At 65.2% G+C, this 55,919-nt stretch carries 53 protein-coding genes (2 of these 53 cut by a window edge); 29 read left to right on the top strand and 24 right to left on the bottom strand.

Going from position 1 to position 55,919, the window contains the following annotated elements; all coding sequences use genetic code 11:
• Both C7449_RS02905 and C7449_RS02900 read left to right on the top strand, forming a co-directional pair.
• Positions 1-1,449: the end of an Rne/Rng family ribonuclease gene (locus C7449_RS02905; protein ID WP_108001247.1), read on the top strand. The gene continues 1,452 nt to the left of window position 1, outside the view; 1,449 of the gene's 2,901 nt are visible here — the last part of the coding sequence; the start codon falls outside the window, past its left edge; it ends in the stop codon at positions 1,447-1,449.
• A 131-nt stretch (positions 1,450-1,580) separates the two neighbouring features.
• Positions 1,581-2,345 (top strand): SDR family oxidoreductase, encoded by a 765-nt coding sequence (locus C7449_RS02900; protein WP_108001433.1) that lies wholly within the window; start codon positions 1,581-1,583, stop codon positions 2,343-2,345.
• A 78-nt stretch (positions 2,346-2,423) separates the two neighbouring features.
• On the opposite strand, the gene C7449_RS02895 is transcribed toward C7449_RS02900, so the two are convergent.
• The gene (locus C7449_RS02895) at positions 2,424-3,575 is read right to left on the bottom strand and encodes a pyridoxal phosphate-dependent aminotransferase (RefSeq protein WP_108001246.1); all 1,152 of its coding nucleotides are present in this window, start codon (positions 3,573-3,575) and stop codon (positions 2,424-2,426) included.
• A 226-nt stretch (positions 3,576-3,801) separates the two neighbouring features.
• Here C7449_RS02895 and C7449_RS02890 point away from each other — a divergent pair, with 226 nt between their 5' ends.
• The 5 genes from C7449_RS02890 (at position 3,802) to aat (ending at position 7,658) form a co-directional block, all read left to right on the top strand.
• Positions 3,802-4,566, top strand: coding sequence for a DsbA family protein (locus tag C7449_RS02890; protein WP_108001245.1), 765 nt, complete (start codon positions 3,802-3,804; stop codon positions 4,564-4,566).
• 183 nt (positions 4,567-4,749) lie between these two features.
• Positions 4,750-5,187 carry a type II 3-dehydroquinate dehydratase gene (aroQ, locus tag C7449_RS02885; protein ID WP_108001244.1) on the top strand — a complete coding sequence of 146 codons (438 nt, stop codon included), beginning with the start codon at positions 4,750-4,752 and terminating at the stop codon, positions 5,185-5,187.
• Between the two features lie 22 nt (positions 5,188-5,209).
• Complete coding sequence (gene accB, locus C7449_RS02880; RefSeq protein ID WP_108001243.1) at positions 5,210-5,680, top strand: acetyl-CoA carboxylase biotin carboxyl carrier protein; 471 nt, start codon at positions 5,210-5,212, stop codon at positions 5,678-5,680.
• Positions 5,681-5,690: 10 nt separating this feature from the next.
• Positions 5,691-7,034 (top strand): acetyl-CoA carboxylase biotin carboxylase subunit, encoded by a 1,344-nt coding sequence (gene accC / locus C7449_RS02875; protein WP_108001242.1) that lies wholly within the window; start codon positions 5,691-5,693, stop codon positions 7,032-7,034.
• A 9-nt stretch (positions 7,035-7,043) separates the two neighbouring features.
• Positions 7,044-7,658 (top strand): leucyl/phenylalanyl-tRNA--protein transferase, encoded by a 615-nt coding sequence (gene aat, locus C7449_RS02870; protein WP_108001241.1) that lies wholly within the window; start codon positions 7,044-7,046, stop codon positions 7,656-7,658.
• Positions 7,659-7,738: 80 nt separating this feature from the next.
• Here aat and C7449_RS02865 read toward each other — a convergent pair whose 3' ends face one another.
• The 4 genes from C7449_RS02865 to gatB form a co-directional block, all read right to left on the bottom strand.
• The gene (locus C7449_RS02865) at positions 7,739-8,182 is read right to left on the bottom strand and encodes a DUF2155 domain-containing protein (RefSeq protein WP_210204687.1); all 444 of its coding nucleotides are present in this window, start codon (positions 8,180-8,182) and stop codon (positions 7,739-7,741) included.
• Between the two features lie 82 nt (positions 8,183-8,264).
• Positions 8,265-8,660: an NADH:ubiquinone oxidoreductase subunit NDUFA12 gene (locus C7449_RS02860; RefSeq protein WP_108001239.1), complete on the bottom strand. Its 396-nt coding sequence runs from the start codon at positions 8,658-8,660 to the stop codon at positions 8,265-8,267.
• 153 nt (positions 8,661-8,813) lie between these two features.
• A complete protein-coding gene (locus tag C7449_RS02855; protein ID WP_108001238.1) occupies positions 8,814-9,311 on the bottom strand; it encodes a GNAT family N-acetyltransferase in 498 nt (165 codons plus the stop codon).
• A gap of 4 nt (positions 9,312-9,315) precedes the next feature.
• Positions 9,316-10,818, bottom strand: coding sequence for an Asp-tRNA(Asn)/Glu-tRNA(Gln) amidotransferase subunit GatB (gene gatB, locus C7449_RS02850; RefSeq protein WP_108001237.1), 1,503 nt, complete (start codon positions 10,816-10,818; stop codon positions 9,316-9,318).
• Between the two features lie 141 nt (positions 10,819-10,959).
• Between gatB and C7449_RS02845 the strand changes: the two genes are divergently transcribed.
• Positions 10,960-11,265, top strand: coding sequence for a DUF1294 domain-containing protein (locus C7449_RS02845; protein ID WP_108001236.1), 306 nt, complete (start codon positions 10,960-10,962; stop codon positions 11,263-11,265).
• A 75-nt stretch (positions 11,266-11,340) separates the two neighbouring features.
• Here C7449_RS02845 and C7449_RS02840 read toward each other — a convergent pair whose 3' ends face one another.
• The 5 genes from C7449_RS02840 to C7449_RS02815 all read right to left on the bottom strand — a co-directional run bounded on the left by C7449_RS02840 (position 11,341) and on the right by C7449_RS02815 (position 15,214).
• On the bottom strand, positions 11,341-11,853 hold the full coding sequence (locus C7449_RS02840) for a GNAT family N-acetyltransferase (protein ID WP_108001235.1): 513 nt from the start codon (positions 11,851-11,853) through the stop codon (positions 11,341-11,343).
• A gap of 59 nt (positions 11,854-11,912) precedes the next feature.
• Positions 11,913-13,394 (bottom strand): Asp-tRNA(Asn)/Glu-tRNA(Gln) amidotransferase subunit GatA, encoded by a 1,482-nt coding sequence (gatA, locus tag C7449_RS02835; RefSeq protein ID WP_108001234.1) that lies wholly within the window; start codon positions 13,392-13,394, stop codon positions 11,913-11,915.
• Between the two features lie 18 nt (positions 13,395-13,412).
• Positions 13,413-13,889 carry a GNAT family N-acetyltransferase gene (locus tag C7449_RS02830; RefSeq protein WP_108001233.1) on the bottom strand — a complete coding sequence of 159 codons (477 nt, stop codon included), beginning with the start codon at positions 13,887-13,889 and terminating at the stop codon, positions 13,413-13,415.
• 4 nt (positions 13,890-13,893) lie between these two features.
• Positions 13,894-14,181 carry an Asp-tRNA(Asn)/Glu-tRNA(Gln) amidotransferase subunit GatC gene (gene gatC, locus C7449_RS02825; RefSeq protein WP_108001232.1) on the bottom strand — a complete coding sequence of 96 codons (288 nt, stop codon included), beginning with the start codon at positions 14,179-14,181 and terminating at the stop codon, positions 13,894-13,896.
• Positions 14,182-14,509: 328 nt separating this feature from the next.
• A complete protein-coding gene (locus C7449_RS02815; RefSeq protein WP_108001230.1) occupies positions 14,510-15,214 on the bottom strand; it encodes a metal-dependent hydrolase in 705 nt (234 codons plus the stop codon).
• 195 nt (positions 15,215-15,409) lie between these two features.
• Between C7449_RS02815 and C7449_RS02810 the strand changes: the two genes are divergently transcribed.
• Both C7449_RS02810 and ruvX read left to right on the top strand, forming a co-directional pair.
• A complete protein-coding gene (locus C7449_RS02810; protein ID WP_108001432.1) occupies positions 15,410-15,715 on the top strand; it encodes an alkylphosphonate utilization protein in 306 nt (101 codons plus the stop codon).
• 11 nt (positions 15,716-15,726) lie between these two features.
• Complete coding sequence (gene ruvX, locus C7449_RS02805; protein WP_108001229.1) at positions 15,727-16,209, top strand: Holliday junction resolvase RuvX; 483 nt, start codon at positions 15,727-15,729, stop codon at positions 16,207-16,209.
• Here ruvX and C7449_RS02800 read toward each other — a convergent pair.
• Together C7449_RS02800 and C7449_RS21715 are read right to left on the bottom strand one after the other, a co-directional pair.
• Positions 16,158-16,481, bottom strand: coding sequence for a DUF6105 family protein (locus C7449_RS02800; protein ID WP_108001228.1), 324 nt, complete (start codon positions 16,479-16,481; stop codon positions 16,158-16,160). The two genes, ruvX and C7449_RS02800, sit on opposite strands and share 52 nt — an antisense overlap.
• Positions 16,478-16,636, bottom strand: coding sequence for a hypothetical protein (locus C7449_RS21715; protein ID WP_170115774.1), 159 nt, complete (start codon positions 16,634-16,636; stop codon positions 16,478-16,480). The genes C7449_RS02800 and C7449_RS21715 overlap by 4 nt, the downstream gene beginning before the upstream one ends.
• Positions 16,637-16,860: 224 nt before the next feature.
• Between C7449_RS21715 and C7449_RS02795 the strand changes: the two genes are divergently transcribed.
• Positions 16,861-17,793, top strand: a complete 933-nt coding sequence (locus C7449_RS02795; protein ID WP_108001227.1) for an AEC family transporter — start codon at positions 16,861-16,863, stop codon at positions 17,791-17,793.
• On the opposite strand, the gene C7449_RS02790 is transcribed toward C7449_RS02795, so the two are convergent.
• A complete protein-coding gene (locus tag C7449_RS02790) occupies positions 17,778-19,427 on the bottom strand; it encodes an acyl-CoA dehydrogenase family protein (RefSeq protein WP_108001226.1) in 1,650 nt (549 codons plus the stop codon). The genes C7449_RS02795 and C7449_RS02790 overlap by 16 nt on opposite strands.
• 171 nt (positions 19,428-19,598) lie before the next feature.
• Between C7449_RS02790 and C7449_RS02785 the strand changes: the two genes are divergently transcribed.
• From C7449_RS02785 to dprA, 4 genes are all read left to right on the top strand, one after another.
• Entirely contained in the window at positions 19,599-20,540 is a 942-nt protein-coding gene (locus C7449_RS02785; RefSeq protein ID WP_108001225.1) for an aspartate carbamoyltransferase catalytic subunit, read from the top strand.
• The gene (locus tag C7449_RS02780) at positions 20,537-21,829 is read left to right on the top strand and encodes a dihydroorotase (protein ID WP_108001224.1); all 1,293 of its coding nucleotides are present in this window, start codon (positions 20,537-20,539) and stop codon (positions 21,827-21,829) included. Before C7449_RS02785 ends, C7449_RS02780 begins: the two co-directional genes overlap by 4 nt.
• A 153-nt stretch (positions 21,830-21,982) precedes the next feature.
• Positions 21,983-22,588 (top strand): glycerol-3-phosphate 1-O-acyltransferase PlsY, encoded by a 606-nt coding sequence (plsY, locus tag C7449_RS02775; protein ID WP_108001431.1) that lies wholly within the window; start codon positions 21,983-21,985, stop codon positions 22,586-22,588.
• Between the two features lie 14 nt (positions 22,589-22,602).
• The gene (gene dprA / locus C7449_RS02770; RefSeq protein ID WP_108001223.1) at positions 22,603-23,748 is read left to right on the top strand and encodes a DNA-processing protein DprA; all 1,146 of its coding nucleotides are present in this window, start codon (positions 22,603-22,605) and stop codon (positions 23,746-23,748) included.
• On the opposite strand, the gene C7449_RS02765 is transcribed toward dprA, so the two are convergent.
• Positions 23,674-23,934, bottom strand: coding sequence for a hypothetical protein (locus tag C7449_RS02765; protein ID WP_108001222.1), 261 nt, complete (start codon positions 23,932-23,934; stop codon positions 23,674-23,676). The genes dprA and C7449_RS02765 overlap by 75 nt on opposite strands.
• Before the next feature lie 258 nt (positions 23,935-24,192).
• Here C7449_RS02765 and topA point away from each other — a divergent pair, with 258 nt between their 5' ends.
• The 6 genes from topA (at position 24,193) to rpmG (ending at position 32,177) form a co-directional block, all read left to right on the top strand.
• Positions 24,193-26,886, top strand: a complete 2,694-nt coding sequence (gene topA / locus C7449_RS02760; protein ID WP_108001221.1) for a type I DNA topoisomerase — start codon at positions 24,193-24,195, stop codon at positions 26,884-26,886.
• Positions 26,883-29,237 (top strand): ribonuclease R, encoded by a 2,355-nt coding sequence (rnr, locus tag C7449_RS02755; protein WP_108001220.1) that lies wholly within the window; start codon positions 26,883-26,885, stop codon positions 29,235-29,237. Before topA ends, rnr begins: the two co-directional genes overlap by 4 nt.
• A gap of 95 nt (positions 29,238-29,332) precedes the next feature.
• Complete coding sequence (locus C7449_RS02750; protein ID WP_108001219.1) at positions 29,333-29,791, top strand: DUF983 domain-containing protein; 459 nt, start codon at positions 29,333-29,335, stop codon at positions 29,789-29,791.
• A 38-nt stretch (positions 29,792-29,829) separates the two neighbouring features.
• Positions 29,830-30,456: an NUDIX hydrolase gene (locus C7449_RS02745; protein WP_245414269.1), complete on the top strand. Its 627-nt coding sequence runs from the start codon at positions 29,830-29,832 to the stop codon at positions 30,454-30,456.
• A 267-nt stretch (positions 30,457-30,723) separates the two neighbouring features.
• Positions 30,724-31,908, top strand: a complete 1,185-nt coding sequence (locus tag C7449_RS02740) for an MFS transporter (protein WP_108001217.1) — start codon at positions 30,724-30,726, stop codon at positions 31,906-31,908.
• A gap of 101 nt (positions 31,909-32,009) precedes the next feature.
• A complete protein-coding gene (gene rpmG / locus C7449_RS02735) occupies positions 32,010-32,177 on the top strand; it encodes a 50S ribosomal protein L33 (protein WP_108001216.1) in 168 nt (55 codons plus the stop codon).
• Between the two features lie 751 nt (positions 32,178-32,928).
• Here the strand turns inward: rpmG and C7449_RS02730 are convergent.
• Together C7449_RS02730 and C7449_RS02725 are read right to left on the bottom strand one after the other, a co-directional pair.
• A complete protein-coding gene (locus C7449_RS02730) occupies positions 32,929-34,287 on the bottom strand; it encodes a PleD family two-component system response regulator (RefSeq protein ID WP_108001215.1) in 1,359 nt (452 codons plus the stop codon).
• 15 nt (positions 34,288-34,302) lie between these two features.
• Positions 34,303-34,674 (bottom strand): response regulator, encoded by a 372-nt coding sequence (locus C7449_RS02725; RefSeq protein WP_108001214.1) that lies wholly within the window; start codon positions 34,672-34,674, stop codon positions 34,303-34,305.
• Positions 34,675-34,815: 141 nt separating this feature from the next.
• Here C7449_RS02725 and C7449_RS02720 point away from each other — a divergent pair, with 141 nt between their 5' ends.
• From C7449_RS02720 to C7449_RS02710, 3 genes are all read left to right on the top strand, one after another.
• Positions 34,816-35,109 carry a DUF3572 domain-containing protein gene (locus C7449_RS02720; RefSeq protein WP_108001213.1) on the top strand — a complete coding sequence of 98 codons (294 nt, stop codon included), beginning with the start codon at positions 34,816-34,818 and terminating at the stop codon, positions 35,107-35,109.
• A complete protein-coding gene (locus C7449_RS02715; protein WP_108001212.1) occupies positions 35,109-35,768 on the top strand; it encodes a hypothetical protein in 660 nt (219 codons plus the stop codon). The genes C7449_RS02720 and C7449_RS02715 overlap by 1 nt, the downstream gene beginning before the upstream one ends.
• Positions 35,769-35,898: 130 nt before the next feature.
• A complete protein-coding gene (locus C7449_RS02710) occupies positions 35,899-37,185 on the top strand; it encodes a DNA polymerase IV (RefSeq protein ID WP_108001211.1) in 1,287 nt (428 codons plus the stop codon).
• Between the two features lie 37 nt (positions 37,186-37,222).
• Here the strand turns inward: C7449_RS02710 and hutC are convergent, their stop codons facing one another.
• Positions 37,223-37,963 carry a histidine utilization repressor gene (hutC, locus tag C7449_RS02705; RefSeq protein ID WP_170115789.1) on the bottom strand — a complete coding sequence of 247 codons (741 nt, stop codon included), beginning with the start codon at positions 37,961-37,963 and terminating at the stop codon, positions 37,223-37,225.
• Positions 37,964-38,145: 182 nt separating this feature from the next.
• Here hutC and C7449_RS02700 point away from each other — a divergent pair, with 182 nt between their 5' ends.
• The 4 genes from C7449_RS02700 to C7449_RS02685 all read left to right on the top strand — a co-directional run bounded on the left by C7449_RS02700 (position 38,146) and on the right by C7449_RS02685 (position 42,019).
• Complete coding sequence (locus C7449_RS02700; protein ID WP_108001209.1) at positions 38,146-38,727, top strand: HutD/Ves family protein; 582 nt, start codon at positions 38,146-38,148, stop codon at positions 38,725-38,727.
• 136 nt (positions 38,728-38,863) lie between these two features.
• Positions 38,864-39,640 (top strand): ABC transporter substrate-binding protein, encoded by a 777-nt coding sequence (locus C7449_RS02695; protein WP_108001208.1) that lies wholly within the window; start codon positions 38,864-38,866, stop codon positions 39,638-39,640.
• Positions 39,641-39,764: 124 nt separating this feature from the next.
• Complete coding sequence (locus tag C7449_RS02690; protein WP_108001207.1) at positions 39,765-40,709, top strand: LysR family transcriptional regulator; 945 nt, start codon at positions 39,765-39,767, stop codon at positions 40,707-40,709.
• A 185-nt stretch (positions 40,710-40,894) separates the two neighbouring features.
• Positions 40,895-42,019, top strand: coding sequence for an NAD(P)/FAD-dependent oxidoreductase (locus C7449_RS02685; RefSeq protein WP_108001206.1), 1,125 nt, complete (start codon positions 40,895-40,897; stop codon positions 42,017-42,019).
• Positions 42,020-42,067: 48 nt separating this feature from the next.
• On the opposite strand, the gene secD is transcribed toward C7449_RS02685, so the two are convergent.
• The 4 genes from secD to C7449_RS02665 form a co-directional block, all read right to left on the bottom strand.
• Positions 42,068-44,614, bottom strand: coding sequence for a protein translocase subunit SecD (gene secD / locus C7449_RS02680; protein ID WP_108001205.1), 2,547 nt, complete (start codon positions 44,612-44,614; stop codon positions 42,068-42,070).
• A 91-nt stretch (positions 44,615-44,705) separates the two neighbouring features.
• Positions 44,706-45,167, bottom strand: coding sequence for a hypothetical protein (locus tag C7449_RS02675; protein ID WP_108001204.1), 462 nt, complete (start codon positions 45,165-45,167; stop codon positions 44,706-44,708).
• A gap of 140 nt (positions 45,168-45,307) precedes the next feature.
• Complete coding sequence (locus C7449_RS02670; protein WP_108001203.1) at positions 45,308-48,931, bottom strand: ATP-binding protein; 3,624 nt, start codon at positions 48,929-48,931, stop codon at positions 45,308-45,310.
• Positions 48,931-50,208: a metallophosphoesterase family protein gene (locus C7449_RS02665; protein WP_108001202.1), complete on the bottom strand. Its 1,278-nt coding sequence runs from the start codon at positions 50,206-50,208 to the stop codon at positions 48,931-48,933. The genes C7449_RS02670 and C7449_RS02665 overlap by 1 nt, the downstream gene beginning before the upstream one ends.
• A 153-nt stretch (positions 50,209-50,361) precedes the next feature.
• On the opposite strand from C7449_RS02665, the gene C7449_RS02660 reads away from it, so the two are divergent.
• Positions 50,362-50,841: a MarR family winged helix-turn-helix transcriptional regulator gene (locus C7449_RS02660; RefSeq protein ID WP_108001201.1), complete on the top strand. Its 480-nt coding sequence runs from the start codon at positions 50,362-50,364 to the stop codon at positions 50,839-50,841.
• Positions 50,842-50,943: 102 nt separating this feature from the next.
• Here C7449_RS02660 and C7449_RS02655 read toward each other — a convergent pair whose 3' ends face one another.
• The 3 genes from C7449_RS02655 to lon all read right to left on the bottom strand — a co-directional run.
• Positions 50,944-53,133 carry an esterase-like activity of phytase family protein gene (locus C7449_RS02655; protein WP_108001200.1) on the bottom strand — a complete coding sequence of 730 codons (2,190 nt, stop codon included), beginning with the start codon at positions 53,131-53,133 and terminating at the stop codon, positions 50,944-50,946.
• 190 nt (positions 53,134-53,323) lie between these two features.
• Positions 53,324-53,599 carry a DNA-binding protein HupB gene (hupB, locus tag C7449_RS02650; RefSeq protein WP_108001199.1) on the bottom strand — a complete coding sequence of 92 codons (276 nt, stop codon included), beginning with the start codon at positions 53,597-53,599 and terminating at the stop codon, positions 53,324-53,326.
• 207 nt (positions 53,600-53,806) lie between these two features.
• On the bottom strand, positions 53,807-55,919 hold the 3' portion of the coding sequence (gene lon / locus C7449_RS02645; protein ID WP_108001198.1) for an endopeptidase La. It continues 314 nt past the right edge of the window; the window shows 2,113 of its 2,427 coding nt (coding positions 315-2,427); the start codon falls outside the window, past its right edge; the stop codon is at positions 53,807-53,809.

The following is a 55,919-nucleotide window of genomic DNA, read 5'->3' as shown; positions in this document are numbered from 1 at the left end:
GTCAACTCCGGCCGCTCGACCCGCGAGCACTCGATCGAGGAGACGGCGCTGCAGACGAACCTCGAGGCTGCCGAGGAAGTGGCGCGGCAGTTGCGCCTGCGCGACCTCGCCGGTCTCGTCGTGATCGACTTCATCGACATGGAGGAGAAGCGCAACAACCGCGCCGTCGAGAAGCGGCTGAAGGACTGCCTCAAGCAGGACCGCGCCCGCATCCAGGTCGGCCGCATCTCGCATTTCGGCCTGCTGGAGATGTCGCGCCAGCGCATTCGCGCCTCGGCGCTCGAAAGCACGATGCAGACCTGCCCGCACTGCAACGGCACCGGACATATCCGCTCGCAGTCCTCGGTCGCACTCCATGTCCTGCGCGGCATCGAGGAGTACCTGCTCAAGAACACCACCCACAACATCACCGTCCGCACGACGCCGGACATCGCGCTCTATCTGCTGAACCAGAAGCGCAGCACCATCGGTGACTACGAGGCGCGCTTCGGCCTGCACATCGTCATCGACGCGGATGCGCATGTCGGCGCCCAGCACTTTGCGATCGATCGCGGCGAGCCGGTGGAGAACCCGGTCAAGATCGAGCATTTCGTGCCGTTCACGCCCGAACCGGAAGAGGAAGACGAGATCGTCATCGAGGACGAACTCGCAGAAGACGAGGTCGATGCCGACGCTGCAGCAACGCCCGCGACCGGAGCCGACGACCAGTCCGGTCGCAAGCGCAAGCGCCGCCGGCGGCGCCGCGGCCGCGGCGGACGCGAGGCCGAGGGCAGCGACACCGCCTCGTTCGGCGGCGAGCAGCCGGGTGACGAGGACGAGGACGCCAACGGTGAGGACGCCAACGGCGATGACGAGGCCGACGACGTCGTTGCCGAGGCGGTTGCCAGCGCGGTCGAGGGCGATCACAAGCGCAAGCGCCGCCGCCGCGGCAAGCGCGGCGGACGCCGCAATCGCGGCGACGAGCTCGCCGTGAGCGCGGATGCTGAGGCTGACGAGGCAGATGCCGGCGAGGTAGCGGCCGGGGAGGCATCGGATACCGACGAGGTCGAGAATGCCGACCTCGCCGCCGAGGCCGCCGTCGAAGGGACCCTCCCCCCGAGCGAGGAGGAGATCGCAGCCGAGGTGCAGCCGGAGCCGGCTCCCAAGCCGCGGCGGAGCCGCAAGGCCAAGGTTGCGGCCGAGCCCGCCCCTGTGACCGAGCCGGCGCCCGTCACCGAAGGCGAGGCGCAGGCCGAGGTCGAGGGACAGCCCACGCCGGAAGAACCCGCCGAGGCTCCGGTCGAGGAAGCGGCCGCGGCACTCGACGAGGCAAAGCCGGCGCGCGCCAATCGCGATCTCTCCACCATCGCAACCGAGCCCGTCGTCAAGTCGTCATCGACGGACAAGGGCGACGACGAGCCGGAGAAGCCCAAGAAGGGCGGCTGGTGGCAGCGCCGCGGCTTCTTCTAAGAAGCCTGCTTGCTAGAGGAATTGAAAGGCCCGGCATGGTCCGGGCCTTTTTCGTTTTCGGAAATCGGGTGGTTCCCGGCTTGCCGTTCTGCGACACGCGCGGTCCTCAGAAACGAGCAAAGGAGAACTCCATGACCCGCCTCGACAGCAAGGTCGCCATCATTACCGGCGCAAGCTCCGGCATAGGCCGCGCCGCCGCCATCCTCTTTGCCCGGCAGGGCGCGAAGCTGGTGCTTTCGGCCCGGGGGCGTGAACGGCTCGATGAAGTAGCGGAAGAAATCCGCCGAGAGGGTGGCGACGTAATCGCCGTGCCCGGCGACGTCAGCGAGGAAGCCCATCACCAGGCGCTCGTCGAAGCGGCACGGGCTGAATTCGGCGGGACCGACATCGCCTTCAACAATGCCGGCACCACCGGCCCGCTCGGCCCCCTGCCCGACCTGTCCGTTACGGAATGGCAGGGCGTGCTCGACGTCAACCTGACCAGCGGCTTCCTCGCCGCCAAGTACCAGTTGCCGGCCATGGAGGCGCGCGGCGGCGGCAGCATCGTCTTCACCTCGACCTTCGTGGGCTATACCGCGGGCTTTCCTGGGCTTGCGGCCTATGCCGCGTCGAAGTCCGGCCTGGTCGGCCTCGTGCAGGTGCTTGCCGCTGAATATGGTCCGAAAGGCATTCGCGTGAATGCGCTGCTGCCGGGTGCGACGGATACGCCGATGGGCCGCCACGTGGCAAACACGCCGGAGGCGCTCGAATTTGTTGCCGGGCTGAATGCGCTCAAGCGTATCGCGCAGCCGGAGGAGATCGCCCGGGCCGCACTGTTCCTCTGCTCGGATGCCTCTAGCTTCACCACCGGGACGGCAATGCTCGTCGACGCCGGCGTGTCGATCAACCGCACCTGACCGATGGCGTATGCATTCGGGCGCAGCCGGCGGGGACGATCGCCCCCGCCGGCTGCAACGGCAAGATCGCCCGCCCGTCTACTTCAGCCACGCCGCGATGCGGTCGGTGGCCTCAATCATCTGATCATGGGCACCGGCGAAGGAGAAGCGCATGGTGCGGTGCCCGTTGATCGGGTCAAAATCGTGGCCCGGCGTCGCCGCAACGCTGATTTCGCTCAACATCCGGCGGGCGAAGGCCATGCTGTCATTGGTGAAGCGGCCGACGTCGACATAGGCGTAGAACGCCCCGTCCATCGGCGAGGCGATCGTAAAGCCGATCTCCGGCAGCCGGCTTGCGAGCAGGTCGCGATTGCGGCGATAGGCATCGCGGTGGGCGTCGAGTTCGTCGCCCGCGCCGAGCGCCGCCAGGGCGGCGACCTGCGAAATCTCCGGGGCGGAGATGTAGAGGCTCTGCGTCAGCCGCTCCGTCGGACGCACGACGGCGGTCGGCAGCACCATCCAGCCGATCCGCCATCCCGTCATGCAGTAGTACTTCGAGAAGGAATTGATCACGACGACGTCATCGGTCAGTTCGAGCGCGCTCGTCTCCTCGCCCGAGAAGGTGAGGCCGTGATAGATCTCGTCGGAGATGAAGGTGATGTCGTTGGCCAGGCAATAGTCGGAAAGTGCCTTCAGGTGCGCGCGGCCGGTGACGGTGCCGGTCGGATTGGCTGGACTGGCCAGCAGGATGCCCGACAGCTTGCCGAACACGCTCTGGGCGGCCTCCAGGCTTTCGGGGGTCATGGTGAAATCGTTCTCCGCGCTCACCTCGATCTCGATCGTCTCGATGCCGAGGGCCGCCAGGATGTTGCGGTAGGCGGGGTAGCCGGGACGGGCGATCGCCACCCGGTCGCCGGGATCGAACAGCGTCAGAAAGGCCAGGTTGAAGGCGGCGGACGAGCCGGTCGTCACGGCAATGCGGCCGGGGTCGACCTCGGCACCGTGGCGCGTGCGATAATGCGCCGCGATTGCCTTGCGCAGCGAATCCAGCCCCAGTGCTTCCGTGTAGCCGATGCGGCCGTCGGCGAGCGCCGCGCGCGCCGCTTCGAGTGCTGCACGCGGCGCCGGATAGGCGGGCTGCCCCACCGCCATCGAAATGACCGGCTGCCCCGCCGAGCGCCGCCGCGCCGCCTCGGCAAGCACATCCATCGCGTGGAACGGCTCGACCGCACTGCGCCTGGATATCTTCATGGTCTCATTTCCTTGCTGCTTGTCGTGACCGCCTGCCCCATGGCTTCCCTTGCCGCAAGAAACGTCCGTTCACAATGCCGGGAGGGGCGAAAATCCGCGTTTTTGCTGTTTCGTTTCGGGCGACCCCGGCCTAAGGTCGTCGCAACGCGCCGAACGCTTCGATGCCGGAGTTCGGAAGAGCTTGGTTGTGCTCTCCACGGGGGCCGCTGCAAACAACGAGGACAGAATGTTTCGCTTCACGTGCAAATCGCTCGCAGCCGTAATCGCGCTCGCCGGCACCGTTTCGCTTCCCTTTAACGCGCTGGCGCTCGACGCCAAGCAGAAGGAGGAGTTCGGCGCCTATATCAAGGAATACCTGCTCGCCAATCCGGAGATCCTGATGGACATGCAGGAAGCCCTGCAGCAGAAGCAGATGAAGGCGCACCAGGAGCAGGCCGAAGCGGCGATCGCCGAGAACAAGAAGGCGATTTTCGACGCCAAGTACGACATTTCGCTCGGAAACCCGAAGGGCGACGTCACGATCGTCGAGTTCTTCGACTACAACTGCGGCTACTGCAAGCGCGCGCTGGCCGACATGGATGCGATCCTCGAAACAGACAAGAACGTGCGATTCGTGCTGAAGGAACTGCCGATCCTCGGCCCGGACTCCCTCGCCGCCCACAAGGTCAGCGCGGCCGTTCGCGACCTGGCTCCGGAAAAATACGGCCAGTTCCACCGCAACCTGCTGGGCGGCGAAGGCCGGGCGACGGAGGAAAGCGCGATCGAGGTCGCCGGCAAGCTCGGCATCGGCGAGGCGGACATCCGCAAGGCGATGGAAGAGAAGCCCCATGACGATGCGGTGCGCGCCGCTTATACGCTCGCCCAGGACCTCGGCATCACCGGCACCCCCTCCTACGTGATCTCGAACGAGGCCGTCTTCGGCGCCGTCGGAGCGGATGAGCTCCGCGCCAAGGTTGCCAATGTCCGCTCCTGCGGCAAGGCCGCCTGCTGAACACGTCTTGCGACGGAACCGGCCCCACACCGGTTCCAACCCTGCGGGCTCCGCCATCTTTCCGCCATTCCATTGCTGTTCAGCCATGGAGGTTGTGGACAAGGCAGGTGCGTTTCCTTGGGGCTTTTCCTCGAAGAACCGCCGGTCTATAGGTAACCCACGATCCAGCAAGCGGAAATCTGAATGGCGTCCACCATCTTCGTCCTCAACGGCCCGAACCTGAATGCGCTCGGCAAGCGCGAGCCCGGCATCTATGGCGGGCACACCCTTGCCGACATCGAGGTCCTGTGCCGGACCGAAGGCGAAAAGCTCGGTTTTGCCATCGACTTCCGCCAGACCAACCACGAAGGCACGCTGGTCGACTGGATCCACGAGGCGGGTGAGACGGCCGCCGGTATTGCCATCAATGCCGGTGCCTATACCCACACCTCCATTGCCTTGCACGACGCGATCCGCGCCATCGCCATACCGGTCGTGGAACTGCACCTGTCGAACGTCCATGCCCGCGAGGAATTCCGCCACAAGTCCATGATCGCGCCCGCGGTCAAGGGCGTCATCTGCGGCTTCGGCGAGCAAAGCTACATCCTGGCGCTGAACGCGCTGAAATCCATCACGAAATAAAGAAAAAAAGAGGCTGCATCCAATGGCTGACAACAAGAAACAGGGCATCGATCAGGGGCTGATCCGCGATCTCGCCAACATCCTCAACGAGACGGACCTGACGGAGATCGAAGTCGAACAGGACGAGCTTCGCATCCGCGTTTCCCGCGCCGGCACGCCCCAATACGTGTCCGCCCCTGTTCCGGCCGCCCAGTTCGCGGCACCTGCAGCCGCCGCAGCCGTAACCGCACCGGCCGCCGCTCCTGCTGCCCGTGACAACAAGAACGCGGTGACCGCGCCCATGGTCGGCACCGCCTATCTTGCCGCGGCGCCGGGTGCCCGTCCCTTCGTCGAAGTCGGCTCCACGGTCCAGGAAGGCCAGACCATCCTCATCATCGAGGCCATGAAGACGATGAACCAGATTCCCGCCCCGCGCTCCGGCAAGGTCGTCGAGATCCTTGTCGCCGACGCCGCGCCGGTCGAATATGGCGAACCGCTGATCGTCATCGAATAAGGCCAGAGCGATGATTTCCAAAATCCTGATTGCCAATCGCGGCGAGATCGCGCTTCGCGTTCTTCGCGCGTGCAAGGAACTGGGTATTGCCACCGTCGCCGTCCATTCGACGGCTGACGCCGACGCCATGCATGTGCGCCTCGCCGACGAAAGCGTCTGCATCGGCCCGCCGCCGTCGCGAGACAGCTACCTCAACATCCACCAGATCGTCGCCGCCTGCGAAATCACCGGCGCTGACGCGGTCCATCCGGGCTACGGCTTCCTTTCGGAGAACGCCAAGTTCGCGGAAATCCTGGACGCCCACGGCATTACCTTCATCGGCCCGACCGCCGAGCACATCCGCCTGATGGGCGACAAGATCACCGCCAAGAAGACCGCGCAGGAACTCGGCATCCCCGTCGTTCCCGGCTCGGACGGCGAGGTGAAGCCCGAGAACGCGCTCGAGATCGCCCGCAAGATCGGCTTCCCGGTCCTGATCAAGGCAACCGCCGGCGGCGGTGGCCGCGGCATGAAGGTCGCCCGGACCGAGGAAGAGCTGGAAGTCGCGGTTGCCACGGCCCGCACGGAAGCCGCGGCCGCCTTCGGAAACGACGCCGTCTACATGGAGAAGTTCCTCGGCCATCCGCGCCACATCGAGGTGCAGATCGTCGGTGACGGCGCGGGCAATGCCATCCATCTCGGCGAGCGCGACTGCTCGCTGCAGCGCCGCCACCAGAAGGTCTGGGAAGAGGCCAACTCCCCTGCCCTGAACGTCGACCAGCGCATGAAGATCGGCCAGATCTGCGCCGACGCGATGAAGAAGATGAAGTATCGCGGCGCCGGCACGATCGAGTTCCTCTACGAGGACGGCGAGTTCTATTTCATCGAGATGAACACCCGCCTGCAGGTCGAGCATCCGATCACCGAGGCGATCACCGGCATCGACCTCGTGCACGAGCAGATCCGCGTCGCTTCCGGCGCCGGGCTTTCGGTGACGCAGGATCAGATCGAGTTCTCGGGCCACGCGATCGAGTGCCGCATCAATGCCGAGGACCCGCGCACCTTCGTTCCCTCGCCGGGAACGATCACGCATTTCCATGCGCCCGGCGGTCTCGGCGTCCGCGTCGATTCCGGCGTTTATCAGGGCTATCGGATCCCGCCCTATTACGACAGCCTGATCGGCAAGCTGATCGTGCATGGCCGTACCCGTGTCGAATGCATGATGCGTCTGCGCCGCGTTCTCGATGAATTCGTCATTGACGGCATCAAGACGACGCTACCATTGTTTCAGGAACTGATCGGCAATCAGGACATTGCCAACGGCGACTACGACATCCATTGGCTGGAGAACTATCTGGCCAAGCCTTCGGTCTGAGGCACGAACATGGCAGGGCGGCGCGGCAGGTCCCCGGAAGTCACACCGGAACTCTTGCTGCGCGCCTATTCCATCGGCCTGTTCCCGATGGCCGATTCGGCCGACGACCCGGAACTGTTCTGGGTCGAGCCGGACGTGCGCGGCGTCATTCCGCTCGACCAGTTCCATGTTTCCCGCAGCCTTGCCAAGACGATCCGGCGAGAACCGTTCGAGATCCGCTTCGACAGTGCCTTCGACGCGGTGATCGCAGCCTGCGCTGAGGCTGCGCCCGATCGACCTTCTACCTGGATCAACGGCAAGATCCGGACGCTTTACGGCACGCTCCACCGCATGGGACATGCCCACAGCGTCGAGGCGTGGGAGGATGGCCAGCTGGTCGGTGGCCTGTACGGCGTTTCGCTCGGGGCGGCGTTCTTCGGCGAGAGCATGTTCTCCCGGCGCACCAACGCGTCGAAGATCTGCCTCGTCTACCTCGTCGAGCGGTTGAAAAGGAACGGCTTCCGCCTGCTGGACACCCAGTTCACCACCGAGCACCTGAAAACCTTCGGCGCCGTCGACGTACCCAAGGCCGAATACGAGGCCATGCTGGCAAACGCCCTGGCCTCGCCCAACCTGCCCTTCTGAGCACTGCCGGCAACGGACAGCTACCCAACACTCAGGGATAAAGGAGTCCTGACAACCGCCCGCCCGTCCGGGCGTCAGCCTTACCGGCTCTTGACCTTCGCCGGCGGCGGCACGTCCGAGGTCATCTTGCACTCGACGAGCCAGACGTCATAGACGGGATGCTCGACCGCGTTCAGGCCGGGGCTTTCGGCAAACATCCAGCCCGTGAAGATCCGACGGATCTTGCGGTCCAGCGTGATCTCGTCGACCTCGACGAAGGAATCGACCTTCTGCGCTTCCGTGTCGTCGCGGTTGTAGCAGACGCGCGGGGTGACCTGCAGCGCGCCGAACTGCACCGTCTCGCCTACATAAACGTCGAAAGAGGTAATGCGGCCGGTGATCTTGTCGAGACCGGAGAAGACGGCGACGGGGTTTTCGATGCGGGCGGCGCCGGCCTGCCCGGCGGCGGTCAGAACCGCCACACCGGCAGCGGCAAGAGCGCATGCGGCGCGCGAAGCGATCTTCAGACTGCCGGCAAGGCTCATTCCCATCCGTCTCCCGCGTAAATCCAGCCGGTTAGAGATGCCGGCACAGCCTGCGCTAATCGTCAAATGTGGCGAAAGCGTATCAGCCGCGCGGCGTCCATGCATCGTAGTCGCCGGTCACGCGCGGACGTTCGCCGGCAGCGGCAAGCGAGCCCGGCGGACGATAGGCCTGTGGCGTTCCGGTGCCGTTGGGGCGATGGTTCTTTTCCCAGTCGCGAGCCTTGTAGTCCTCGTCGGCGGGCGAGACGTCGGTGCGGTGATGCATCCAGCCGTGCCAGCCGGGCGGGATCGCCGAAGCCTCGGCATAGCCGTTGTAAATGACCCAGCGACGCGTGCGGCCCTCGGAGTCCGTGCCACCCTGGTAGTAGACGTTGCCGAACTGATCCTCGCCGACCTTCTTGCCAAAACGCCAGGTATGGAGCCGCGTTCCGAGGGTCTGCCCGTTCCACCAGGTGAAGATCTGCTTGAGGAGGTTCATGGTCCACTTCCTTGACCGGACCGCTCGGCCGGTCGGCCGGTCGGCTGTCGAATTTCCATCCGCTTATGGCGCGGCGGGTCCCGAATGTCCAGCGATTCCCGCAGTTTCAGACGGGTTCTCCGGGTCACATTCACCGGTGTCCCGCGCCGCTGCTCAATGAAGTGCCTTCTCCAAGACCCACGCGGCAATGCCGGAGTGCTCGCCTCCGCAACTGGCCGTCTCGCCGATCTTGGCAAAGCCATGCGCCGTGTAGAAGCCGACCGCCTGCGCGTTTTCGGGGGCAACCTCGAGCCGCATCTTCTTCGCGTCCGGAAAGCAGGTCTCCAGTTCGGCGAAGATATCGCGGCCGATGCCCTGCCGCTGGTATTGCGGCAGCACGTAGAGCTGGTGCAGGACGGCTACCCCGGGTTCGCTCTTAGACATGGCCGCGTAGCCCATGCCACCAAGCGCCTTGCCGTCGTCTGCGACAACGAATTCGGCGTCGCGGCGCGCAAGCTGTGCCTTCAGCGCCTCGACGGAGTGCCATTTCGCCGTGATCTCCGACACCCTAGCCGCGCCGTAGAATGCATAATAGGTCGCATGCCAGGCCTCGGCGAGGAGCGCGCTCACCTGCGGCAGGTCGCGCTCTGTAGCCGTGCGGACGAAGAACATCGCGTCAGTCCTCGATGCCGAGCTTGGCCTTGACCAGGGACTGGACGGCCTGCGGGTTCGCCTTGCCCCCGGTCGCCTTCATGACCTGGCCGACGAACCAACCGGCGAGCGAGGGCTTGGCCTGGACCTTTGCGACCTGGTCCGGGTTGGCGGCGATGATCTCGTCGACGGCCTTCTCGATCGCACCGGTGTCGGTGACCTGCTTCATGCCGCGGCTCTCGACGATCTCCGCAGGCACGCCGCCCTCGTTCCAGACGATCTCGAACAGGTCCTTGGCAATCTTGCCGGAGATCGTGCCGTCCTTGATGAGGTCGATAATACCGCCGAGCTGACCGGGCGAAACCGGCGTTTCCTCAATGGCTTTGCCGGCCTTGTTCAAGGCGCCGAGAAGGTCGTTGATGACCCAGTTGGCGGCGAGCTTGCCGTCGCGGCCGGAAGCCACTGCCTCGAAATAATCGGCGATCGCCTTTTCGGAAACGAGCACCGAGGCATCGTAGACGGAGAGGCCAAGTTCGCGCACGAAGCGCTCCTTCTTGTCGTCCGGCAGTTCCGGCAGATGCACACGCAGTTCCTCGACATATGCCTCATCGAATTCGAGCGGCAGCAGGTCGGGATCGGGAAAATAGCGGTAGTCGTGCGCGTCTTCCTTGGAGCGCATCGAGCGGGTCTCGCCCTTGTTCGGGTCGAACAGGCGGGTCTCCTGGTCGATGACGCCGCCGTCCTCGAGGATGCCGATCTGGCGGCGGGCCTCATATTCGATGGCCTGGCCGACGAAACGGATCGAGTTGACGTTCTTGATCTCGCAGCGCGTGCCGAAGGGCTCGCCCGGACGGCGGACCGAGACGTTGACGTCGGCGCGCATGGAGCCCTCGTCCATGTTGCCGTCGCAGGTGCCGAGATAGCGCAGGATGGTGCGCAGCTTGGTCAGGTAGGCCTTGGCTTCGTCGGAGGAGCGCAGGTCCGGCTTCGAGACGATCTCCATCAGCGCCACACCGGAGCGGTTCAGGTCGACGTAGGACATGGTGGCGTGCTGGTCGTGCATCGACTTGCCGGCGTCCTGCTCGAGATGCAGGCGCTCGATGCCGATCTCGACGTCCTCGAACTGGCCCTGCCGGTCGGGGCCGACGGAGATGACGATCTTGCCCTCGCCGACGATCGGGTCCTTGTACTGCGAGATCTGGTAGCCCTGCGGCAGGTCCGGATAGAAGTAGTTCTTGCGGTCGAAGATCGAGCGGTGGTTGATCTTCGCCTTCAGGCCGAGGCCGGTGCGGATCGCCTGCCGGACGCACTCCTCGTTGATCACGGGCAACATGCCGGGCATGGCCGCATCGACGAGCGAGACATTGGCATTCGGCGCCTTGCCGAATTCGGTCGACGCGCCGGAGAACAGCTTCGAATTGCTGGTGACCTGCGCGTGCACCTCCATGCCGATGATCACCTCCCAGTCGCCGGTAGCGCCGGGGATGTAGCGTTTCGGGTCGGAGATGCGGACGTCGACGATGGTCATGGTGAGCTCTTCGGATGCCTGATTTTGTCCTGTGTCGGTAGCTTATATGGGCAGGCGGCGCAAGGCTTTGCCATCCGGGCCAGACGCCTTGGGGCACTGCCGGATAGCGCCTTCTTAACCGGATCCCGTTAGGCTCGCAGCATGAACGCCGTGCTGGTTGCTGCTATTCTTCTGCTGGTGAATGTCTTGACCTTCCTCGCCTTCTGCCACGACAAGGCGGCGGCAGGCGCCGGCGAGTGGCGCGTGCCGGAGCGCACGCTGCTCGGCCTGGCTCTTGTCGGCGGCAGCCTCGGGGCCGTCCTCGCCCAGCGGCTCCTGCGGCACAAGACGCGCAAGGAACCCTTTCGATCCATACTGGCCCTCATCATCGGCTGCCAGCTTGCGATGGCGATAGCCTGGATCATCGCGCCGCAGTGGCTTTTGCGCATGGTCGCAAGCATGCATTGAGCGCCGCCCAAGACGGCAGTGGACAGCCGTGCGCGACGAGCGATGGGAAGAGCGGCAGAGTTGCGAACCCGGCGGTCAGAAGCCGCCCGGCCCGTACCCCGAGCCTTGATCCTCAACGAACTGGCGCCGCATGCCGACCGATTCGACGTCGCGGTCGAGCCTGGGCGAATAGGTAACCGAAAGCCAGTTTATCGAATAGCCGTGCTTGCCGAAGAAGGCGAGCGCCGGCGCGTTGCGTGCATGGGTCTGGAGCCCGGCCGCCTCGTGGCCGGCTCGACGCATCTCATGCTCGAGGGCAGCAAGCAGCGCGGTGCCGACGCCTTGCCGTTGCGCCGACGGTTCGACCCAGAGATCGGTGATCTCCTCATCCATCCTCTCGCGCGCCGCCCACCCGGCCACGTGACCGCCGCTCTCGGCAACAGTCACTGTCACCCAATTCGCAGCAAGAAACTGCAGGAAGGCCGTGCGGGCGTTTCCGCGCAATGCCTCGAGGTCGGCAACGCCGGTGACCGCCTGTTCCCAGGCAAGCAGCCCGATCTCGGCCAGAGCAGCCACGTCGTCCTTGCGCGCGTTACGGATGGTCGTCATGCAGCCGCCCCTCCCCTCGGCTACATCAAACCATCACAAGCGGGGAAACGCGAGACGGCTCACCACCACTTCTGCGGCGAGAAGCGGCCGGCGGCCTGTTCGATGACGTGCGCGGTCTTGAAGAGGGTCTCTTCCTCGAAGGGTTTGCCGATCAGCTGCAGGCCGAGCGGCAGGCCCTTGTGGTCGAGGCCGGCGGGAACGGCGATGCCCGGCAGGCCGGCCATGTTCACCGTCACCGTGAAGATGTCGTTCAGGTACATCTTGACCGGATCGGAGGCGAGGTCCTCGTCAGCGATGCCGAAGGCGGACGATGGCGTCGCCGGCGTCAGGATCGCGTCGACGCCCGCCTGGAAGGCCAGCTCGAAGTCGCGCTTGATCAGCGTGCGGACCTTCTGCGCCTGCAGGTAGTAGGCGTCGTAGTAGCCGGCCGACAGCACGTAGGTGCCGATCATGATGCGGCGCTTGACCTCCTGGCCGAAGCCGGCGGCGCGGGTCTTCTCATACATGTCGACGATGTCCTTGCCGTCGATGCGCAGGCCGTAGCGCACGCCGTCGTAACGGGCAAGGTTCGAGGAGGCCTCGGCCGGGGCGACGATGTAATAGGCCGGCAGCGCATACTTGGTGTGCGGCAGCGTGATGTCGACGATCTCGGCGCCGGCTTCCTTGAGCCAGGCGATGCCCTTCTGCCAGAGCGCCTCGATCTCCTCCGGCATGCCGTCGACGCGGTACTCCTTCGGAATGCCGATCTTCATGCCCTTGACCGACTGCCCGATCGACTTTTCGTAGTCCGGCACCGGCAGGTCGACGGAGGTCGTGTCCTTCGGATCGACGCTCGCCATCGACTTCAGCAGGATGGCCGCGTCGCGCACGTCGCGGGCGATCGGGCCGGCCTGATCGAGCGACGAGGCGAAGGCGACGATGCCCCAGCGCGAGCAGCGGCCATAGGTCGGCTTGATGCCGACGGTGCCGGTGAACGCGGCCGGCTGGCGGATCGAGCCGCCGGTATCGGTTGCCGTGGCGCCGGCGCAGAGGAAGGCGGCGACGGCAGCGGCCGAACCGCCTGAGGAGCCTCCCGGCACCAGATCGAGGTTGGAGCCGCTGGCCCGCCACGGGTTCTTCACCGGACCGTAATAGGAGCTCTCGTTCGACGAGCCCATGGCGAACTCGTCCATGTTCAGCTTGCCGAGCATGACGGCGCCGTCGTTCCAGAGGTTCTGGGTGACGGTCGATTCGTACTTCGGCTTGAAGCCGTCGAGGATGTGGCTGCAGGCCTGGGTATGGACGTCGCGGGTGCCGAACAGGTCCTTGATGCCGAGCGGAATGCCTTCCAGCGCACCGGCCTTGCCTTCGGCGATGCGGGCATCGGAGGCCTTGGCCATCGCCCGCGCCTTCTCCGGCGTCACCGCGACATAGGCATTGAGCGCCCCGTTGGCGGCCTCAATCGCGGACAGATAGGCATCCGTGAGCTCGACGGCGGTGATCTCCTTGGCGCCGAGCTTCTCGCGAGCTTCGGCAATGGTCAGGCGGGTCAGATCGGTCATGATTCTATCTTTTCGCGGTCACGCAGCGTCGGAGGTGCGTCCAAGCTGCTTCTGGTAGAATATCGAATAGGGGCTGTCCGGATAGTCGAGCACCGGCCCGCAACGGGTGAAACCGGCCTTCTCGTAGATCGCCCAGGCGGCGGGATGCTGGTCGCCGGTCTCGAGCACGAGTTCGGCAAGGCCGTCCTCTTCGGCCGCCCCGATGATCCTCGACAGGATCTGGCGTCCGACGCCCCTGCCCTGCCACTCGGGTCGGGTATACATGCGCTTGACTTCGCCGATCTCGGCGTTGTGGCGCTTCAGCGCGCCGCAACCGATCGCTCTGCCGTTCTCGCGGGCGATCCAGACGGTGACGCCCGCCTCGGCCATCTGCTCGACCGTCAGGTGATAGCAGGCCTCCGGCGGCGACAGCGAATGCAGAACGTCGTTCAGCTCCGCGACCAGTTCGCGTACCTCGTCCTGCAACGGACTCTCGACGGCGATCGAAAAGCTCAAGGGCTTACTCCACGACCTTCGGCACAAGGAAGAAGTTACGGTCGCAGACCGGTGCGTTGGCGACAATGTCTTCGGCCTTGTTGCCGTCGGTCACGACGTCGTCGCGCTCCTTCATCGCCATCGGCGTCACCGACGTCATCGGCTCGACGCCCTCGACGTTCACTTCGCCGAGCTGCTCGACGAAACCGAGGATACCGTTCAGCTCGCCCATCATGCGCTGGGCTTCGTCTTCGCTGACGGCGATACGGGCGAGATGGGCCACCCGCTTGACGGTGGCGAGATCGACAGACATCGGCATTCTCCGGTCGGAAATTTCCTATCCGCTATAATGACCAAGCACCGGCTGTGCAACGGGGGAAGTGTGCAAGCCGGCGCGGCCGCACTTCGCCAGGGCGCCCGGTTTGCGGTAGTCCCCCTCATCGCCTCGCTTCGCTCCGGCACTTCTCCCCGCTGGGGAGAAGACGCAAGGTGCACCATCACCATCCCCCGCATGCTCTCCGCGCTGTTGTCACAACGGGGCGACGAACGAAGCGGGATCGACGTGCACCCTCTTCTCCCCAGCGGGGAGGCCCGCATGGCCGGGGCCGCACGGCATGGGAAAGCGGTCGCATAGCTAGCGATCAGACCGTAACCGAGCCGCCCACCTTCGGAACCGCGACCTTGCCCTTTGCGCCATCCATGGCGGCGACAAACGTATCCGCCGTTTGGTCGATGATCGGGAACGAGCCGTAGTGGCAGGGCAGCACCGTGCCGAACGTGAAGAAGCGCTGACAGGCGAGCGCGGCGACGGCGCCGCCCATGGTGAAGCGGTCACCGATGGGCACGAGGCCGATTTCCGGTTGGTGCAGTTCCTGGATCAGCGCCATGTCGGAGAAAATGTCGGTGTCGCCCATGTGATAGAGCGTCGGCTCGTCCTCGAAATGCAGCACCAGCCCATTGGCATTGCCGAGCGAATGGGAGACGCCGTCCTCGGTGATCTGCGCGGAGGAATGCAGGGCGTTGACGAAGGTGGTCGAGAAGCCGTCGAAATGAATGGTTCCGCCGGTGTTGCCCATCTCGAGCTTCTTCACCCCCTTCGAGCCGAGCCAGGCGGCAAGGTCGGCATTGGCCAGCACCGTCGCACCCGTTTCGCCGGCGAGCGCGATCGTGTCGCCGACATGGTCGCCGTGGCCGTGTGTCAGGAGAATGTGGGTCAGACCGGCCGCCGCATCCTGGCGGGTCGCCTCATCGAAGGCGGGGTTGCCGGTAAAGAAGGGGTCGATCAGGACCTTTGCCTTCGCCGTTTCGATACGAAAGGCCGAATGGCCGAGCCAGGTGATCTTCATGGTACTCTCCCGTTGGACTTCCTCCATCTTATGCCATAGAGCGTTGCCACGCCAAACAGCGGCGCGGTCGTGGGCAACACAGTTCTGTTCCGGCGGCGTGGGACCGTGGCCATGGCGATAAGCCCCAGCGCTTTCCCGGGACCAGTCCGAGAAGCGGCCATACGATGAATGTGCGGGCTTCTGATGGAGACGAGCATGACCACTGAGAACGACGACTACGTCTATGATGAAGCAACCGGCGAATGGCGCCCGGCTTCCGAAATGGCAGCCGCTGCCGCTGCCAGCCAGCCGGTGGCCCGCGATGCGACCGGCACGGTTCTGGCGGACGGTGATTCGGTCACGCTCATCAAGGACCTGAAGGTGAAGGGCGCCGGCACGACGCTCAAGCAGGGCACGGTGATCAAGTCGATCCGCCTCACCGACAACCCGGAAGAAATCGATTGCCGCCATGAGGCGATCAAGGGCCTCGTGCTTCGCACCGAATTCGTCCGCAAGCGGTAGGAACCGATCGCATGGCGACAATGTCCATCGAGGAACTCGCCGCCGCCCTGAAGCCGGGGCAGCCGATCGCCGGCCTCGATCTCGGCACCAAGACCATCGGGCTCTCCGTTTCCGACCTCGGCCGCAGGCTGGCGACGCCGCGCCCGGTGCTGAAGCGCGTCAAGTTCGGTCTCGACGCCGAGGCGCTGCTCGTCTTCGCCGACAAGGAGAAGATCGCCGGCTTCGTCATCGGCCTGCCGATGAACATGGACGGCAGCGCCGGCCCGCGCGTACAGGCGACGCGCGCCTTCGTGCGCTCGATGGGCGAGAAGACCGACATTCCCTTCGTCTTCTGGGACGAGCGGCTGTCGACGGTCGCGGCCGAGCGGACGCTGATCGAGATGGACGTGTCGCGCAAGAAACGGGCGGAGCGGATCGATTCCGCTGCCGCCTCCTTCATCCTTCAGGGCGCACTGGACAGGCTGTCGGCGCTGGGCAGGTCGGAGGCTGGCTGACGGCGCGCCGTCCACCAGGCGATGATGCGCTTGCGGCGGCGGAAGGCAATGATGGCGAAGACCAGCAGGCTGTCGACGACGATGGCGCGCGCGACCAGCGGCGGGATGCTCTCCGGCGGAATTCCGAGGACATGGCCGTAGATTCGAAACACCAGGTCGTGCGCATCGCGGGTCAGCATGAAGATGCCGAAGTTCATGTCGTAGTAGGACAGACCATACCAACTGCCGAGAAGCGCGATCGGCGCCGCCCAAAGGGCCAGAAACCACTTCATGCCGTTCTCCTCTCGCCCAGCGGCAGGCTCCCCATCTCCAGCCCGATCTCGCGCACGGCCGCCAGGCCAAGCAGCACGACGGCTGGTGTGGCGATGTCCAGCGCCAGCGCGGCGAAGAAGGCCGTCATGGCCAATGTCGGTACCGCTTTCATCATGGTGCCGGCGCCAGGATAGTTAACAAACTCTTAACCATCGCACTTTCCGTCCTCCGACGCGCCGGCGCAATGCAAAGCCTTTGTTAAGGTTAATTTCCACACCGCGGCGATCTTGCCGCCACGGGACCACAGTCAGACAGGCCCGGCACTCCAAACCCCAGCCCTCAGGGATTGCCGTTCCGCACGACACGTGAAATGACGGCCTTTTATGCCGGTTCAGAGAAATGCTCCCCATCTTTGAAAGTACCCTGCCCGTTTTCCTGCTCGTGATCCTCGGCACGCTGCTGAAGCGTTGGCGGAAGATCGATGTCGGATTGTGGGCGGGACTGGAGCAACTGGGCTTCTATGTGCTGTTCCCCGCCCTGCTGTTTTCCACGCTGGCGCAGGCGGATTTCGGCGGCATGGCCGCAGCGACACTCGCCGCAACCTCGATCGGCTCGGTGACGCTGATGTCGGGCGCGGTACTGGCCTGCTGGCCGCTCTTTCGCAGCGCGGGCGTCTCGGCCTCTTCGTTCACGACAGTCTTCCAGACAGCGACCCGCTGGAACGGCTTCATGGCACTTGCCATCGCCGGCAAGCTCTATGGGCCGGACAGCCTGGCGATGCTGGCGCTGATCATGACGCTCATCATCATCCCCATCAATTTCTACAACATCGCCATCCTGGTCTGGTTCGGCGGCGGCGCGCGCGATGTCCGCGCCTTCCTGACGAAGATCGTCACCAATCCGCTGATCATCGCAGCCGTGCTCGGAACGGTATTCAATCTGCTCGGCATCCGGGTCTATCCGCCGCTGATGCAATCGATCGACCTTCTGGGCGAAACCTCGCTGAGCCTCGGCCTCGTCATGGTCGGCGCCGGGCTTCGGATCGCCGACGCGCTCAGGCCGCAGGCGATCGCCGTCCTGCCGGTCGGGCTGAAGCTGCTGCTGATGCCGCTGATGATGACTGGCGCCGCCTGGCTTGCCGGGATCCAAGGCGAAGCGCTTCTTACCGTCGCGCTCGGCGCCAGCGTGCCGACGGCGATGAACGGCTACCTGCTGGCCAAACAGATGGGCGGGGACGCGCCGCTCTATGCCGCCGTCGCCACGCTGCAGACGGCGGTCTCGTTCCTGACGATCCCGCTGGTGCTGACGCTGGCGGGTTACGCTGCCGGATAGAGCAGGTCGACGATGTAGGCCGAATCGAAGCGGGAATCGAGCATGCCGTAGGTCGACCGCCATCCGGCCGCCAGCCGCGTCTCGACGAACGCGTCGGCAATTCTGCCGGCTCCGATCCGGCTGAGTTCGGCCGCCGCAGCCGACAATGCCAGCTGTTCCACCAGCATGCGCGCGGCGCCTTCGTCGCGCTCGCAGAGCGCCGTCGCGGCCCGAAGCACCTCGACGGCCTTGCGTCCCGACTGGCCCAGGTCACGGGCGATGCCGGCAAACACGGATTCGAACAGGTCCTTGCCGCGGGATAGCACGCGCAGCACGTCGAGCGCCATCACGTTGCCGGAGCCCTCCCAGATCGCATTGACCGGGGCCTCCCGATAATGGCGGGCGATCGGCCGTTCCTCGACATAGCCGCTGCCGCCAAGGCATTCCATTGCCTCGTAGATCAGCGCCGGCGCGATCTTGCAGCACCAGTATTTCGTTACCGGCGTCATGACCCGCGCATAGGCCGCGTCATCGGCGCTGACCGGCGCCCGGTCGAATGCCTCCGCCAGGCGGAAGGACAGGGCCGTCGCCGCCGCGACGTCGAGCGCCATGTCGGCGAGCACGCGCGTCATGATCGGCTGGTCGACCAGGTTCTTGCCGAACACTTTTCGCCCGCGCGCATGGTGGACGGCTTCGGCGAGCGAGGCGCGCATGATGCCGCTCGACGCCAGCGCGCAATCGAGGCGCGTCAGCGTCACCATGTCGAGGATGGTCCGGATGCCTGAGTCCGGCGAGCCGAGCAGGAAGCCGAAGGTGTCGGTGAACTCGACCTCGGCGGAGGCGTTGGAGCGGTTGCCGATCTTGTCCTTCAGCCGCTGGAAGCGCAGGCCATTCGCGGTGCCGTCCTCAAGCAGCCTGGGAACGAGGAAGCAGCCGACGCCGTCGCGCGTCTGCGCCAGCATCACGAAGGCGTCGCTCATCGGCGCCGACATGAACCACTTGTGGCCGCTGAGGCGGTAGATCCCCTCGCCCACCCGCTCGGCGGTCGAGGTGTTGGCGCGCACGTCCGTGCCGCCCTGCTTCTCCGTCATGCCCATGCCGATCGTGAGCGCGCTCTTCTGCATCGCGGGCCGGTTGGTGCTGTCGTACTTGCGCGACAGGATGCGGCCGCCCCACTCGCGTTGCACGACTGGCGACGCTGAGATCGCCGCGACCGAAGCACTGGTCATCGTCAGCGGGCAGAGGTGGCCGCATTCCAGCTGGGCGGTGAGATAGAAGCGGACGGCGCGCGCCTTGTGCGCCCTGCCCCGCTCATCCGGCAGGTTCTCCCAGATCGAAGAATGCAAGCCGCTCGCCATCGACCGGCGCATCAGCGCGTGCCAGGCCGGATGGAAATCAACCACGTCAAGCCGTTCGCCGCGCGGCCCGTGGGTCCGCAAGTGGGGCGGCGATTCATTAGCCATCCGCGCCAGTTCCTGCGCCTCCGGCGCCGTCACGTGGCGGCCGAGCGCATCGAATTCGTCACGCAGCGACTTCGGCAGCGCCGCCGTCCCGTCGACCAGCAACGGGTCGGACCGATAAGCATTGATGCCCGTCCAGAGCTTCGGCTGGTTGAGGTCGGCAAGGGTTTGTTCTGTGCGGGTCATTTGAGTCATAAACGCGGTTCTATCCTAACTGTTCGCACGGCGAAACTGGGCGCTGCGCGCCGGCCGCAAGAATGCCGGCAAAAGCGCGCGGATCGGCGGCAACACCCGGCCTTGCGCCTTGCCGCGGGGGCTGGGAGCCTCTATAGACCGCGCAATATCAAGACAGTCGAGGCGACCCCAATGGATTCCTTTCCGCATCGCCACCTGCTCGGCATCAAGGGATTGACCGAGCCGGAAATCACCTACCTGCTCGACAAGGCCGATGCCGCCGTCAACATCAGCCGCCAGCGGGAGAAGAAGACCTCGACGCTACGCGGCCTGACCCAGATCAACCTGTTCTTCGAAGCCTCGACCCGTACGCAAGCCTCGTTCGAACTGGCCGGCAAGCGGCTCGGCGCCGACGTGATGAACATGTCGGTCGGCAACTCGTCGGTAAAGAAGGGCGAGACGCTGATCGACACGGCGATGACGCTGAACGCCATGCACCCGGACGTGCTGGTGGTGCGTCACTCCTCCGCCGGTGCGGCCGCGCTCCTCGCCCAGAAGGTCGGCTGCTCGGTCGTCAATGCCGGCGACGGCCAGCATGAGCACCCGACCCAGGCATTGCTCGACGCGCTGACGATCCGCCGCGCCAAGGGCAGGCTGTCGCGCATCATCGTCGCCATCTGCGGCGACGTGCTGCATTCGCGCGTCGCGCGCTCCAACATCCTGCTCCTCAACGCCATGGGCGCGCGGGTGCGGGTGGTGGCGCCGGCGACGCTGCTGCCGAACGGCATCGCCCAGATGGGCGCCGAGGTCTACCATTCCATGGAGGAAGGGCTGAAGGACGCCGACGTGGTGATGATGCTGCGCCTGCAGCGCGAGCGCATGGCCGGCGCCTTCGTCCCCTCGGTGCGCGAATACTTCCGCTACTACGGGCTCGACGCGGAAAAACTGAAGGCGGCCAAGGCGGATGCGCTCGTCATGCATCCCGGCCCGATGAACCGCGGCGTCGAGATCGCCTCGGAGATCGCCGACGGGCCCCAGAGCGTGATCGAACAGCAGGTGGAAATGGGCGTCGCCGTCCGCATGGCGGTGATGGAAAGCCTTCTCGTCTCGCAGAACCAGGGACCGCGCGCATGACCCGCCCGACCGTCATCCAGAACGTCCGCATCATCGATCCGTCGCAGAACCTGGACGAGACCGGCACCATCGTCATCGAGAACGGCCGGATCGCCGCGGCCGGCAAGGCGGCGCAGAACCAGGGGGCGCCTGAGGGCGCGGAGATCGTTGATGGTTCCGGCCTCGTCGCCGCACCCGGCCTCGTCGACGCCCGAGTCTTCGTCGGCGAACCTGGCGCCGAACACCGCGAGACGATCGAGTCGGCCTCTCGCGCGGCCGCGGTCGGCGGCGTCACCTCGTTCATCATGATGCCGGACACCGACCCGGTGATCGACGACATCGCGCTCGTCGAATACGTGCTCAAGACCGCACGCGACAAGGCGGCCGTCAACGTCTATCCGGCCGCGGCGCTGACGAAGGGGCTGGCCGGAACCGAAATGACCGAGTTCGGCCTGCTGCGCGAGGCCGGCGCCGTCGCCTTTACCAACGGCCGCCATGCAATGCACGACAGCCAGGTGCTGCGCCGGGCGATGACCTATGCACGCGAATTCGGCGCCGTCGTCGCGCTCGAGACCCGCGACAAGCATCTCGGCGCCGGCGGCGTCATGAACGAGGGGCTGCTGGCGAGCTGGCTCGGCCTGTCCGGCACGCCGCGCGAGGCGGAGATCATTCCGCTCGAGCGCGACCTGCGGCTCGCCGCACTGACGCGCGCCGCCTATCATGCCGCCCAGATCTCCGTGCCGGAATCGGCCGAGGCGATGCGCGTTGCGCGCGACCGCGGCGCCAACGTCACCTGCGGCATCTCGATCAACCACCTGACGCTGAACGAGAACGACATCGGCGAGTACCGCACGTTCTTCAAGCTCTCGCCCCCCCTGCGCGGCGAGGACGACCGTAAGGCGATGGTGGAAGCGCTCGCCGACGGGACGATCGACATCATCGTCTCCTCCCACGACCCGCAGGATGTCGACACCAAGCGCCTGCCCTTCGGGGAAGCGGCGGACGGTGCGATCGGGCTTGAGACCATGCTCGCCGCAGCACTTCGCCTGCACCACAGCGGCGATGTCGGCCTGATGCGCCTGATCGACGCCATGTCGACGCGGCCGGCGCGGATCTTCGGCCTGGACGCCGGCACGCTGAAGACCGGTGCAGCCGCCGATATCGTACTGATCGATCTCGACGAGCCCTGGATCGCGGTGAAGGACGGCTTCGTGTCGCGCTCGAAGAACACGCCCTTCGAGGATGCCCGCTTTACGGGACGGGCCGTTCAAACCTATGTTGACGGTAAACGCGTCCATTCGGCGCGCTAGAACTTCGGCTTGCGCACCGTGCAGGGGGACTGAACGGCGGCGCCGGTGAAAACTGCCACTCATCCGAGCCGCCTGGCAGGCGGAGGAAGGGCGGCACAGGGCTGCGAGACCACGACCGAACGGCAATCTTGGGGGAACGATAGAGTGCCTGATATCCTGACTTGGCAGCTTGAACCGCTGCCGACGCTACTGAGCCTCGCCTTCGGTTATCTGCTGGGCTCGATCCCCTTCGGCCTGATCCTCACCCGCATGGCGGGCCTGGGCGACGTGCGCCGGATCGGTTCGGGCAACATCGGCGCCACGAACGTGCTTCGCACCGGCAACAAGAAGCTTGCCGCAGCGACCCTGGTTCTCGACGCGCTGAAGGGCACCACGGCTGCGGCAATCGCCGCCCGTTGGGGCCTCGATGCCGGCATTGCCGCCGGCTTTGCCGCCTTCATTGGCCACCTCTTCCCGGTCTGGCTCGGGTTCAGGGGCGGCAAGGGCGTCGCCACCTATCTCGGCATCCTGCTCGGCCTTGCGCCGATCATGCTGGCGGTGTTCGCCGCGGTATGGCTGGCTGTCGCCTACCTGAGCCGCTACTCGTCGCTTTCCGCGCTGGTTGCAACTGCTGCAACTCCGGTTGTATTGTGGCTCACCGGCAACGAGAAGGTGGCGCTGCTTTTTGCAGTCCTCACCCTCATTACCTGGTGGAAGCACCGCGCCAACATCGCGCGGCTCATGAAGGGGACGGAAAGCAAGATCGGCGACAAGGGCTAGGCTCGGGGGCACATATGTCCGAAGGCGCAGGCAGGCAGGGAATAGCGCTTTCGGAGAAACAGAGGATCGCCTGGTTGCGGCTGATCCGCAGCGACAATGTCGGTCCCGTCACCTTTCGCGACCTGATCAACCACTTCGGCACGGCCGAAGCCGCCCTTGAGATGCTGCCCGAGCTGTCCCGTCGAGGCGGCGCCAGCCGGGCCATCCGCATTGCCAGCCGCGCGGAGGCAGAGCGGGAACTGGACATCGCCCAACGGCATGGGGCGGTCTTCGTCGGTATCGGCGAACCCGAGTATCCCGCTCTGCTTCGCAAGGTCGACGGAGCGCCGCCGCTGGTTGCGGCGAAGGGAAACTTGCAGATTGCCGGTGACACCGCCGTCGGCATCGTCGGCTCGCGCAATGCCTCAATCGTCGGGGCGAAGTTCGCGGCCATGCTGGCGCGCGACCTGGCCGCCGCCGGCTACGCCATCGTCTCCGGTCTCGCGCGCGGCATCGATACGGCGGCGCACCGCGCCAGCCTTGCCTCCGGCACGATCGCGGCGATGGCCGGCGGGCTGGACCAGCCCTACCCACCCGAAAACATCGGGCTGCTCGACGAGATCACCTCCGGCAACGGCCTCGCCGTCAGCGAGATGCCGTTCGGATGGGAGCCGCGCGCCCGCGATTTCCCGCGCCGCAACCGCCTGATCGCCGGGATGGGGCTGGGACTGGTCGTCGTCGAGGCGGCGAGCCGCTCGGGCTCTCTGATCACCGCGCGCAACGCCGCAGACTTCGGCCGGCTGGTCTTTGCCGTCCCCGGCTCGCCGCTCGATCCCCGCGCCCATGGCACCAACGCACTTCTCAAGGATGGAGCGATCGTCACGACCGGCGCCGCCGACGTACTGGAGGCGCTTGCGCCGTTGCATGAGCCGAAACTGTTTCAACCGGCCCTCGGTGCGGACGAGCCGCCTGCCGAGAATGACGATCTTGCCCTGCCGCCGAGCGACAGTGACCGCGACCGCGTTGCTTCGGCGCTCGGGCCCACGCCCGTCGAGATCGACGAGATCATCCGCCACGCCGAACTCCCAGCCGCTACCGTTTACCTGCTATTGCTGGAACTTGACCTTGCCGGCCGGCTGCATCGCTATCCCGGCGGACTTGTCGCCCTCGCTGCGGATTGACAGCGGCCGCAGCCCCGCCTGGATGTCACTTGCCTCCATATAGGCCATCTCCAGCAGGTAGCGCAGCATTTCCGCGCCCTCGATATTGGCGACGGCACGCAACTCCGCAAGCATCTGCCGGATGTAGGCGATGTTGTCCTGCGACTGTTTGTCGGAGCGAACCGGGATTACGGTGTTTTTATTCATCTCGTGTTTCCGTTCGTATACCGCCACGGGAAACAATCCTGCCTCGTCATGTGGCATTGGGTTGACGATACAACCTTCACTTCAGATTGCAATAATAAATTGCATCTATCGCAGATTGCAACCATTCACAGTAGTTATTTTACCCTCGCCTCTTGACCGGGACGCTTTCCCTGTTCATTTCGAGGCGAACAACGCCGACGCGCATCGCGAGCCCAGGGCCATTCCGCCGGGAGCGGCGGCCGGCACTAGAGAACGACGATGAATGTTGTAGTGGTGGAATCGCCTGCCAAGGCCAAGACAATCAACAAGTATCTGGGGTCGGGCTACAAGGTCCTGGCCTCGTTCGGCCATGTCCGCGACCTTCCGGCCAAGGACGGATCGGTGCTGCCCGACCAGGACTTCGAGATGTCGTGGGAAGTCGACAGCGCCTCGGCCAAGCGGATGAAGGACATCGCGGACGCGGTGAAGTCATCCGACGGCCTGATCCTCGCAACCGACCCGGATCGCGAGGGCGAGGCGATCTCCTGGCACGTGCTGGATCTTCTGAAGAGGAAGCGGGTGCTTGGCGACAAGCCGGTCAAGCGGGTGGTCTTCAACGCCATCACCAAGGCTGCGGTACTCGACGCGATGAAGTCTCCACGCGAGATCGACATCGACCTGGTCGACGCCTACCTCGCCCGCCGCGCGCTCGACTACCTCGTCGGCTTCAACCTCTCGCCGGTGCTCTGGCGCAAGCTGCCGGGCGCCCGCTCGGCGGGGCGCGTTCAGTCGGTGGCACTGCGGCTCGTCTGCGACCGCGAGGCGGAGATCGAGCGGTTCGTCTCCGAGGAATACTGGAATCTCTCCGCACTCCTGAAGACGCCGCGCGGCGACGAGTTCGAGGCGCGCCTCGTCTCGGCCGACGGCAAGCGGCTGCAGGCGAAGTCGATTGCCAATGGCGATGAGGCCAACCGTCTGAAGGCATTGCTCGACGGCGCGAGCTATCGCGTCGAAAGCGTCGAAGCCAAGCCCACCAAGCGCAACCCGGCGCCGCCCTTCACCACCTCGACACTGCAGCAGGCAGCCTCCTCGAAGCTCGGCTTCTCGGCCTCGCGCACCATGCAGGTGGCACAGAGGCTTTACGAGGGCATCGACATAGGCGGCGAGACCGTCGGCCTGATCACCTATATGCGTACCGATGGCGTGCAGATGGCGCCGGAGGCGATCGATGCGGCACGCCGGGCCATCGGCAGCCAGTTCGGCGACCGTTACCTGCCCGAAAAGGCCCGCTTCTATTCCACCAAGGCCAAGAACGCCCAGGAAGCGCACGAGGCGATCCGCCCGACCGACTTCAACCGGATTCCGGACAATGTCCGCCGCGGACTCGATCCGGACCAGGCGAGGCTCTACGACCTGATCTGGAAGCGCGCCATCGCCAGCCAGATGGCATCGGCCGAGATCGAGCGCACGACGGTTGAGATCGATGCCGACAACGCCGGCGAGCATGCGGGCCTGCGCGCCACCGGCTCGGTCATCCGCTTCGACGGCTTCATTGCCGCCTATACCGACCAGAAGGAGGACGGCGAGCAATCCGACGACGGCGACGAGGACGGCCGCCTGCCGGAGATCAATGCCCGCGAGAACCTCGCCAAGCAGAAGATCAACGCCACCCAACACTTCACCGAGCCGCCGCCGCGCTATTCCGAAGCCTCGCTGATCAAGAAGATGGAAGAGCTCGGCATCGGCCGCCCTTCCACCTATGCGGCGACGCTGAAGACGCTGGAAGATCGCGAATACATCACGATCGACAAGCGCAAGCTGATCCCGGAAGCCAAGGGTCGGCTCGTCACCGCCTTCCTCGAGAGCTTTTTCACCCGCTACGTCGAATACGACTTCACGGCCTCGCTGGAGGAGAAGCTCGACCAGATCTCGGCCGGGGAACTGAACTGGAAGGACGTTCTCCGCGACTTCTGGAAGGACTTCATCGCCCAGATCGACGACACCAAGGAACTGCGCGTCACGAATGTCCTCGACGCCCTGAACGATATCTTGGCGCCGCTGGCGTTTCCCAAGCGCGAGGACGGCGGCGATCCGCGCGCCTGCCCGTCATGCGGATCCGGCAAGCTGTCACTGAAGCTCGGACGCGGCAGCGGCGCCTTCATCGGCTGCTCGAACTATCCGGAATGCCGCTACACGCGCCCATTCGGTGCGGAAGCCGCCAACGGCGAGGCGCAGGCGTCAAACGAACCGCAGAGCCTCGGCAAGGATCCGCACACCGGCGAGGAGATTACCCTGCGCTCGGGCCGCTTCGGGCCCTACGTCCAGCGTGGCGACGGCAAGGAGGCCAAGCGCGCCAGCCTGCCGAAGGGATGGGCGCCGGCGAGCATCGACCATGAAAAGGCACTCGCCCTGCTGTCCCTGCCGCGCGACATCGGCGCTCATCCGGAGAGCGGGAAGATGATTTCGTCCGGCATCGGCCGCTACGGTCCGTTCGTGCTGCACGACGGCACCTATGCCAACCTCGAAAACGTCGAGGACGTGTTCTCGATCGGCCTCAATCGCGCCGTTTCCGTGCTTGCCGACAAGCAGTCCAAGGGCGGCGGGCGGGCGCGCGGCGGAACACCGGCAGCGCTGAAGACCCTGGGCGACCATCCCGACGGCGGCGCCATTACCGTGCGCGACGGCCGCTACGGCCCCTATGTCAACTGGGGCAAGGTCAATGCGACGCTGCCGAAGGGCAAGGATACGCAATCGGTGACGCTCGAGGAGGCGTTGGCCCTGATCGCCGACAAGGCCGCCAAGGGCGGCGGGACGAAGGCCAAGACAAGCAAGGCCACCAAGACCACCAAGGCCGCCGGCGAGAAGGTCTCGAAGGCCAAGACGGCGAAGACCACCAAGGCGGCGGGCACGAAAGCCAAGGCCGCGGCCACCAAGACCAAGGCAACCGGCAAGGCCAAGAAGGCAGACGCATGACCCACAACCCGCGCGACCGCTCCAGGCAGACGAAGCGCCCGGGTCGCGCGGCCAGAGAGTTGCCGCCCGGCGCCGATGTGCCGTTGATCCACGGCGAAATTCCCCCGCGCGACGTGCTGTTGCGCTTCATAGCCGACAATCCGGACAAGGCCTCCAAGCGCGAGATCTCGAAGGAATTCGGCCTGAAAGGGGAAAAGCGGGTCGAACTGAAGCAGATCCTGAAGAGTTTCGAGGAAGAAGGGCTGCTGGAAAAGCGTCGCAAGTCGCTGGTTCGCCCCGGCGCGCTTCCGCCCGTCACCGTTCTCGACATCACCACGCGCGACGTCACCGGCGACCTGATCGGTCGTCCGGCCGAATGGCTGGATGATCTCGGCGTCGCACCTGCCGTGACGATCCGGCAATCGAATGTCGGGAAACAGTCCGGCAAGGCGCCCGTCGCCGGGCTCGGCGATCGCGTACTGGCCAAGATCTTTCCGGCGAAGGACCGCGGCGGACCGGCCTACACCGCCCGCGTCATCAAGATTCTCGACAAGCGCAAGAATGCCGGCATGGGCGTCTTCCGCTCAATGCCGGACGGCGGAGGCCGGATTCTGCCGATCGACCGGCGCGGCGAGGAGCTTTCCGTCGACAGCGACTTCACGGGCGGGGCCAAGGATGGCGACCTGGTCGAGATCGACGTCACGCGGATCGGCCGCTACGGTCTGCCGCGGGCGCAGGTGAAGTCGGTGATCGGTTCGGTGGCGTCGGAAAAGGCGATCTCGATGATCGCGATCCATGCCCACGGCATCCCGTACATCTTCCCGGATGCCGTGATCAAGGAAGCGGCGGCCGCCGGACCGGCGACGATGTCGCACCGGGAGGACTGGCGCGACGTGCCGCTGATCACCATCGATCCGGCCGATGCGAAGGACCACGACGACGCCGTCTATGCGGAAGCAGACACGCGGCCCGAGAACCCGGGCGGCGTCATTGTCACCGTCGCGATCGCCGACGTCAGCTATTACGTCCGCCCCGGGTCTGCCATCGATCGCGAGGCGCTGAGGCGCGGCAACTCGGTCTATTTCCCCGACCGCGTCGTGCCGATGCTGCCGGAGCGGATCTCCAATGACCTCTGCTCGCTGAAGGAAGGGGTCGATCGCCCTGCCCTCGCCGTCCGGATGGTCTTCTCCAAGGAGGGCCGCAAGGCGAGCCATACCTTCCATCGCATCATGATGAAGAGTGCGGCCAAGCTTTCCTACCAGCAGGCGCAGGCTGCCATAGACGGTTCCCCGGACGACAAGACCGGGCCGATCCTCGAGACCATCCTCAAACCGCTGTGGAACGCCTACCGCATCCTGACGGTCGGCCGCGACCGCAGGCAGCCGCTCGAACTCGACCTGCCGGAGCGCAAGCTGCTGCTGAAGGAGGACGGCACGGTCGACCGCGTTTTCGTCCCGCCGCGGCTCGATGCGCACAAGCTGATCGAGGAGATGATGATCCAGGCGAACGTCGCCGCCGCCGAGACGCTGGAGACCAGGCGTCAGGCGCTGATCTACCGCGTGCATGACGCTCCCTCGCTCGCCAAGCAGGAGACGCTGCGCGAATTTCTCGCAACCCTTGACATCGCGCTTTCCAAGGGCGGCAACATGCGCGCGAACCACTTCAACGGCATCCTCAAGAAAGCCGCGGACCAGCCGTTCGAGCAGATGGTCAGCGAGATGGTGCTGCGGTCGCAGAGCCAGGCGATCTACAGCCCGGAGAACATCGGCCATTTCGGCCTGAACCTGATGAAGTACGCCCACTTCACCTCGCCGATCCGCCGCTATGCCGACCTGATCGTCCACCGCGCGCTGGTGTCCTCACTGAAACTTGGCGAAGGCGGCATCACGCGCGAGGAAGAAGAGGCGCTGGACGACATCGCCGCGGAGATCTCGACCTTCGAGCGGCGCGCCATGGCGGCCGAGCGCGACACGGTCGACCGGCTGATCGCCCATCACCTTGCCGGCCGCATCGGCGAGGAGTTCGACGGCCGCGTCTCCGGCGTCACCAAGGCGGGACTATTTGTCACTCTGCCGGCCTATGGTGCAGACGGTTTCGTGCCTATATCTACGCTCGGTCGCGACTACTACCTCTTCGACGAAGCGCATCAGGCGCTGTCCGGTGAGAAGACCGGCCTCGGCTATCGGCTGGGAGACGAGGTGCAGGTCCGGCTCGCAGAAGCGGTGCCGCTTGCCGGCGCCCTGAGGTTCGAGATGTTGAGCGAGGGGCGCAAGATGCCGACGGGCGTGCGCTCCTTCCACAAGGCAGGCCGACGCGTCAGCGCCGGCTCGCGGCGGCAGCCGGGGACGCGGCCGCTGCGCGGGAGGCGATAGGGTTCACCAGGTCGCCCGGAATTCAACCCGCATGGCCGGATTGCCGGTGCCATGCGTCAAAGCCGGCCAGATGGCCCGGCGGGAGGACATTGGACATGCAGGCAACCTTTGAACAGAGCGCCGCCGGTGGCGGCGCATCCCGACGCAACGGCCGCCAGGTCGGCCAGGCGATCAAGCGAGGTCTCCTCAGCCGTTGCCCGGCCTGTGGCGACGGGCGCCTCTTCCGGGCCTTTGTCAAGCCGGTCGATGCCTGCGGGACCTGCGGCGAAGAAATGCATCATCAGCGCGCCGACGACCTTCCGCCCTATCTGGTCATCACCATCGTCGGCCACGTGATCATCGCCGGCTTCATGATGGTGGATCTGGTCCTGCCCCTCAGCCTCTGGATGCACATGGCGATCTGGGTACCGTTGACGCTCATCGGCGGTTTCGGGCTGATGCAACCGGTCAAGGGCGGCGTCATCGGACTGCAATGGGCGCTTCGGATGCACGGCTTCGGCGGCGAGCCGGACCGGCCGGCGGATACGCTGCCGGCGGTTGAACCAGCCGCATGAACAGGCCTGGTCCGCTCCGGCCGGTGGACGCCGCTTCGGTGGTGCTGATCGACCGCCGAGCGGGCGCGTTCCGCGTCTTGATGGGCAAACGCAGCAGCCGGCATGTCTTCATGCCAGAAGTCTACGTTTTCCCGGGCGGCCGCCGGGACAGGAGCGATTCGCGCGTGCCCGTCGCAGCACCGCTGCACCAGGCCGCCGCCGAGTGGCTGATGCGGAAGACACCGTCGCGGACCAGCGAGGCGACCGTCCGCGGGCTCGGCGTCGCTGCGCTGCGCGAGCTGCATGAGGAGGCAGGGCTTGCGGTCGGCGCGGCTGCGGACAACGCGGCCGGTGGCCTGCCGTTCCGTCCCGATCTTTCGGGACTTCGTTTCTTTGCGCGCGCCATCACACCGCCGGGCCAGACGCGACGCTTCGACACGCGCTTTTTCGCGCTTTTCGCAGATGAGGCCCGAATCGATCCGGACGCTACGCAGGACAGCCACGAGCTCTCGGATCTTCAGTGGATCGACCCGTTCGGCACCTCCGACCTGGAAATGCCGATCATAACCGTGCGGGTTCTGGAAGAACTCGGCAATCGCCTAAGACAGGACCCGTCCCTTCCGTTCGGAACGCAGGCTGCCCTGTTCAGCACCCGCAACGGGCAAATCTTCCGGGACATGCTTTAAAGCGATGGACGTCCAGATGGAAACATTCCGCCGGCCTGATTTCTGCACAGGAGATCGGTGTTCTTCATCCGCTCTACATCATGGCGCGGTACGCGGAAGGTTCGTGGGAATGGTTCAACCAGCCCCACGATGTGGCTCAAAGCCACAGACCGCTCTGCCGGACGCCTCGACCAATGCCCCGGCATCGCTCTTCGCAACCATCTGCGGGAAGAAGCCGATTTGAGCCAAGATAATCTGGAAATCCATTGCGCTAGGACTCGCCCGCCCATGCCAAACACGCAGTCCGGCAGCCCGGCTCCGGCGGATAGAATTCACTGGCGTTCGCTGTTTGCCGCGATTGCCGCGATCTCGGCGGTCGGGATCGCCATCGGTCTCGGCCTGCCGCTGCTCAGCATCATCATGGAAAAGCGCGGCATCCCCTCGACGCTGATTGGCCTCAATACCGCGATGGCCGGCGTCGCCGCCATGCTGGCCGCCCCCTTCACGACCCGGCTGGCGCACCGGTTCGGCACGGCACAGACCATGGTGGTGGCCATCGTGTTTGCTGCGGGCAGTTCGCTCGGCTTCTACTACATGCAGAACTTCTGGCTGTGGTTTCCGCTGCGCCTTGTCTTTCACGGCGCCACGACCATGGTCTTCATCCTCTCGGAGTTCTGGATCAACGCCGCCGCGCCACCGCGCCGCCGCGGCCTGGTACTTGGCATCTACGCCACCGTGCTGTCGCTCGGCTTCGCGGCCGGACCGCTGCTGTTTTCGCTGCTCGGCAGCGATGGGGCGACGCCGTTCGGGGTCGGCGCCTGCATCATCCTGGTCGCGGCCATTCCGATCCTGATGGCGCGCCGGGAGAGCCCGACCATCGAAGAGAAGCCGCAACTGCACTTCATGCGCTACATCTCGCTCGTTCCGACCGCGACGGCCGCGGTCTTCGTCTTCGGCGCCGTGGTGGTCGGTGGCCTGTCCCTGTTTCCGATCTATGCGACCCGCACCGGCTTTACCGAATCGCAGGCGGCGTTGCTTCTGACGATCATGGGAATCGGCAACGTCATCTTCCAGATTCCGGTGGGCATGCTGTCCGATCGCGTCCGGGACCGCCGCAGCCTGTTGTCGATCATGGCGCTGATCGGCCTGATCGGCGCCGCCGCCCTGCCGCTGCTCGACGACAACTGGCTGCTGATGGCGACTGTGCTGCTGTTCTGGGGCGGCTGCGTCGCCGGTCTTTATACGGTCGGGCTGAGCCATCTCGGGTCGCGCCTCCACGGCGCAGACCTCGCCGCTGCCAATGCCGCCTTCATCTTCTGCTATGCGGTCGGCACGGTCGCCGGTCCCCAGGCCATCGGTGCGGCCATCGACCTGGCCGGGACGAACGGGTTTGCCTGGGCCATCGTGTTCTTTTTCGGTCTCTATGTCGCACTATCGCTGGGGCGCATGGTGTTCCGGCCGAAACAGACTTGACTTTTCGGGCGTGATTTGTAGTTTCGCGCCACATTTGGAGTTCAACGCCGTGGAACCGGACTGGTCGTCCACGGCTTCGTTTTTGTAAAGGCAGGACGACCATGGCCAAGGCTACCACCATCAAGATCAAGCTGCTGTCGACGGCCGACACCGGCTTCTTCTACGTCACCAAAAAGAACAGCCGCACGATGACCGAGAAGCTGAGCAAGACGAAGTACGACCCGGTCGTTCGCAAGCACGTCGAGTTCAAGGAAACCAAGATCAAGTAATCTGGTCGCTTCGGCAGATCGGGGGCGTGCTGCGAAAGCGGCGCGCCCTTTTTCTTTGCGCTCATTCCTGCCGAATCGCGCATGCATGATCTGGCGCAAAACGAAAAACGCCGCCTCCCGTCGGAAGCGGCGCTTGACTGGGGGCCGGCTGGGGAAGACCACGGCACGAGGATTCCGCTTATGTCGTCACCAGCCGGCCGACCCCACGACCCAGGAGATGCGGCGGACCTAGCATCATGGGGTAACGAAACAGGCGTGTTGCTTTACAGCCTGTCCTTAGGGAAAAGGATCGCGCGGAATTGAAAAAAAATCAATGAAATGTTGCGCGCCACCGACATGCTGACGGCGCCGATGGTTAATCCGTTTGTCTGCACCGCTGGGATCCAGGCGAAGAAAACGTTATGTTCTACAACCAATTTTCAGGCGAAATCAGTGTCCCCCGGACGCATCCCGCCTATAAGAAACGCCCTAGCGCAAGGCACCCCACCCGCCTTGCCTACAGAACACGTTGAATACATTAGCAAAGCTGATTTGTAATATAAATAAGGAAAATGCGAGGATTTGCCGGTTTTATTGGTCGAGTGATCGGTCGGGTTGCACCACCGCAATCAGTTCGGGTGATTGAGGCGCGACCAGTTTCCGGGACGAACGCCGTCAGAAAGCTGTGGATAACTCATGTCGGGCGGCGCCTGTGGCATAATCGACACGGTTCAAATCGCGCGCAGCATCTCGCCCTGATCGCCGCAAGGGCTCATGCAGCCGCGGCGACCACGCGATTGCGCCCCGTTCGCTTGGCCTCGTAGAGAGCGGCGTCGGCCCGCTTCATCAGCGCCTCGGGGCCATCGCCCGGCAGCAGCGAGGCAATGCCCAGCGAGGCAGTCACCCGCAACGTCGCGCCGGGCCCGACCTGGAATGGCTCCTGCTCTATTGTCATGCGCAGCCGCTCGGCGACGGTTGCCGCCGTCTGCGCCGACGTGTCCGGCATGACGAGTACGAATTCCTCGCCGCCATACCGGCAAGCGAGATCGGCGCCGCGCACGGCCGTGCGGAGCCGGTTTGCAAACTCCCGCAGCACCGCATCGCCGGCGTCGTGGCCATGGGTGTCGTTGATCTGCTTGAAACGGTCGATATCGGTGATGCAGACCGACATCTCCCGCCCCCTTGCGTTGGAACGATCGATCAGAAGCTTCAGGTGTCCGTCGAGGTAGCGGCGATTGTGGAGGCCGGTGAGGCCGTCGGTCACCGCCAGTTCCATCGACTGGGTGACGCTGGCGCGCAGGCGGTCGTTGTAACGCTTGCGGCGGATCTGGGTCAGGCTGCGCGCCAGAAGCTCGTTCGGCTCGATCGGTCGCATCAGGTAGTCGGTGACGCCGAGGTCGAGCGCCCGTACCACCAGATCGTCATGGCCCTGCTCGGCGATCAGCAGGATCGGGAGGTAGCGGGTTCGCTCCAGCGAGCGCAGCTGCGAGCACAGGCGGAGGGGATCGTAGTCGCTGAAATTGGCGTTGACGATGACGAGGTCGAACGGCTTCTCGGCTGCTTCGAAGAGCGCCGCCTGCGGATCCGACATGCAGGTGACGTCGGCGATGGGGGCAAGTGAGCGCGCGATCCGCTCCTGCGAACTGCCGCGCCCGTCGACGAGAAGAACGGCGCCGGGATCGTCGCCGAGCGCCGCTCCCAACCCCTCCATGCCGAGCGCCTGGGCCGTAGCCGCGCGCATCCTCAACTCGTCGCTCAGGGTCTTCAGCCGGACCAGGCTCTTGACGCGCGACATCAATTGGACGTCGTTCACCGGCTTGGTCAGGAAGTCGTCGGCACCGGCCTTCAGCCCCCTCACCCGGTCGGACGGCTGGTCGAGAGCGGTGACCATCACGACGGGGATATGCGCGGTGCGCGGATTTTCCTTCAGCCGCTCGCAGACCTCGAAACCATCGATGCCGGGCATCATCACGTCGAGCAGGATCAGGTCGACCTGGGTGCGTTCGCATATCGCCAGCGCATCATGGCCGTTGTCGGCCGTCAGCACGTCGAAATACTCGGCGAGCAGCCGCGCCTGCAGCAGCTTGACGTTTGCGGGAATGTCGTCGACGACGAGAATGCGCGCTGTCATCCGCCCCGCCCCGCCTTACGCGTCGCCCAGATAGGTCTTGATGGTCTCGATGAACTTCGGCACCGAGATCGGCTTGGATACATAGGCCTCGCAGCCGCCCTGGCGAATCCGCTCCTCGTCGCCCTTCATCGCGAACGCGGTGACGGCGATGACCGGAATGACATGCAGTTCGTCGTCTTCCTTGAGCCACTTGGTCACTTCAAGGCCGGAAACCTCGGGCAACTGGATGTCCATCAGGATGAGGTCGGGACGATAACGGCGGGCGAGGTCGAGGGCTTCCATGCCGTTGCGGGTCTGGATCGTGGTGTAGCCGGAGGCCTCGATGAGGTCCCGGAAGAGCTTCATGTTGAGCTCGTTATCCTCGACTATCATCACCTGTTTCGGCATTACACGTCCTTGCCCCTCACTCCGGCTTTGCAACTGCCCACCAGGGATATAAGTTGCCGCAAGGCCGAATTCACCCAGCGCGATCCTTGCCAGACTACCGGCATTTGGTTGACTAAAAGGTAACTTATCCGAGAAATTGCCATGCAAAGCCAAAAAGATACAACCGGCCAGGACGCTGAAGTCTTGTCGATCGCCATACTGTCCTGGCTGGCGAGCGAACCCGAGCTTCTGTCCCGTTTTTTGGCGCTGACTGGCGTCGACCCGTCGGACCTGCGGGCCGCGGCCGGCAACCGTGGCTTTCTCGCCGCTCTCGTCGAGTTCCTGATGGGCCACGAACCGACATTGATGGCCTTCTGCGAGGCGACCGGCACGAAGCCGGAGCAGGTGGTGCGCGCCCATGCGAGCTTCGCCGGCGCCGCGCAGGGCGGCTGGTGATGTCCAGGCCGGTGGTCATCCCGCTGGACCACGTCCAGCTCAAGGACCGCGGCCTCGTCGTCTGCGACATCGACGAGGTGGTGCTGGAATATCTCTCGCCGTTCACCGCCTATCTGCGCTCGCGCGGCCATGACCTGCTGCCGCGGTCGTTCCGGCTGCATGGCAACATCGTCGAGACCGCTTCGGGCCAGGCGGTCCTCGATGCCGTTGTCGATGCGTTGCAGGAGGATTTCTTCGCCGCACAGGAGGCATGGCAAACGCCGGCCGCCCTCGCCGTCGAAACGCTTGCGGCACTCGGCCGCGACGCCGACGTCGTCTTCCTCACTGCCATGCCACCCCGCCATGCAGAAGCCCGTCGGCGGCTGCTCGACCGTCTGGGACTGCCCTTTCCGATGCTCGCGACGGAGGAACCGAAGGGACCGGTGGTAAGCGCCCTGCACCGTTCCCGCCCGCTGCCACTGGCTTTCGTCGACGACATCCACGGCAATCACCGCTCCGTGCAGGCGAGCGCTCCGGAAGCCCTGCTCGTCCACCTGATGGCGAACCAGGTCTTCCGCGCCATGGCGCCAGAGGCCGGCGACAGCATTCATTGTGCCAGCGACTGGCGCGAGGCGGAACGCATCATCCGTGCGCACTTTGCGCAGCCGGCGCGGCCGTGAAGCCGGCCCGGATCCGGCTTGCGTGAATAACTGCAGTTCAGGAGCCACGTCCATGCCTTCCCGGCTGCTGGGGACTTGAGACTCGCCAGCTTAGAAGCTAACGTCCCGACGTTCAACATTTGTTCTCACGATGCAGCTGGATGAAACACGTCACCCGGGGTTCTGCCGCGACTGCCTTACCGGGCAGCCGCCCGCGCAACGGCGATGCCGCCTGTGCGGAAGCCCTCGGCTGCTTTATCATGACGAACTCTACCGCCTGACGCTGGCCCACATCGATTGCGATGCCTTCTATGCGTCGGTGGAAAAGCGCGACAATCCTGATCTGGCCGACAAGCCGGTGATCATCGGCGGCGGAAAGCGCGGGGTCGTCTCCACCGCCTGCTACGTCGCCCGCATTCATGGCGTGCGCTCGGCCATGCCGATGTTCAAGGCGCTCGAAGCCTGCCCGCAAGCCGTGGTTATCAAACCGGACATGGAAAAATATGTCCGCGTCGGCCGTGAGATTCGGACGCTGATGCAGGAACTGACGCCGCTCGTCCAGCCGCTGTCGATCGACGAGGCCTTCCTGGAGCTCAAGGGCACCGAACGGCTGCACGGCGATCCGCCGGCCCGGGTGCTCGCCCGCTTCGCCCGGCGGGTGGAGAATGAGATCGGCATCACGATCTCGGTCGGGCTGTCCTATTGCAAGTTCCTCGCCAAGGTCGCTTCCGACCTGCAGAAACCCCGCGGCTTCTCGGTCATCGGCCAGGCAGAGGCGGTCGAGTTCCTGCGTTTGAAATCGGTGCGGCTCATCTGGGGTGTCGGCAAGGCCTTCGCCGAGACGCTGGAGCGCGACGGCATCCGCGAGATCGGCCAGTTGCAGACCATGGACGAGGCAGACCTGATGCGGCGCTACGGCATCATGGGCAAGCGTCTCTACAGGCTCTCCCGCGGACAGGACGACCGCGAGGTGCACCTGAACGACGCCGCCAAGAGCGTCTCGTCGGAAACCACCTTCTTCGACGACATCGCCGCCTACGACGACCTTGTCGCTTACCTGCGCGGGCTCAGCGAGCAGGTGGCGGCGCGCCTGCGCAAGGCCGACATCGCCGGCCGGACGGTCGTGCTGAAGCTGAAGACCGCCGACTTCAAAAGCCGCACGCGCAACCGCAAGCTTGAGGACCCGACGATGCTCGCCGACCGGATCTTTCGCACCGGCATCGAGCTGTTGAGGAAGGAGGCCGACGGCACGAAGTTCCGCCTGATCGGCATCGGCGTCACCGACCTCTGCGACCCGCAGCGCGCCGATCCCCCCGACCTTGTCGACCCGCTGGCCGGCCGCCGCGCCGCCGCGGAAGCGGCGATGAACGCGGTGCGCGACAAGTTCGGCAAGAAGAGCGTCGAAACGGGATACACCTTCGGCAAGGACCGGCGATAGCGGAGCAGCGGGATCCGCCAGAAGCCGGGCTGCTTTCTCAGCCCTTCGGGTGGGCCGCGGCGAATTCGGCGACGAGCTCGTGGCTCTCGCCAGGATAGGTCAGTCGAGCATGGGTGATGTAGACCCCGCCGCTCCAGGTGCGGCGCTCGACGACCAGACAGGCGGCTCCCGGAGCAATGTGCAGCAACTCGGCGACGCGCGCATCAGCGCCGACCGCGCGGATGCGGTGCTCGGCGGCGCTCCACGGCACCTGCCGGATCAGCCATTGGCTGGGCGGCTCGGTATCGAAGGCCTGCTCATCGGCCTCCGGCACCGCCGCCAAGTTGATCATGCGCTCCTCGAGGCAGAACGGGCGCGCCCCCGCATAGTGCACGGCAACCACGTCGATAAGTTTGCCGCCGGCCGAAAGGTCCAGCAGTCTCCGGTCGACGGCCCGGGGTGCTCGTTTCGTGCGCGCCAGCCTTTCGTAGCGGTATGGCAAGCCGAGCGAGCGCACCTCGGCCTCCATGTCATGGATCTCCAGCACCGCCGATTGCGCCTGCGGCTGGATGACGAAGGTGCCCGATCTGCGCCGGCGCTCGATCAGCCCCCGCTTGACGAGTTCCGTCAGCGCCTTGTTCACGGTCATGCGCGAGCAGCCGTACTGCTCGGTGAGCTCGTGCTCGAAGGGAATGCGGTGGCCCGGCGGCCATTCGCCCGACAGGATGCGCCCCTCGACGTCATCAAGGATGCGCCGGTGCAACGGCAGCTCCTTCACCGCGGTGGCTGGATCGATCATCCCGAGCATGCCCTGTTCCGTTCTCATTTTCTATGTATAGACATTGGTCGGACCAAAGGGAAGAGCCAGGGGAAGGCACATCGGCCGCTCCCGCGTTTAAGCCTCGTGTATACTGAAGGCGGTACCGAAGAGGCGTTCCGCGCTGTTCGGCGGCGCCGACGACGTCAGCGGGGAGGAATGCCATGCCCGAGACCGTACCGAAGATCCTGCCGGCAAGCGATCGCAGGCGCACTCCTTCGATGGAAGGCGGCGGCGAAACGACGGCAGTCGCAGTCGATCCGCCCGATAGCAATGCCTCCGAATTCGAATGGAAGGTGTGCCTGACGAGCGTCGCGAGCGCCGGTGCGCTTTCCGTGCTCCCGGGAACGGACCGGACGATATCGGTCATCGAGGGGAACGGCCTCAATATCGCGGTGGAAGGCAAGCCACCTGTCGTGCTGACGCCACGCAGCGAGCCCTTTGCCTTTCCTGCCGACGCACCCGCAACCGTATCGCTGGTGGAGGGACCGGTCGTCGTCCTCAACGTTATGAGCCGCCGCCAACATTGGCGGCACCGCGTGGAGAGACGGCATCTCGAAGGCCAACATCATCTCGATGCGCCGGGCGGCGTGACGATACTGTTGTCACTCGGCAATCTGCGCGTCGATGCAGGCCATCACGCCGTCGAGTTGCGCCGCCAGGACGCCATCCTGGTCGAGGAGCTCGTCCTGCTGACAACCGATATCCCGGTGGAAGCCTATCTCATTCGCTTCACCAGGGTTTGACCGGTAGCAATCGCAGCAGCACGGGGAATAATTATCAACCCGAATAATAGCAGCCATCACCGCTATCTATTTCGCTTATGCCCGGCCGAACGCTAGGCTCCGCCGCACCAACCGAACGAAAACAAGGGGAACCAACATGAACAAGAGCATAGCCGCGCTGATCCTTGCAGCCAGCACCCTGCTTGCGGCATCCGCCTCCGCCGAAACCCTGAAGATCGGCACCGAGGGTGCCTACCCGCCCTTCAACTTTCAGGACGCCTCCGGCAAGCTGGGCGGCTTTGACGTCGAGATCGGCCTTGCACTGTGCGAGAAGATGAAGGTCGAATGCGAGGTCGTCGCCCAGGACTGGGACGGCATCATTCCCGGTCTGCAGGCGAAGAAATACGACATGATCATCGCTTCGATGTTCATCACCGAGGAGCGCAAGCAACAGGTCTCCTTCACCGACCCCTACTATCTGGCCGCGATGACCCTTGCCGCCCCGAAGGGCGCGAATATCACTGACTTCACCAATGAAGGCATGAAGGGCAAGACGATCGGCGCGCAGTCCGGCACGACCCAGGCGAACTACGCCACCGCCGTCTTTCCCGACGCCGACATCAAGCTCTATCCGACCCAGGACGAGGTCAACCTCGACATGGCCAACGGCCGCCTCGACGTCCAGGTCGGCGACATGATCCCGCTGCTCGACTGGGTGACGAAGAACGAGGACGGCAAGGCCTGCTGCGAACTGATCGGCGAACCGATCACCGACAAGAAGTTCGTCGGCGACGGCGTCGGCATCGCCGTGCGCCAGGAGGACAATGCCCTTCGTGAAAGGCTGAACCAGGCGCTGAAGGATATCCGCGCCGACGGCACCTACCAGAAGATCAACGACAAGTATTTCGCGATCGACGTCTACACGATGAAGTAGGATCGCCTGCATCGGGTGCGAGGCCGGAGTGCGCAAGATGCGCCTTCGGCCTCGTCTTTTTTTTCTCCCTGCCAAGCCGTGAGGCCCGATTTCGGTTTCGGCGGCAATGCGCTAACGTCCGGCCATGCCGATCAATCGTCTCGAACGCTTCGCCCACAATCTCGACTGGAACCTGCTGCGCACCTTCGTCGTGGTCGTCGAGGAAGGCAGCATCACCAAGGCTGCGAACCGGCTGCTGCTGCAGCAACCCGCCGTCAGCATGGCGTTGAAGCGGCTGGAGCAGACGGTCGGCCAAAAGCTGATCGACCGGCGGCCGCGACGCTTCGAACTGACCGAATCCGGCGAGCGCCTGCACGCGCTCTGCCGGGATATCTTCACTGCGGTGGTGCGCCTGCCCGAGGCGATGGAGCCGACCGGCGAGGACGTTTCCGGCCACATCACCATCCACACCGTCAGCCATGCGCTCAATCCCGAATGGGACCGGGCACTCGCCGCCTTCTTCCGCCTGCATCCCCGCGTCACCGCCGGCGTCCGGGTCGAGACCACCTCGGACGTCATCCGCTCGGTGGAACGCGGCATCGCCACGCTCGGCATATCGGACGGCATCATTCCGGCCGGTCTCGGGCGCGAACTGTTCTGCGTCGAGACCTATGCACTCTATTGCGGTCGCGGTCACCGGTTGTTCGGCACTGCTGCGATCGGCATCGAGGAACTGCGCGGCGAGCCCTATGTCAGCTTCATCTCCGACGTGCTCGGCGGCCCCCACATGGGGCCGGTCACCGCCGTTCGCGCCATCGGATCCTTCGGCCAGCAGGTCCGGGCCATCGCCTTCAACGTCGAGGAGGTCATGCGCCTCGTCATCGCCAATGCCGGCATCGGCATGCTGCCGGTGCATCTAACCGGTCCGGCCCGCACCTCCGGCGACCTCTGGCAATTGCCGCCCTATGAAAACCTGCCGCAGACCGAAACCTATCGCATCACCAATCCGGGCGCAGCCCTGAACCCGGCCGAGCGCGCCTTCCTCGCCCACATGGCCGACGTCCCGCCCTGGCGTCATTCCGATGCATAAGGCCGATTGATAGCCGGTTTCATGACTATAAATTTGAGCGATGGCATCCTCTCGCATAAACAGGGCGCCGGGCTGTCGCCGCGCGCGCCGCGCACGCTGGCGGTCCGCAAGGAAGCACATGCTCGGATGCGGTCGCGGCACGATGCGCGGCACCCGGCCAAGAGCGAAACGCGGGGTTCGGAAGAATGAAGCACCATGACGTTGCAATCGTCGGCGGCGGGATCGCCGGACTGTCGCTTGCCCATTTCCTGGCCCCTGACCGCTCCGTCGTGGTGCTCGAGCGCGAGTCGGCGCACGGCTATCACAGCAGCGGGCGCTCGGCCGCGGAGTTCACCCTGCGCGACAACGCCCCGCCGGTGAACGCCTTGGCGCGGATCAGCCACAGCTTCATGGCGCAGCCGCCGGAGGGCTTTGTCGCCGTGCCGCTCCTGACGGCGCGCGGCAGCCTGTGGATCGGTACCGCCGGCAAGGAGGAAGCCGTCGCGCAGGCCCGCCGCAAGGCCGAGGCGGAGGGCGTTGCCGTCGTTCGCTTGACCGTCGAGGAGGCGCTTGTGCGCGTCCCCTTCCTGGATCCCGAGTACGTCGCCGCCGCCTATTTCGATCCGGATTACTGTGACATCGACGTGGACGCGCTGCTCCAGGGTTATGCGCGCTCCGCCCGCCGCGCCGGTGCCGAACTGGTGACCGGCGCCGAGCTGCTCGGCGCCCGCCAGGAGGGTGGCCGGTGGCTGATCGAAACGTCCGCGGGCACGCTGAGCGCCGACGTCGTCGTCAATGCAAGCGGCGGCTGGGCGGACATGGTCGCCGGGCGCTGCGGCGTCGCACCGGTGGGTATCGTTCCACACCGTCGAACCGCGATCACGGTCGACCTGCCGGCCGGCATCGACGTCTCCGCGCTACCGGAGATCAACGAGATCGACGAAACCTATTACTTCAAGCCCGACGCCGGGCGCCTGCTCGCCTCTCCGGCCGACGAGACGCCCTGCGAACCCGCCGACGTGCAGCCGGAGGAGCTCGACGTCGCCTATGCCGCCCATTATCTCGAGGAAGCTACGACGCTGACCGTCGGCCGGATCGCCAGCAGCTGGGCCGGCATGCGCAGCTTCTCCGCCGACCGCCTGCCGGTCGTCGGCCCCGCGGCGGACAATCCGGCCTTCTTCTGGCTCGCCGGCCAGGGTGGTTACGGCATACTCACCTCGCCGGGGCTCGGCCAACTTGCCGCCGCGCTCCTCACCGGTTCGGCACTGCCAAGAATTTTTGCCGCCGAGGGGGTGCAGCCCGCTACCTTTTCGCCGGGGCGGTTCGGCTGACATCTCGAGGCAGGATCAAAGGGAAAGGGGCGCCGAAGCGCCCCTTTTTTACTTCTGCTCGATGGCCGTTCCGTCGGCACCCGCCGCGGCGGGAAGGCGGCCGCCTTCGCGGTCCTTCCACCAGCGCGACAGGAACAGCAGGATCGGACCGCCGATGTAGATCGACGAGGACGTGGCGACGACGACGCCGAAAATCATCGGCCAGGCGAAAGGCTTGACCGTGTCGCCGCCCCAGATCGCCATCGGCAGAAGGCAGACGACGACGGCGACCGAGGTGAAGATGCATCGCATGATCACCTGGTTGATAGACAGGTCGATGAGGTCGGAGAACGGCATCGACTTGTACTTGCGCAGGTTCTCGCGCATGCGGTCGTAGACCACCACCTTGTCATTGACCGAGTAACCGATCAGCGTCAGCACGGCAGCGATCGCCGTCAGGTTGAAGTCTATCTGCAGGAGCGAGAAGAAGCCGATCATCTTGGTGATGTCGAGGATCAGCGTCGCAATCGCGCCGACCGCGAAGTGCCACTCGAACCGCCACCAGATGTAGAACAGGATCGCCAGCATGCCGAGGCCGACAGCGAGGAAGCCGGATCGGGCAAGCTCGGAACTGACGGTCGGGCCGACGACTTCCGTACGCTCGAAGCTCGCGTCCGGGATCACCTCAGCGACACCCTGGCGCATCTGGTTCAGCGCAGCCGTCTGCGCCTCCTCGCCCCCGGGCTGCCGCTGCACGCGGATCAGCACCGAGGTGCCCTGGCCGAACTCCTGCAAGGCCACCTCGCCGAGGTTCAGCCCCTCCATCTTGGCGCGAACCGTAGCAAGATCGATCGGCGTCTTGGACGTCGCCTCGACCTGGATGCCGCCGACGAAGTCGATGCCGTAGTTCAGGCCCGGGGTGAAGAACAGAATGATCGAGCTGACCGAAAGCACCGCCGACACGCCGATCGCGATGAAGCGGCCGCGCATGAAGGAGAAGCTTGGGATGCTGCGGACTGCGCCGATGATCGAATGGATCTGGATCGTCTTCATCTTGCGGCGGACGACCACCTCGCGCATCAGCAACCGAACGACGGTGATCGAGGTGAACATCGAGATCGCGAGGCCGATGATCATGGTGATCGCGAAGCCGCGAACCGGGCCGCTACCGAACATAAAGAGAAGGATCATGCCGACCATGGTCGTCATGTTGCCGTCGACGATGGTCGCGTAGGCCTTGTTGAAGCCGACGTCGAGCGCCTTCATCGCGCCTGAGCCGGACGCCGTTTCCTCCCGGATACGGGCGTTGATGAGGATGTTGGCGTCCACCGCCATGCCGATGCCGAGGATGATACCGGCGATGCCGGGCAGCGTCAGCGTCGAACCGAGCAGGCCGAGCGTGCCGATCGTCATGATCGTGTGCAGGACCAGGCCGACGACGGCGATCAGGCCCCAGGCGCTGTAGAGACCGACCATCAGGGCGACGACGAAGGCAAGCCCGGCGAAGCCGGTGTAGAGGCCCATGCGGATCGAGTCGCTGCCGAGGTTCGGGCCGACGGTACGCTCCTCGATGATGGTGAGCGGCGCCGGCAGGGCGCCGGACCGCAGCAGCGCCGACAGCACGGTCGCTTCCTGCGGGGTGAAATTGCCGCTGATCTGGCCCTGCCCGCCGAGGATCGGCTCACGGATCACCGGCGCGGTCAGCACCTTGCCGTCGAGGACAATCGCAAAGGGGCGGCCGACATTGGCCTTGGTGATCTCGGCGAACTGGCGAGCGCCGGTCGTATCGAATGTGAACGATACGATCGGCTCGTTGGTGCGCTGGTCGAAACCGGCCTTGGCGTCGGCAAGACGGTCGCCGGAGATCGCGACGCGGTCCTCGATCGCATATTTCCGGCCGTCGTTGGCGCCCGGAAGGATCGTGACGCCGCGCGGGGCGACGCCATTCGGATCGACGGAGGCGTCGAGCATGTGGAAGCTCATCTGCGCGGTCGAACCGAGCAGCTGGCGAAGCCGCGTCGGATCCTGCAGGCCCGGAAGCTGCACGAGGATGCGGTCGCCGCCGACGCGCTGGATCAGCGGCTCGGCGACGCCGACCTGGTCGACGCGGCGACGGATGATCTCGAGGCTCTGGTCGACGGCGGCCGTCATGCGGTCGTTGAGACCGGCCTCGGTCAGCTTCACGTTGATGGTCGTGCCGGAGGTCTGGACGTCGATGTCCGGAGTGCTCGCGCCGAAGCCGAGCGCACCGGCTGGCGCGGCGAGCTTGCGCACCTCGGGCAGCACCTTGTCGAAAGCCGCCTGGTCGGAAGGCGTGATGACGAGCGTGTTGCCGTTCAGCCGCGCGCCCGAAGCGCGCTCACCGGCAGTGCGCAGGATGCCGCGTACGTCGTTCAGCAGCACGTCCATGCGCGCCTTCGTCAAGGCAGCAGAGTCCACTTCGAGGACGAGGTGGGAACCGCCCTTCAGGTCAAGCCCGAGGGTGACCGGCTTGGCCGGCAGGTAGCGGCCGAAGCGCTCAAGCTGGGCCGGCGTCAGGATGTTCGGAACGGCGGTCAGGACGCCGAAGAAGATGATGGCGATATAGGCCAGCAAGGCCCATTTTGAGGTGCGCATGGATGAATCCGCTTCAATTGCGATGGAGTCGGGCGATCGCCCCTATCCTCCGGTATCGTCTAAGCGGCGCCGTGGCGCCGGCACTGGCCTGTCAGGCGCGTTCAAAGATGCGCGGGGGCGCCCTGCCCTGGAAGTCGTGCCGCGGCGTGCCGGCGGGCACCATCTCGGCGGGCGCTTTCGCGACAATTCTTTCGGACTGCGGCGCAATGGCCGCAGGATGGTCTGGCACGAGGAAGGCAAGATCGTTCGGCGGATCGCCGCCGGCACCCGAGGCCCTCGCCTTGACGGCGCGTCGCTCGGCGCTGCCTGGAGACAGCAGCCATGCATCGCTGCCGCTGGCTCCGCCGCCCGCCGAGAGCGGCCGCGGTGCGCCTGTCCGTCTGGTGACCTTTTCCGGCGACGTGCGGGTGACCGCCTGTTCGTTGCCGGAACGGAAGGAGATCTTGCGTTCGAGCGTCACGAACTGACCGGCGAGGAGCGCAAGCATCAGGAACAGGGCGCCGAGGAAACCCCGTTGCCTTTCCGTCACGCTGCTGTGCTGCCAGTCCGTCATGCCATCTGCCCGTCGTCGCCCCGGCACCGTCCGAAGCATCGTGCCAAGAAACACCGGTGCCCCCTCAAGTCAACCCCGAAGCCTCCAAGCCGGCCGCCGCGCAGTCCACCGCACTTGCCCATCGGCGACAACGACGTCGCCTACAGTTTGTGGATGACGACCTGCGGGCAGGCCTGTCTGGCGATGTCGCAGAGGTGCTGGTGGTGGGTCAGGTAGATCACCTGCCCCACTCTCGACATCTCCGCCATCAGCCGGAACGCGTTCAGCGAACGATTGTCGTCGAAGGTCTCCATGATGTCGTCGGCGATGAAGGGCAGGATCTCGCGATTGGCGGCGACCTCGTGGTAGCCGGCGACCCGCAGCGCCAGATAGAGCTGGAAGCGGGTCCCCTTCGAAAGCTCACGCGCCAGCTTGGAACCGCCGGCGGCGGCCGTTGCCACAAGGATCTCCTGATCCTTCTCCACCACCGTCGAAAGCCCGCTGTATTCGCCGCCGCTGATCGTCCGGAATGCGTCGGACGCGTGACGCATCATGGCGGAGCGATGGCGCTCCCGATAGAGCCGCAGCGCCGCCTCGGCCGCGGCGATACCCGCGCGGGTCGCAAGGTATCGTTTCGCCCGTTCGGCAAGATCGAGGATCAGGGTGCGCCGACGTTCCTCAAGGGCCGCCACCGAACCGTCCGCGCCGATCGCCGCCAGCGCGTCCGCCGCCTTGATCCGGGCCGCATGCATCTCCCGGACTTCTCGGTCCTGATCCTCGTGCCTGGCGCGAAGCTGGGCGAGTTCCGACGTGACCTCGCTCTCGTCGGTCGCGGCGAGCGCCGCCTCGGCCTCGTCCGCCGTCGCCGCCAGCATGCGGCGGCAAAGGTCCTGCGCCGCCTCGTCGGCCCGTTCGCGCAGGTCGTCGCGCTCGCGGTAACGCTGAAGCGCAAAGGACGCCTGTGCCAGCGTCTCGCAGCCGAGCGCCTCGCAGATATCACGCGACCGCCGAGCGTGGACCACGAGCCGGCTGTCGAGCTCCGCCGCCTCTTCCTCCAGCCTCGCCAGTTCCATCCCCTGGCGCTCGCGCTGTGCCTGGGCCTCCTTCGCCAGCCGAACCCGGTCCGACAGGGCGGAAACGAAGGCGAGCGGATCTTCCTCCGGCGCGCCGCCAATCCTCTCGGCAAGACGCTCCGCCATGCGGGCGTAATCGGCCTGATCGCGACGCATGCCCTCGATCCGGCGATCGAGTTCGCGCCGGCTTTCCACCAACCTCGAAACGGCATGGATCAGCGGCAGAAGCGCGCTTGCACGTGAGACATCGACAGCTGTTTCTGTGCTGGAAAGCCAGGTATCGTGGCAAGCCTCATCCCAGGCGGCCTGCCATGCCGCCACCGCAGCCTCCGCAGCCTGGCGGGCTGCCTCGCGCTCCGATCGGCGTTCCTGCGCCAAGGCAAGGGCCTCCAGCGCATTTCGACGCTGCGCCAGCCGCTCGCCCAGCGCCGTCGCATGGTCCTCGGCCTGCACGAGCAGTTCGTCGACCGCTGCCGCGGAGACATCGATGCGTTCAGGTTTTTTCAGCGCGTGCGACAGGCGGCCGGCCAGTTCCCGCGCCTCCTTCGTCAAGACCGCGAGGCCGGCCCTGCGTTCCGACAGCACGTCGGCCGCCTCCAATGCCGCCGCACGGTCATCCACCCAGCCCTCGATTGCGTCGAGCTCCGACAGCCATTCGTCAAGATCGAGCAACGGCCCGACCTCGACGACACCATCGGCCGGCTCTGCGAGCGCGCGACCAGAGGACGCGGCCGCCCCCAGGGAAACGGCAGCATGCCGCCTCGGTCTGGCGGCGCCGGCCTCGATCATGTCAGCCTCGCCAGTTCCAAGGCTCATGGCGATGGCTTCGATCCGGCTGGCAAGAGCGGTCGCGTCGTTTCCTATCCGCTCGAACTGCATCTGCAACGCGGTGAGCCGGGCCTCGTTTTCCGCGATCGACCTCTCGGTCAACCGCATCTCCGAGAGCCGATCCGCCTGGGCCATCCTTTGCAGTCCCGCGGTGTCATCGCGCTGCATGGCCGCTTCGAACCGGTCCGCTGTTTCCGGATCCAACCTTTGGCGATGTTCGTTCCAGGCCGCATCGCGCGCCCTGCGCAACGCGCTTGCCTCCTCGTCCGAGACGACGGCTTCGCTGCGGCGCATTCTCTCCAGCACCGCGCGCTGGCCGGCGAGCTCCAGCGTCACGGTGCGCACCTGTTCCGTCGTCCGCGCGGCGGCGTCGGCATGACGCCGTATCGCCTGTCGAAGGGCGTCGATGGCATCGCGACCCGGTGCATCGAGCCTCAGCAATGCCTCGCTGTTGCCCTGCCAGGGCGCCAGCCGTCCGAGGGCTGCGGCAAGCCCGGCTTCCGCTATCGCCTTTTCCCGCTCTGCGTCGCGCAGCCGCGCGGACAGGGCGCCCTGTTTCGCCGCACGCACCATGGCCAGCAGCGCGATGCGCTCCTCGTCGGCGTCGGGCGACGGCTCGCCCTCGGCAACTCCTGCCAGCTTGCCGCGTGCGGCTTCATGGGCGTGGACCGCTTCCTCCGCCTCCCGACGGGCCGCTACAAGGCGCTCGTCAAGCCCGGATCGCTCCGCGACCAGGGTCGACAGCCTCGCCACCTTGTCCGGCGGCAATACCAAGGTCACCGGATCGATGTCGCGCGAAAGACCGAGCAGCGAGCGCTTCTCGGCGATCTCGGCATCGATGCGATCGCGCTCGGCGATGCGGCCGGCGAGATCCATCTGGGCGGTACGATAGCGCGCTTCCAGTGCCGAACCGGCAAGCGCCGCTATCTCGGCGCCGGCGGCAAGGGCCTCGGGATCGGATGGCGTTCCGTCGAGCGCGGCGCGGCGTCGCTCCAGGTCCCCGTCAAGCCGTCCGGCACGCGCCGAAAGCTCGGCCTCCTCAACCATCAGTTGGCTGACGAGGGGTGTCCATTCCTTAGGCGGCGTGTCGGCGAGGTCGAACGCGCCGAGCTGCACCCGCAGGTCCCGAAGCCGCTTCAGAAGCGGCATGGCTGACAGCCGGCGTTCCATTTCATCGATCGCCGCCTGCGTTGCGGCACGCGCCTCGAGCGCCTTGTCGTAGGCAGCCGTTGAGGTCTCCAGCTGCCGCGTCAGCGCGCCATAATCGCGTGCGGCGACGTTGAGAGCCTTGCGCTCCTCGCGCAGCGCCTCGATCTCGGCCTTCATGGCGCCCAGTTCGTGCTTGCGCGCCTGCGGACGGAAGAACAGGTCGGCTTCCGCTTTCAGCTGGTCCAGTCCGCTTCCAATGCCGGAGAGACCGGAGCTGGCCGAAAAGAGCAGTGCGCCGAGCTCGCCCTCGCTCTTAAGGATGGCCTCGCCGCCGCGCTCGATGCTGTCGTCGTCGAGCGAGAACATCATCTGGTAGGCCTGTCGGTCCATGGAGCCGAGAACGGGTGTGAACAGCGCGTCGGACAGCACCCGCTCGTCCGGCCCGATCAGCGAGCCTTGCCGGCGCTTCAGCCGGGCGACCTCGCTACGGTCAGCCCCGACGGTGATGTCGCCGCCGACGCGCATGGTCGGATAGGGGTGGAGGAAACCGTAGGCGCTCTGGGTCTCGATGCCGAACAACAGGTCGAGATAGGCTGAAAACAGGGTCGATTTGCCTGCCTCGTTGGGCCCATAGACGAGATGGAAGTCCGGCGTGCCGGGCTTCGCCTCGCCGAAATCGAGCCGTTTGTCGGTGAACTTGCCGTAGCGGGCCAGGTCGAGACGGTTGAGGCGCATCAGCTCGCCTCCCCGTCGTGCACCGCCGCAAGCCGCGGCAGCACCTCGGCAATGCCGCGCTCCGCCGCCAACGCAAGCAGGGCAGCCTCGCCCTCCTCGTCGGCGCCGAGCAGGTCACGGACTTCGCGCGGAAGCTGCGATACCAGACCTGACAGCACATCGCGCAGTTCCGCCTGGAAGGCATGGGACGGTAGCACCTCGCGCTCGATGATGGCGGAAAGCTCCGGCAGCGCGCCGATCTCCTGCCGCGCCTGTGGCGGCACGACGCGATCGAGAGACAGTTCAACCGACTCGATCCAGCAGCCGCCCACACCCTCCGCGATTGCCTGCAGTTCGGCGGCCAGAAGGTCGTCGTCTCGCCGCAACCGGAAGGCGAGCGGCGTGGGACCGGAAAGTGTCAGCCGGCAGACAAGATGATCGGCGCGCGCACCCTCCTTGACCTGCTCCAGCCCGACCCGGACGCGGGTCAGCATCGACGGCCAATCCTCGACGCCGGCAAGATCGACTGTCACACGCTCTAAGGCGGCGATCGCCAGGAAATGCTCCTCCGCAAGGAGCGCACCATGGTCGCCGACGGTCACCAGGGTGACGGACTTGTTGCCACCCTCGTTGATGTCGCGTCCCTGCGGGATTCCCGGCATGACGATCAGCGGGCGTTCGGAATGGACGGCACGCTGGTGGATGTGGCCGAGCGCCCAGTAATCGAAGCCGTGCGCGACCAGCTCGGCGACGCTCGCCGGCGCGTAGTTGTCGTGGCGGCCGGAACCGGCGAGGCTCGTGTGCAGCATGCCGATGTTGATCGCGTCCGCCACCGGCGCCCGGAAGCCGGGCAGCAGGCTTGCCGGCGCATGCGGCTGGCCGAAGCTGATGCCATGCACGAAAACATCCCGGCCGTTCGCGAGCGCCCCTGCCCTGACCGGCTTGCCGCGCCCGTCAAAGACGTGGACGTTGGCCGGGAAGGTCAGCTCGCGGGTGATCTGCGACTGGGCGTCGTGATTTCCGCGGATGATGTAAACGCCGATGCCGGCGGTCTCGAGCCGCCGCATCTGTGCGACCAGGAACAGCGCCGTGGCCATCGAGGTCTGAGAGCCGTCGTAGAGATCGCCGGCAACCAGCAGCGCATCGACCCGCTCGGCGATGGCAAGATCGACGATCCGCTCCAATGTCCGCCGCGTCGCCCCCCGCACCAGATCGGCAAGCTCGGGGTTTCGCAGGGCGAGCGAGGCGATGGGCGAATCAAGGTGAAGATCGGCGGTGTGAACGAAACGGAAAGGCATGCGGTGACCTTCCCCCCGCCATTGCAGGGCGGTCAATGGTCGATCCGTGCGCCGGCAAGGTTATCCTCGTCCAAAATACAGTTCGGAACGGCTGGCCCGTGTCGACCGTGCCGATTCGTTGACATGGTCCCTCAATAAATCTATGGTCCTGTCATGAATGACACCGTCGAACTCGCACAGGGCATGTTCAAGCTCTATCATCAGGTCAGCCGCCTGTTGAACGAGTGCATGATGGATGAAGGTGTTTCGCTGGCGCGCAGCAAGTTCCTGTTTCTGCTTGCTTGCGAAGGACCGCAGCGCTCTACGGACATCGCCGCGACGCTGGGATTCGCACCGCGGACCGTAACCGAAGCGATCGACGGGCTGGAGCGCGACAAGCTGGTCACGCGCGAACCGGATCCGCGGGATCGCCGCGCCAAGATCGTCTCCATCACGGAAACGGGGCGCGCCGTCATAAGTGCTGCCATGGAGCCCAAGGAAAAGACCGTGAAGGCCATCTTCGATATTCTGGAAGATGGGCAGAAGGCCCAGCTCTGCGAAATCCTCGAATGTCTCAGCGCGCGAACCCTGGAACTGCAGCGCGAAAGGGACGAGGCCCGGCTCGGCGCCGCAGAGTCTCGCGCAACAGGCTGATCGGCGCCTCCCCGCGCTGGCCGGTGACAGAAACGTGTTCAGTGGCGATTTCCAGTTCGAAGGCCGGGAGCCATGCTCCCGGCCTTCCTAATTCTGGCGGCATCACATCGCGTTGATCGGGCCGATGCCGAAGAACAGCGTTTCGCCGGAGGAGTCGTCGACGCCGTCGTTGTCGGTGACGACATAGCCGTTGCCGGCGGCGTCGATGGCAAAGCCTTCGACCTTGTCGACCACGTAGCCGTTCAGCGCCTTCAGCTCAGGAATGAGGTCGCGGACCTCCTCCTTCTTCACGACCGGCAGAGCCTCACCGAGCTTGGCCGGCTTCAGCTCGGCCAGCGCCACGCGATAAAGCTTCTTCAGCCTGGCGTCCTTGCCGATCAGGTTGTCGCGTTCGATAACATAGGCGTAGTCGCCGGTGACGGTGATCTCCGACAGGCCGACCCAGCCCTTCTCCGTCGTCTCCAGTGGGTAATGGACCGCGCCCCATTCCTCGGTCGCCGGCTTGTAGGAGACAAGCTTCACGAGACCCTTCGCGTCATCCTTCCACTCGCGCTGCACGGCCATCCAGAGCACCATGTCGTCGCCTTTGCCGACCGTGGTGATCCCCTCGAAGCCGAAGCGGGTTTCGCCGGCGCGCAGCTCGGCCGGAATCGCGATCTCCTTCTTGATCTCGCCCTTCTTGTTCACATGCAGGATGGCATGGGCGTAGAGCTTGTCGGCATTGCCTTCGCTGGCGATCCAGAAACCGCCCTCGCCGTCTCCGACGATGCCTTCCAGATCGAGCTTCTGCGCCGGTGCGCCATCGCGGGTGATGGTCAACTTGTCGGTGATGACCGCCGGCTGCTTCGTCGCGTCGATGGTGAAGATCGCCGGATCGGAGGAATAGACTGAATCGCTGATCGCATGGAGCTTGCCGGGCTCATCGGTTGCGGCCAGCCCGGAAAGCGCTCCGAACCCGATCGGCAGCCCCTCCTTCTCCGCCGCGCGGATCTGCGGATAGGCGGCCGGGCCATCGGCGCGCTCGTAGATCATGACATGCGACCGGGCGCCGCCATCCTCGACAAGATCGGTCTCGTTGGCGGTGACGAAGAGGTTGCGGCTCGGGATGGCGACGGCGCCCTCCGGCCCGATGCCCGACGGCAGAAGCTGCAGCAACTGCGGCTCGGCGCCGGTATCCTTGTAGACGCCGACGATAGAGGCGCGTTCGGCAAGCACGAAGAACAGGTTGTCGTCACCGAACTTCGCGGCCTCCAGGCCTTCCGGCTCGACGCCCTTCTTGTTGCGCTTGTCGGGATAGTGGCCAAGCTCGGCGATGGCATGCTCGAAGGAGGCACCGCTTTCATAAAGAATCTTGCCGGTCGTGTCGAAGATCGTGAAGCCGCGCGCGCCGCCCTTCCAGTCACCTTCATTGGCGACGACGAGGCGATTGTCGTCCAACCACTTCACCGCGTCGGGCTCGCGGGGGACGTCCTTCATCCCGCCGGTGAACTTCAGCGCACCGTCCTTCTTCGTATCGATGCTGTCCAGGTCGACGGTGCCGGCCGAGAAGTGGCTTTTCACGGCGCCTGTCTTGCCGTCGACGATGACGATATGGTTGTTTTCCTGCAGGGTAAGCGCGATCTCGTCCTGACCGTTGAAGGAGACGAATTCCGGCTCCGGGTCGTCGCCGGCAACGGCAGCAAGACCGGTCAACGAAACGCGCTTCAGCGAGCCGCAATCAACCGCGCCATCCTTGACCGAAAGCAGCACAAGGTCGCCTGCCGGCATCTGTGGGATATCGCCGTCGTTGACGTCTTCGTCACGCTCGTTTTCGATGGCGATCGCGGCGATCGTCTTGTCCTTGTTGAGGGCGATCGAGTCCGGCTGGCCGCCGAGATCGCAGCTGGCGCCGACCTTCCTCGTGGCAATGTCGACGACGGCGAGCAGGCCCGACGGCTCGAGGAAGCTCTTGCGGGTGTTGACGGCAACGAGGGCATGGCCGCCGGCGATCGCAACCGAGGTTGGCTCGCCCCCGAACGTGACCGTGCCGCCGGCCCGCGGCGTCCTCGGGTCGGTAATGTCGATGAAGCCGATCGCCCGCAGCGGGCTGTCGGAATAGACGAGCGTATTGCCGTCTTCCGTGGCCGCGACGATCTCGGACGACGTCACAGCTGCGGGGTCGACGCCATCCGGAAGATTGTCGGCGACGGCGAAGGAGGCGATGCGGTTGAACATGGGCTCGGCGTAGGCCGCCGGCGCGGCCGATGCCGCCAGGACGGCGGCGAGTGCCGCGACGAGGGAGCGGGACGTCATGAAATCCTCCGGAGTTGGCCTATAGGAACTCCGGGGTTTTGGTCGCCTGCCGTTACAGCGCGATGACGGCTCGATGACAGTTGGAAGACGACACCCCATAAAGAAAAAGGACCCAGACGGGCCCTTGATCCATGGCGTTGCCGGGCAGGCCGGCCGTGGCGTGACAGAACCGTCACGCCGGTTGAAAGCATCAGCCGTTGACGGCGTCCTTCAGGCCCTTGCCAGCCGAAAACTTCGGAACGTTGCGGGCCGGAATGTCGATTTCCGCGCCGGTCGAGAGATTGCGGCCCTTCGAGGCTTCGCGACGCGAAACGGAGAAATTGCCGAACCCGACGAGGCGAACGTCGCCGCCGTTCTTGAGTTCGCCCTGGATCGTCTCGAATACGGCATCGACAGCGGATGCTGCATCGGTCTTCGACAGTCCGGACTTCTCAGCTACTGCGGAGACGAGTTCATTCTTGTTCATGTTTCCACCCCTTTCATACGGTTCGAAACGACTCATACCAAGTCGGGGGCAGAATACGCATCGCCTTTTCCGCCGCAACCGGATTTCGGCGGCAAACGCTGGGGTTCCAGGCTTTTCACAGCCTTTTCGACGGAAAAGGCCGGCTTTTGAAGCCGGCCTTTCGATTTTTACGTTGGACGTAAACACCAGATTCGGCGTTCAGCCATCTCAATGGGCAAGCGTCGCGCCCACCTCGTCGGCCGATTCGGCGGTTGTAACGGGCTTCGTTTCAACCGACGCCGGATCCCATTCGATCGGTTCCGGCTTGCGAACCAGGGCGTGCGCGATGACCTCGCCCATCCGCGACACCGGCACGATCTCCATGTTGTTCTTCACGTTGTCCGGGATTTCCGCCAGGTCCTTGGCGTTCTCTTCCGGAATCAGCACCTTCTTGATGCCGCCGCGAAGGGCCGCAAGCAGCTTCTCCTTCAGGCCGCCGATCGGGAGCACCCGACCACGCAACGTCACCTCGCCCGTCATCGCCACGTCCTTGGACACCGGGATGCCGGTCATGATCGAAACGATCGCGGTCGCCATCGCGATACCGGCCGACGGACCATCCTTGGGCGTCGCACCTTCCGGCACGTGCACGTGGATGTCGGTCTTGTCGAAGCGCGGCGGCTCGATGCCGAAATCGATGGCGCGCGAGCGGACATAGGATGCCGCCGCCGAAATCGATTCCTTCATGACGCCCTTCAGGTTGCCCGTCACCGTCATCCGGCCCTTGCCGCCCGGCAGGCTCACGCCTTCTATCGTCAAGAGCTCGCCGCCGACCTCGGTCCAGGCAAGGCCCGTCACCACGCCGACCTGATCGTCGCGCTCGGCTTCGCCGTGGCGGAACCGCGGCACGCCGAGGAACTCGTGGATGTTGTCCGCCGTCACCTCGACCTTGGGCGTCTTGCCCTTGATGATCTCGGTCACCGCCTTGCGGGCGAGCTTCATCAATTCGCGCTCGAAGTTACGAACACCGGCCTCGCGGGTGTACTGCTGGATCACCGCCATCAGCGCCCCGTCGGTGACGGAGAACTCCTGTGCCTGCAGGGCGTGGTCGCGGATCGCCTTCGGCAGCAGGTGCCGCTTAGCGATTTCCAGCTTCTCCTCTTCGGTGTAGCCGGCGATACGGATCACCTCCATGCGGTCCATCAAGGGCGCCGGGATGTTCAGCGTGTTCGCCGTCGTCACGAACATCACGCTCGACAGGTCGTATTCGACCTCGAGATAATGGTCCATGAAGGTCGAGTTCTGTTCCGGATCGAGCACCTCGAGCAGCGCCGAAGACGGGTCGCCGCGGAAGTCCATGCCCATCTTGTCGATCTCGTCGAGCAGGAAGAGCGGGTTGGACTTCTTGGCCTTCTTCATCGACTGGATGACCTTGCCGGGCATAGAGCCGATATAGGTGCGGCGGTGGCCGCGGATCTCGGCCTCGTCGCGCACGCCGCCGAGCGCCATGCGGACATATTCACGCCCCGTGGCCTTGGCGATCGACTTCGCAAGCGAGGTCTTGCCGACGCCGGGAGGACCGACAAGGCACAGGATCGGGCCCTTGATCTTGTTGGAACGGGCCTGCACGGCGAGATACTCGACGATGCGCTCCTTGACCTTGTCGAGGCCGAAATGATCCTCGTCGAGAATCTTCTCGGCGTTGTTCAGGTCGGTCTTGATCTTCGACTTCTTGTTCCACGGAATGCCGGTCAGCCAGTCGAGGTAGTTGCGCACGACGGTGGCTTCCGCCGACATCGGGCTCATCTGCCGGAGCTTCTTCAGTTCGGCATCCGCCTTCTCGCGGGCCTCCTTGGAGAGCTTGGCCTTGGCGATCTTCTCTTCCAGTTCGGCCATCTCGTCGCGGCCGTCCTCGCCGTCGCCGAGTTCCTTCTGGATCGCCTTCATCTGTTCGTTCAGGTAGTACTCGCGCTGGGTCTTCTCCATCTGGCGCTTGACGCGCGAGCGGATGCGCTTTTCGACCTGCAGGACGGAAATCTCGCCTTCCATGAAGCCGAGCGCCTTCTCCAGGCGCAGCTTGACGCTGGTCGTCTCGAGCATTTCCTGCTTCTCGACGATCTTGATGGAGAGGTGCGAGGCGACCGTATCGGCCAGCTTCGAGTAATCCTCGATCTGGCTGGCGGCGCCGACGACCTCGGGCGAGATCTTCTTGTTGAGCTTTACATAGTTCTCGAACTCGGACACGACCGAGCGCGAAAGCGCCTCGATCTCGACCGGATCCTCATCGGGCTCTGGCAGAATGTGCGCCATCGCCTCGTAATAATCATCACGATCCGTGTAG

Origin of the sequence: Mycoplana dimorpha, assembly GCF_003046475.1 — a bacterium.
Taxonomy (GTDB): Bacteria; Pseudomonadota; Alphaproteobacteria; order Rhizobiales; family Rhizobiaceae; genus Mycoplana; species Mycoplana dimorpha.
This window is presented reverse-complemented; position numbering and strand designations above follow the sequence as displayed.

Excerpts from the sequence above, each read along its gene's own strand:
- C7449_RS02765 (WP_108001222.1), bottom strand. The coding sequence starts at position 23,934 with ATGAATAAAAACACCGTAATCCCGGTTCGCTCCGACAAACAGTCGCAG.
- C7449_RS02725 (WP_108001214.1), bottom strand. The coding sequence starts at position 34,674 with ATGCCGAAACAGGTGATGATAGTCGAGGATAACGAGCTCAACATGAAG.
- gatB (WP_108001237.1), bottom strand. The coding sequence starts at position 10,818 with ATGACCATCGTCGACGTCCGCATCTCCGACCCGAAACGCTACATCCCC.
- C7449_RS02690 (WP_108001207.1), top strand. The coding sequence starts at position 39,765 with ATGCCGATCAATCGTCTCGAACGCTTCGCCCACAATCTCGACTGGAAC.
- C7449_RS02740 (WP_108001217.1), top strand. The coding sequence starts at position 30,724 with ATGCCAAACACGCAGTCCGGCAGCCCGGCTCCGGCGGATAGAATTCAC.
- C7449_RS02695 (WP_108001208.1), top strand. The coding sequence starts at position 38,864 with ATGAACAAGAGCATAGCCGCGCTGATCCTTGCAGCCAGCACCCTGCTT.
- C7449_RS02710 (WP_108001211.1), top strand. The coding sequence starts at position 35,899 with ATGCAGCTGGATGAAACACGTCACCCGGGGTTCTGCCGCGACTGCCTT.
- C7449_RS02815 (WP_108001230.1), bottom strand. The coding sequence starts at position 15,214 with ATGAAGATCACCTGGCTCGGCCATTCGGCCTTTCGTATCGAAACGGCG.
- C7449_RS02780 (WP_108001224.1), top strand. The coding sequence starts at position 20,537 with ATGACCCGCCCGACCGTCATCCAGAACGTCCGCATCATCGATCCGTCG.
- C7449_RS02750 (WP_108001219.1), top strand. The coding sequence starts at position 29,333 with ATGCAGGCAACCTTTGAACAGAGCGCCGCCGGTGGCGGCGCATCCCGA.
- C7449_RS02855 (WP_108001238.1), bottom strand. The coding sequence starts at position 9,311 with ATGTTCTTCGTCCGCACGGCTACAGAGCGCGACCTGCCGCAGGTGAGC.
- C7449_RS02685 (WP_108001206.1), top strand. The coding sequence starts at position 40,895 with ATGAAGCACCATGACGTTGCAATCGTCGGCGGCGGGATCGCCGGACTG.
- C7449_RS02800 (WP_108001228.1), bottom strand. The coding sequence starts at position 16,481 with ATGAAGTGGTTTCTGGCCCTTTGGGCGGCGCCGATCGCGCTTCTCGGC.
- C7449_RS02790 (WP_108001226.1), bottom strand. The coding sequence starts at position 19,427 with ATGACTCAAATGACCCGCACAGAACAAACCCTTGCCGACCTCAACCAG.
- C7449_RS02860 (WP_108001239.1), bottom strand. The coding sequence starts at position 8,660 with ATGAACCTCCTCAAGCAGATCTTCACCTGGTGGAACGGGCAGACCCTC.
- accB (WP_108001243.1), top strand. The coding sequence starts at position 5,210 with ATGGCTGACAACAAGAAACAGGGCATCGATCAGGGGCTGATCCGCGAT.
- accC (WP_108001242.1), top strand. The coding sequence starts at position 5,691 with ATGATTTCCAAAATCCTGATTGCCAATCGCGGCGAGATCGCGCTTCGC.
- C7449_RS02670 (WP_108001203.1), bottom strand. The coding sequence starts at position 48,931 with ATGCGCCTCAACCGTCTCGACCTGGCCCGCTACGGCAAGTTCACCGAC.
- C7449_RS02655 (WP_108001200.1), bottom strand. The coding sequence starts at position 53,133 with ATGACGTCCCGCTCCCTCGTCGCGGCACTCGCCGCCGTCCTGGCGGCA.
- C7449_RS02785 (WP_108001225.1), top strand. The coding sequence starts at position 19,599 with ATGGATTCCTTTCCGCATCGCCACCTGCTCGGCATCAAGGGATTGACC.
- C7449_RS02845 (WP_108001236.1), top strand. The coding sequence starts at position 10,960 with ATGAACGCCGTGCTGGTTGCTGCTATTCTTCTGCTGGTGAATGTCTTG.
- C7449_RS02895 (WP_108001246.1), bottom strand. The coding sequence starts at position 3,575 with ATGAAGATATCCAGGCGCAGTGCGGTCGAGCCGTTCCACGCGATGGAT.
- ruvX (WP_108001229.1), top strand. The coding sequence starts at position 15,727 with ATGGCGACAATGTCCATCGAGGAACTCGCCGCCGCCCTGAAGCCGGGG.
- aat (WP_108001241.1), top strand. The coding sequence starts at position 7,044 with ATGGCAGGGCGGCGCGGCAGGTCCCCGGAAGTCACACCGGAACTCTTG.
- C7449_RS02665 (WP_108001202.1), bottom strand. The coding sequence starts at position 50,208 with ATGCCTTTCCGTTTCGTTCACACCGCCGATCTTCACCTTGATTCGCCC.
- rnr (WP_108001220.1), top strand. The coding sequence starts at position 26,883 with ATGACCCACAACCCGCGCGACCGCTCCAGGCAGACGAAGCGCCCGGGT.
- C7449_RS02660 (WP_108001201.1), top strand. The coding sequence starts at position 50,362 with ATGAATGACACCGTCGAACTCGCACAGGGCATGTTCAAGCTCTATCAT.
- dprA (WP_108001223.1), top strand. The coding sequence starts at position 22,603 with ATGTCCGAAGGCGCAGGCAGGCAGGGAATAGCGCTTTCGGAGAAACAG.
- C7449_RS02730 (WP_108001215.1), bottom strand. The coding sequence starts at position 34,287 with ATGACAGCGCGCATTCTCGTCGTCGACGACATTCCCGCAAACGTCAAG.
- aroQ (WP_108001244.1), top strand. The coding sequence starts at position 4,750 with ATGGCGTCCACCATCTTCGTCCTCAACGGCCCGAACCTGAATGCGCTC.
- C7449_RS02795 (WP_108001227.1), top strand. The coding sequence starts at position 16,861 with ATGCTCCCCATCTTTGAAAGTACCCTGCCCGTTTTCCTGCTCGTGATC.
- C7449_RS02865 (WP_210204687.1), bottom strand. The coding sequence starts at position 8,182 with ATGAGCCTTGCCGGCAGTCTGAAGATCGCTTCGCGCGCCGCATGCGCT.
- rpmG (WP_108001216.1), top strand. The coding sequence starts at position 32,010 with ATGGCCAAGGCTACCACCATCAAGATCAAGCTGCTGTCGACGGCCGAC.
- C7449_RS02720 (WP_108001213.1), top strand. The coding sequence starts at position 34,816 with ATGCAAAGCCAAAAAGATACAACCGGCCAGGACGCTGAAGTCTTGTCG.
- topA (WP_108001221.1), top strand. The coding sequence starts at position 24,193 with ATGAATGTTGTAGTGGTGGAATCGCCTGCCAAGGCCAAGACAATCAAC.
- C7449_RS02900 (WP_108001433.1), top strand. The coding sequence starts at position 1,581 with ATGACCCGCCTCGACAGCAAGGTCGCCATCATTACCGGCGCAAGCTCC.
- C7449_RS02700 (WP_108001209.1), top strand. The coding sequence starts at position 38,146 with ATGCCCGAGACCGTACCGAAGATCCTGCCGGCAAGCGATCGCAGGCGC.
- gatA (WP_108001234.1), bottom strand. The coding sequence starts at position 13,394 with ATGACCGATCTGACCCGCCTGACCATTGCCGAAGCTCGCGAGAAGCTC.
- C7449_RS02840 (WP_108001235.1), bottom strand. The coding sequence starts at position 11,853 with ATGACGACCATCCGTAACGCGCGCAAGGACGACGTGGCTGCTCTGGCC.
- C7449_RS02810 (WP_108001432.1), top strand. The coding sequence starts at position 15,410 with ATGACCACTGAGAACGACGACTACGTCTATGATGAAGCAACCGGCGAA.
- secD (WP_108001205.1), bottom strand. The coding sequence starts at position 44,614 with ATGCGCACCTCAAAATGGGCCTTGCTGGCCTATATCGCCATCATCTTC.
- C7449_RS02715 (WP_108001212.1), top strand. The coding sequence starts at position 35,109 with ATGTCCAGGCCGGTGGTCATCCCGCTGGACCACGTCCAGCTCAAGGAC.
- gatC (WP_108001232.1), bottom strand. The coding sequence starts at position 14,181 with ATGTCTGTCGATCTCGCCACCGTCAAGCGGGTGGCCCATCTCGCCCGT.
- C7449_RS21715 (WP_170115774.1), bottom strand. The coding sequence starts at position 16,636 with ATGATGAAAGCGGTACCGACATTGGCCATGACGGCCTTCTTCGCCGCG.
- hutC (WP_170115789.1), bottom strand. The coding sequence starts at position 37,963 with ATGATCGATCCAGCCACCGCGGTGAAGGAGCTGCCGTTGCACCGGCGC.
- C7449_RS02890 (WP_108001245.1), top strand. The coding sequence starts at position 3,802 with ATGTTTCGCTTCACGTGCAAATCGCTCGCAGCCGTAATCGCGCTCGCC.
- C7449_RS02675 (WP_108001204.1), bottom strand. The coding sequence starts at position 45,167 with ATGACGGACTGGCAGCACAGCAGCGTGACGGAAAGGCAACGGGGTTTC.
- hupB (WP_108001199.1), bottom strand. The coding sequence starts at position 53,599 with ATGAACAAGAATGAACTCGTCTCCGCAGTAGCTGAGAAGTCCGGACTG.